Source organism: Extensimonas perlucida (assembly GCF_007655255.1).
Lineage (GTDB): Bacteria > Pseudomonadota > Gammaproteobacteria > Burkholderiales > Burkholderiaceae_C > Extensimonas > Extensimonas perlucida.
Genome location: NZ_VMYE01000019.1, coordinates 1 through 57258 on the forward strand (window position 1 = coordinate 1; position 57258 = coordinate 57258).

Sequence of the window (57258 nt, forward strand, 5' to 3'; positions counted from 1 at the left end):
TTCAGCTAACCAGTACTAATTGCTCGTGCGGCTTGACCCTATAACTTTGACAAAAATCTCAAAGTTCCAATGCATGTGTATGTTCTTCGTGTGTAAATACGCAAGTTAGCAAGTACCGGTCAACCATACTTGCTACGTCGCTCGTGTCCACGCCACAACCAACGCAATCACCAATTCTCCCTGATTCGACTTCTATGATCTTCGCCGCGCTGTCCCCACAGAACAAAACCAAAAACAGCACGGCTCTCAGTTTCGCCTGATGACCATAGCAAGCTGGTACCACCCCTTCCCATCCCGAACAGGACCGTGAAACAGCTTCGCGCCGATGATAGTGCGGATCCCCGTGCGAAAGTAGGTCATCGTCAGGCTCCTTACCACATACCCCCTGCGCCTTTAACTATGGCTCAGGGGGTTTTGCTTGTTCTGGCGCCAACTTGGACGGTATCCTCCTGCTGGGGGGCAGGCCCTGCAATGCCTTGCACTCCAGCGTCTACCTCGACTTGGCGCCCTGGGGCATATTTTTTTCCGCCGCAGTATGATGCGCGCTCCTATGGGCCTCCTGTTGGACTCCGGTTTGCGCGCTTTTTGCTATTGCCTGCGTGGGCGGGTCATCGCACTTTCTTTGCTGCCCATGGTGCTTATGCTGGTGCTCGCCGCAGGTCTGGCTTATTTCTATTGGCACGAGGCGGTGCATGCGATGCGCACTTTGCTCGATGCTTGGGGCGTGTCATCCGTGGTAGTGGGGTCGCTGGAGACTTGGGGACTACTTGGACGCTTTGATGCATCCGCGGTTTTGGCGTCATTGCTCGTGGTTTTTCTAGCCATGCCTTTGCTCGGCGTGCTGGTATTGTTCGTCGTGACTTTCCTCCTTACGCCGGTCCTCACAGAAATGGTCGCACAGCGGCGCTTCCCGGACCTCGCGCGAAAAAATGGCGGTGGCTGGTGGAGCAGCCTGCTGTGGGCCGCCGGATCGACCGCTCTGGCCTTGCTGGCTCTGGGCGCTTCCATGCCCTTGTGGCTGGTGCCGCCTTTGGTTTTGGTGCTTCCCCCGCTGATCTGGGGTTGGCTGACGTACCGGGTGATGGCTTTTGATGCACTGGCTGTGCATGCGAGTCCGCAGGAGCGGCGCGCTATTCTGCGCCGGCACCGTCCGGCCCTGCTCGTCATGGGCATTCTGACGGGCTACCTCGGAACCGCGCCAAGTTTTATATGGGCATCCGGGGCAGTATTCGCCGCCGGCTTTCTATTCCTCGTACCGCTGGCGGTTTGGATTTTCACGTTGTTGCTCGCGTTTTCCTCTCTGTGGTTTGCGCACTATTGTCTTGCTGCGCTGGCGCGGCTCCGTGCACGGCCCCGGGCGGGTGCTGCCGACACCGTCGTAGAGGTGAGGGCGCAGGAAATCATCGAGCGAAAAACGGAGCCGTGGCTTGCGGACACTGGGCGCCGAGAAAAAGGGAAGGAGTGAGCCATGGTTCCGGGCATCGGACTGATCATCATCGGGGATGAAATTCTGTCGGGCAAGCGCGCCGACAAGCATATGACCAAGGTGCTGGAACTGCTTGCAGCACGCGGGCTCCGGCTCGCATGGGTGGAATATGTCGGTGACGATCCCGTGCGCATCACGGCTTGTTTGCGCGCTGCGTTTGCGTCGGGGGACATTGTTTTTTCTTGTGGCGGCATAGGCGCGACGCCAGACGATCACACGCGGCGGTGTGCGGCGCGCGCCCTTGATCGTGAGCTTGCGCTGCACCCCGAGGCCGCGGCTTTGATTCGAGAGCGCGTACAAGACATGGCACGCGAGCAAGGGCTCCCCTACGAGCCCCAGCGCCCCGACAACGTGCAGCGGTTGCAGATGGGGGTGTTCCCCGTCGGAGCATGCATCATTCCGAATCCCTATAACAAAATCCCGGGGTTCAGTTGCTTTGGCAAAGGCGCTGGTGCGGTACATTTCGTGCCGGGTTTCCCTGTGATGGCTTGGCCGATGATCGAGTGGGTGCTGGAGCGCTACTACGCGGCCTTGTTTCACCGCTCGCCGCAGCAAGAACGCTCGGTGCGCATCTGGGGTGTGCAGGAATCAGAACTCGCGCCCCTGATGGAGCGCATAGAGCGCGAACATCCGCGTGTGCGGACCTTCAGTCTCCCTAGTGTGGATGATCCGGTTCATGGTCGGCATATCGAAGTCGGCCTCAAAGGTTCGTCCGATACCGTGGCGGTAGCCTGGGAACTCTTGCAAGCGGGACTGCCCGAACTTGGTGCAGAAAGTCGCACCGAATGAGGGCAAAAAAATGACTTTGTTTTTGGCATTGCCGCTTGCACTATATGAGTGCGGCGCGAGCGGCCGGATTAGTGGAGATATCATGCGCTGCGCTATGGTGGTGCGGTGGCGGCTTCGGCTGGCACGGTAACTGCTTTTGTATGTTTGTCTTTTTTCTCAATGCCTTTTCTGGAGAACCCAATGGCCAAGACCGTTGCAGATGTGATGAAAATGATCAAGGAAAACGAGGTCAAGTTTGTTGACTTCCGCTTTACCGATACCCGGGGCAAAGAGCAGCACACCACGGTGCCGATCTCGCATTTCGACGAAGACAAGTTTGTTTCGGGGCACGCCTTCGACGGTTCCTCGATCGCGGGCTGGAAAGGCATAGAAGCGTCCGACATGCAGTTGATCCCCGACCCGAACACGGCCAATATCGATCCGTTTTTCGAAGAGACCACGCTGATCCTGACTTGCGACGTGATCGAACCCAGCGATGGCAAGGCCTACGACCGTGATCCGCGCTCGATCGCCAAGCGCGCCGAGGCCTACCTCAAGGCGTCCGGCCTGGGGGACGCGGCATTTTTTGGCCCCGAGCCCGAATTCTTCATTTTCGACGGCGTGCGCTGGAGCACCGAGCCCGGGCACGTGATGTACGAAATCGAGGAATATGAAGCCCCCTGGAACAGCGGCACCAAGATGGAGTCCGGCAACCGCGGCCACCGCCCGGCGGTCAAGGGTGGGTACTTTCCGGTGCCGCCGGTGGACAGCACGCAGGACATGCGTGCAGAAATGTCTTTGATCCTCGAATCCCTGGGCATTCCGGTCGAGGTGTTTCACCACGAAGTGGCGGGCGCGGGCCAGAACGAAATCGGCACCAAGTTCAGCACGCTGGTCGAGCGCGCCGACTGGACGCAACTGCAAAAATACGTGATCCACAACGTGGCCAATGCCTACGGCAAGACGGCCACCTTCATGCCCAAGCCTTACGCAGGCGACAACGGCTCGGGCATGCACGTGCACCAGTCGGTGTGGAAAGACGGCAAGAACTTGTTCGCAGGCGACGGTTATGCGGGCTTGTCAGAGTTTGCGCTCTATTACATAGGCGGCATCATCAAGCACGCGCGCGCGCTCAACGCCATCACCAACCCGGGCACGAACAGCTACAAGCGCCTGGTGCCGCACTTCGAAGCCCCGGTGAAGCTCGCGTATTCGTCGCGCAACCGCTCGGCGTCGATCCGCATTCCTTACGTGGCCAACCCCAAGGGGCGGCGCATCGAGGCGCGCTTCCCCGATCCGCTGATGAACCCTTACCTCGGCTTTGCGGCCATGCTGATGGCCGGGCTCGACGGGGTGGAAAACAAGATCCATCCGGGCGAAGCTGCGACCAAAGACTTGTACCACCTGCCGCCCGAAGAGGACAAGCTCGTGCCCACCGTGTGCCACAGCCTCGACCAGGCGCTGGAGGCGCTGGACAATGACCGCGCCTTCCTGACCAAGGGGGGCGTGTTCACCGACTCCATGCTTGATGCTTACATCGAGCTGAAGATGGGCGAAGTGACGCGCTTTCGCATGGCTGTGCATCCGGTTGAATACGACATGTATTACTCGCTGTGATGACGGCAGGATGCCACGTGTGCACGTGGTATCTGTGCAAGAAAAAGGCGGCTCGGGTCGCCTTTTTTCGTCTTCAGGTGCGAGGCGCCGGTTTGCGAAGGGCCTGGCGGATGGGGGATACTTGCGAACCTAACCACTGGCGTACGTCCAGTCCGCCGGCCCCGCACGAGGAAGTCGAATGAAAAAATCGCCCATGATGCCTTTGATCCTGCTCGCTGTTGCCGTGGCCGGTGCTGCGGCGCCTGCTTGGGCGCAAAGCCGGATTTACCGCTGTGGCAACGAATACACCAACGATGCCGCACGCGCCAAGGAGCGAGGATGCAAGCTGGTCGAAGGGGGCAATGTCACTGTGGTGCCGGGAATGCGTCCGGCTCCGGCAGCATCCGGCGCTGCGGCATCCGGTACGCCCACGGCACCGCAGCGTGTGAACGACAGCGAGCAGCGCGCGCGTGACAGCGATGCGCGCGCCATTCTCGAGGCCGAGCTGCGCAAGGCCGAGGCGCGCCGTGCCGAATTGCTCAAGGAATACAACGACGGCTTTCCGCAACGCAGCGCGCTCGAAATGCGCAACGCGCAGGCCTACCAGGAGCGCACGGCTGCGCTCAAGGCCGAAATCGAGCGGGTCGAGAGCGACATTGCGAGCATTCGCCGCGAGCTGGGCCGTCTGCCCCCATCCGCGGGCGGTAGCAAGTAATGCGTGCGGGCGCTCGACCGGCTTTGCCGCAGGCGCACATGAAAGGGGAGCGTTTTCAGGCCCTGGACTCCATGTCCACCCTGGTGGCCGTGCTCGACGCTGAAGGCGCGGTGCGCTTTGCCAACGCAGCCCTGGAAAACGCGCTGGGGCTGTCGCGCCGCACGCTCGTAGGTCTGGAATTTGCCAGCTTTTTTGCACAACCGGCGCTGCTGCAAATGGCCCTGACCGGCGTGCGCCGGCAGGAGGCTGCGGGGCTGCGCTTCGAGGCCAGCCTCAAGGGCTTGCAGCACGAGCTGATCCCCGCGCATGTGAACGTGGCGGCAGCGGATGGGCAGGGGGACATCTTGGTCGAGTTGTGGCCGCTCGAGCAGCATGCGCGCCAGGACCGCGAGGAGCGCCTGCGCGAGCAGGTGCAGGCCAACAAGGAGCTGATCCGCAACCTGGCGCACGAAATCAAGAACCCGCTCGGCGGCATACGCGGCGCGGCGCAGTTGCTCGAGATGGAGCTGGGCCAGCGCGACTTGCGCGAATACACGCAGGTCATCATCCACGAGGCCGACCGCCTGCAGGGGCTGGTCGATCGTCTGTTGGCGCCGCACCGCCACCCGCACCAGGTGGGCGACGTGAACATCCACGAGGTCTGCGAGCGCGTGCTCGCGCTGGTGCTGCTCGAGCATCCGCAGGGTTTGCATGTGGAGCGCGACTACGACGCCTCCATCCCCGAGTTCCGCGGCGACCGTGCGCAGCTGATCCAGGCGCTGCTGAACATCGTGCAGAACGCGGCGCAGGCCCTCACCGAGCGCATCGCCGCGGGCGACGCCTGCATCACGCTGCGCACGCGGGTGCTGCGCCAGGTGACCTTTGGCCGCAAGCGCTATCGGCTGGCATTGGAATTGCATGTCATAGACAACGGGCCGGGTGTGCCGGAAGCCATCAAGGACAGGATTTTTTATCCCTTGGTGTCGGGGCGCGAAGGCGGGTCGGGGCTGGGGCTGACGCTGGCGCAGACCTTTGTGCAGCAGCATGATGGTTTGATCGAGTGCGAGAGCGAGCCTGGACGCACCGACTTTCGCATTCTGCTGCCCTTGCCTTGAGGCTTGCGCAGCGCCGGCGCAACGTGGCGTGTGATGCGCTGCGCCCAGCACGCCAGCCCGCCCGATATGCAGCAAACAACGGAATGTGGAGAGACGCATGAAGCCGATCTGGATAGTAGATGACGACCCTTCGATCCGCTTCGTCCTGGAAAAGGCGCTGGCGCGCGAAGACCTGCCGACGCGCAGCTTTGCGCATCCGCGCGAAGTGCTCGAGGCCCTGGCCGACGTGGCATCGGGCGACGACGCGCAGCAAGGGCCGCAGGTGCTCGTGAGCGACATCCGCATGCCGGGCGGCTCGGGTCTGCAGCTGCTTGAGAAAGTGCGCGAACGCGAGCCGGGGCTGCCCGTCATCATCATGACGGCGTACTCCGATCTCGATAGCGCGGTGGCGGCGTTCCAGCGCGGCGCGTTCGAGTATTTGCCCAAACCGTTCGACCTCAACAAGGCCGTGGAGCTGATCCGCCGCGCGGTCGAGGAGCGCCAGCGCGAGGAGGTGGTGGAAGACGGGCAGAGTGCCGCGCCCGAGATGCTCGGCCAGGCGCCGGCCATGCAGGACGTGTTTCGCGCCATCGGGCGCCTGAGCCAGAGCCAGGTCACGGTGCTGATCACGGGCGAATCGGGCACGGGCAAAGAGCTCGTGGCGCGCGCGCTGCACAAGCACTCGCCCGTGGCGGGCGGGCCGTTCGTGGCCATCAACACGGCCGCGATCCCCAAGGACTTGCTCGAATCGGAGCTGTTCGGCCACGAGCGCGGCGCCTTCACGGGCGCGCAGACGCAGCGGCGCGGACGCTTCGAGCAGGCCGAGGGCGGCACGCTGTTCCTCGACGAGATCGGCGACATGCCGTTCGACTTGCAAACGCGCCTGCTGCGCGTGCTCTCCGACGGGCAGTTCTACCGCGTCGGCGGGCATGCGGCCGTGAAGGCGCATGTGCGCGTGATCGCCGCGACGCACCAGGACTTGGAGCGCCGCGTGAAGGAAGGGGCGTTTCGTGAAGACTTGTTCCACCGCCTCAACGTGATCCGCCTGCGCCTGCCGGCGCTGCGCGAGCGGCGCGAGGACATCCCCATGCTCACGCGCCATTTTCTGCAGCACAGCGCGCGCCAGCTCGGCGTGGAGCCCAAGCGCATCTCGGACGCGGCGCTCGCGCGGCTGCAGCAGTTTGCCTTTCCGGGCAATGTGCGCCAGCTCGAAAACATCTGCCACTGGCTCACGGTGATGGCGCCGGCGCAGGTCATTTCGGTGCAGGACTTGCCGCCCGAAGTGCTCGAAGCCTCTGTGCCCGAGGCGCCGGCGCCTGCCGCCTCTGTCGGCGCGTCTGCACCTGCGCAGGCTGCGGCGGCCCCAGCGGCTCCTCTGGCTACAGCGCCCCCGGCGGCAGAGTATGCTGTGCCGCCAAACCTCGCGCCGTTGGCGGTAGCCCAGCCGGCGGGCGCGGCGAGTGCCTCGGGCGTGGCGGCGGCTTCGGCGCCGCAGTCGTCGCCTGCGTCGATCGCATCGCAACCCGCGCCGGCTCCGGCAGCAGCGATCAACGGCAAGGGCGCGGTGGGCACAGAAGGGGCAGGGGGAGGCGATTGGGAGCGCTGGCTCGAAGCCGAGGCGCAAAAGCTGCTCGCGAGCGGGCACATAGAAGTCTGGGACGCGCTCACGCGCCGCTTCGAGTCGCGCCTGATCCGCACTGCGCTCGCCGCGACGCACGGGCGGCGCATGGAGGCTGCGCAGCGCCTGGGCATAGGGCGCAACACCATCACGCGCAAGATCCAGGAGCTGGGGCTGGACGCGCCGCTCGATTGACGGTTTTTGATAAAAATCGCCTGTGAGCGCATATGCAGCGTGCGCTAATAGCTACTTTTATCGTAGCTACAACTGCGACTCTATGGGCAGCCAGCTGAGCACACGCACAAAGGTGCGTTGCCAAAAATCGGTGTCGGGTTCGGTGTAGAACACTTCGCGCGTGCCCTGCGCGTCAGGCGTGCTGAGCCAGCGCAGCCCGCCTTGCGCGTCGCGCTGCAGCTCGTAGCTTGCCGTGGGCTGCATGGCGTGCACCACCATCGCGCGCACTTCGGCGGCGAGTGGGGCGTGGTCGAACAGCACGCCCATTTCGGTGTTGAGCTGCGCTGAGCGCGGGTCGAAGTTGAACGAGCCCACGAAGCCGCGCTGGCCATCGACTACCACGGCCTTGGTGTGCAGGCTCGCGCCGCTGCTGCCCATGCGGTACGTGCTTTCGGCGCTGCCGCGGCGCAGCTCGTACAGGTGCACGCCCGCGGCGAGCAGCGCCGGGCGGTAGCGCAGATAGCCCGCGTGCACCACGGCCACGTCAGTGGCGGCGAGCGAATTCGTCAGCACGCGCACGTCCATGCCGCGCGCGGCCTGGCCGGCGAACAGCAGCGTGCCCGCATCGCCGGGAACGAAGTAGGGCGAGACCAGCCAATTTTCCTGCCGCGCGCTGTAGAGCAGCGCTTGCAGGTCGTACATCAGCCAGTGCGCGGGCGCACGGCGGCTGGCGATGGCGGCGGCTTTTTGCGGCGGGTCGGAGAGCACGCGCAGCTGCGGCGTCCAGTGCAGGCGCAGTGCGCCGCGCAGGCTGTCGGCAAGCGGCGGTGCCTGCTGGACTTCGTGCAGGTAGTCGGACGCATGCACCTGCTGCAGCCAGGCGCTGCGGCGCCGCTGCAGCTCTGCGGCGTCCACGGCCGGCGCGCCGGGGTGCAGCGCGCGCAATGGGATCACTTCGGCGCTGTTCCAGAACGCGTCGAAGATCGCGCTCGTCTGCGCCACGGCGGGGCCGAGCAGCAGCAGGTCGGCGTCGTGGAAGTTGACCTGCTGCGCGGCGTCGAAATACTCGTCGCCCACGTTGCGTCCGCCGACCAGCGCTACGCGGCCGTCGGCGATCCAGGCTTTGTTGTGCATACGCCGGTTCACGCTCACGAAGCGCAGCCCCATCTCGATCGCGCGCCGCAGCGTGGTGCTGCGGTTGCGCGCGGGGTTGAACAGGCGCACTTCAAGCTGCGGGTGCGCGTCCATCGCGAGCAGCAGGTCGTCGCGCCCGGCGGCGTTCATGTCGTCGATCAGCAGGCGCACGCGCACGCCGCGCTCGGCGGCGGCGAGCAGCTCGTTTTTGAGCAGCCGGCCCGTGAGGTCGTCGCGCCAGATGTAGTACTGCACGTCCAGGCTGCGCTGCGCCGCGCGTGCGGTCTGCGCGCGCAGCGTGAAGGCCTGTGTGTTGCGCGTGACCAGCGCCGCGGCGCTCGCCTGCGGGTGCGCGGCGAGCAGCGGCGCGACGAGCCGATCGAGCGCCGTGGCGTCGGGCTGCGGCGCCAGCGCGTATGCGGGCGGCCCCTGCGCGCGGCGCGCGAGCTGTCCCCACGACCACAGCGCGAGCGCCGAGAGCAGGGCCAGCAGCGCCAGCGCGATCAGCAGCCAGCGCAGCATCGCGTGCACCTGTGCCAACGAATTTTGGCGAAATTTGGCATTTGTCTAGGTGTGATGAGCGCAAGCAGCTCTCAAAAAGAAAGCGTCGCGAGCACTGGCGCGTGGTCGCTCGGGGGGCGCACCTTGCGCTGCGCGCGGTCTATGCTGCAGGCGCGCACGGCGGGGCGCAGGGCCTCGCTCACGAGGATGTGGTCTATGCGCAGGCCGCGGTTCTTCGGGAACGCGAGCATGCGGTAGTCCCACCACGAATAGCTTTTTTCGGGTTGCTCGAACAGGCGGAAGGCATCGACCAAACCCAGCTGCAGCAGCGCGCGGAAATGTTCGCGCTCCTGCGTCGTGTGGTGGATGGTTTCGCGCAGGCCCTCGGGGTCGTAGGAGTCGCGGTCTTCGGGCGCGATGTTGAAGTCGCCCATGAGCACCAGCCGTGGGTAAGCCACGAGCTCGTCGCGCAGCCAGTCGCGCAGCGCCTCGAGCCAGCGCATTTTGTAGGCGAACTTCTCCGAGCCCGGCTCCTGGCCGTTGACCACGTAGGCATTGACCACGCGCAGCGGCCCCGCGGGCGAGTCCACCGTTGCGGCGATGACGCGCGCCTGCTCGTCGGCAAAGCCGGGAATGTTTTTGACCACGTCGCGCAAGGGTGTGCGGCTCAGCGTGGCAACGCCGTTGTAGCTGCGCTGGCCAAACACCGCGGCTTCGTAGCCGGCTTCGCGGAAGGCTTCGGCGGGGAATTTGTCCTCGGTGAGCTTGAGCTCCTGCAGGCACAGCACATCGACAGGGTTGCGCGCGAGCCAGTCGAGCACCTGCGGCAGGCGCACCGTGAGGGAGTTGACGTTCCAGGTGGCGAGTTGCATATGATTTTGGCCTCTATGGCAGATATATCAAGCGCTATGTGCTATGAAAAGAGAGTTATCCAGGGCGCCCTTGCGCTCGTAGCGCACGAAGCTGAACGGCAGGCCGCTCGCGCTCTGGTGCGTGCTGCGCGCGGTTTCGATCCACTCGGGGCCGAGCTGGGGGGCAAAGGCGTCGCCGGGGAAGTCCTGCGCGATTTCGGTGGCTTCGACGCGCGTGGCCAGCGGCAGGGCCTGGGCATAGATCTGCGCGCCGCCGATCACCCAGACAGTACCGGATTGCTCGCACAATTGAAGCGCCTCGCGCAAGTCAGATGCGCGCTCTGCGCCATTTTGGTGCCAATTTGGCTGGCGCGTGAGCACGATGTTGCGCCGGCCCGGCAAAGGGCGAAAGCGCGGCGGCAGCGCGTCCCAGGTCTTGCGCCCCATGATCACGGGCGCACCCAGCGTGAGCTGCTTGAAGTGCGCCAGATCTTCGGGCAGGTGCCAGGGCATGCGCCCTTGGTGGCCGATCACGCCATTGGCGGCGCGCGCGTAGATCAGGCACAGCTGCAGCGTGGGGGGCAAGGCTGCGGGCTCATCGCAGCGGGAGGTGGAAGCACCAGACGGGGAAAGCCGGGAGGGCTGGGAGGGTTGGGAAGGGGGCAGGGCAGACATGCCGCTATTGTGCGGTGCCTGCAGTGCCTGTGGCGGGCGGCTCAGCGGGCGGCGCAAGGGCTGGTCCAGCCAGCGGGTCGGCAGCAGGTTGGGCCGGCGGCGTTTGGGTAGGCGCCTTGGCCGGGCGTGCGGGCCAGAGCACGCTGGCGATCGCGAGCATCACGAACAGCATGGCGAGCCAATCCTGCCAGTGTGGCTGCTCGCCCACGATGAAGGTAGCGCTGAGCGTGCCCACGAGCGGGATGGCCAGCACGCTCATGCCGCTGACCGCGGGTGGCAGGTCGCGCGCCATGCTGAACCAGATGAGCTGCGCGACGCCGTAGTTGACCAGCACGCCATACGCGAGGCTGAGCCACATCGGCGCAGAAAACGCCGCCACGTGCGGGGCGGGTTCGAGCAGCAGCGCGAGCGGCCACAGCGCCAGCGCGCCCAGCAGCAGCATCCACACCGTGACCACCAGCGGCGAGAGCGTGAGGTGCGCGCGCCGGAACATCAGCGTGCCCACCGACCAGCACAGCGCCGCCCCCAGCATCCAGGCCACGCCCGTGGGGCGGCCGCTCAGGCGCTGCAGCTCGTTCCACAGCAGCAGCCCGATGGCGAGCGCCGCGCACAGCACCGCGAGGCGCACGCGCGGGGTGATGGGCTCGGCAAAGAACAAGGCGCCCAGCACCACGGTGATGATGGGCATGGTAAAGCCCAGGATGGCCGCGCGCCCCGAGGCGAGCTCCTGCACGCCGAAGATCGACAAGGTGTGCCAGCCCAGCACGTTGGGCAGGCCCAGCAGCACGATGGCGCCCCACTCGCGCCCGCGCGGCCACATGCGCGCGCCCGTGCGCAGGGCGAGGTAAACAAACAGCCAGGCCGCGCCGAGCAGCATGGTGCTCGCACGGAAATACAAGGGCGTGAGCTGCTGCAGCGAGAGCTTCATCATGGGCCAGTTGACGCCCCACATGAGCGTGAGCACGAGCAGGCCCCAGAGTTGGCGGCGGGTGAGCATGGTGGTGTGCGGTGCGATGGGGCGGCTTGGGCGGAAGGTGTTGGGCGGCTGGTGGCTGGGCATTGTGGCGCGGTTTCAGCCCTTGGTCTTTCCCGCCTCGCCTGCGTCCTCTTCCTCGTCCAGTCCCAGGGCCTCGGCGCCCAGCAGCTCGGCGGCGTCGGCTGCGGGCAGCTCCTCCACGTCGCGCAGTTTGCGTTCGATGGCGCGCGTGCGCACGCCGATGTCCTTGAATTTGTTCGCCGCGGCGTCGATCGAGCGGCGCGTGGAATCGACGATCTCGCCGAACTTGCGGAATTCCGTCTTGACGCCCGCGAGCAGGTTCCAGACCTCGGACGAACGCTTTTCGATCGCGAGCGTGCGAAAGCCCAGGCGCAGGCTGTTGAGCATGGCGGCGAGCGTGGTCGGGCCCGCGACGACCACGCGGTAGTCGTTTTGCAGCGCCTCGACCATGCCCGGCACGCGGCAGACTTCGGCAAACAGGCCCTCGGTGGGCAAAAACAGAATGGCGAAATCGGTCGTGTGCGGCGGGCTCAGGTATTTGGTGGCGATTTTTTTCGCTTCCTGCCGGATCGAGGCCTCGAACGCCGCGGCCGCCTGCTGCACCTGCGCGCCGTCGAGCGCCTCGTGCGCGTCGAGCAGGCGCTGGTAGTGTTCGATCGGGTACTTGGAGTCAATCGGCAGCCACACCGTGTCGTCGGCGCTCTTGCCGGGCATCTTGATCGCGTATTCGACCAGCTCGTTGCTGCCGGGCACGGTCTTGACGTTGCGCTCGAACTGCTCGGCCGTGAGCAGGCTCTCGATGATCGCGCCGAGCTGGATCTCGCCCCAGGTGCCGCGCGTGCGCACATTGGTCATCACGCGCTTGAGGTCGCCCACGCTGCCGGCGAGGGTCTTCATCTCGCCCAGGCCCGCGTGCACCTGCTCGAGCCGCTCGCTCACGAGCTTGAACGAGTCGCCCAGGCGCTGCTCCAGCGTGGCGTGCAGCTTTTCATCGACGGTGCGGCGCATGGCTTCGAGCTTGGCGCTGTTGTCGGCCTGGATCGCCGCGAGGCGCTCGTTGAGCGCCGCACGCAATTGCTCGGAATTGTGCTGTGCGCCCTGCGTGAGCGCGGCGAGCTGCTGCGCCAGCGTCTCCTGCAGCGTGGAAAACTGCTGGTGTAACTGGCTGCCGTTGCCTTCGAGCTGGCCTTTGAGCGCGGTGGAGAGTACGCCCAGCTGCGTGCCCACGTCGGCCTTGAGCGAATCGAGCGTGGCCTGCGTGGCGCTGCGCAGCGCCTCGAAGCGCTGCGCGATCTGCTGCTCGAACGCGCTCGCGCTCTGCGCCAGCGCCGCGCGCGCGGCCTGCGTCTCGGCGACCAGCTGTTGCAGCGTGGCGCCCAGCTCGGCGCGAAAGGCGTGCAGCGTCTCGGCCAGCTCCTTGCGCGCCGCGACGGCCTCGGTCTGCGCCTGCGCAGCCAGGGCCAGCTGTGCCTTGCCTGATTCGTCGAGCCGCCCGAGCAAGGCCAGTTGCAGCGAATCGAAGCGCCCGCCCATGGAGGCGTCGAAGCCGCCGATGCGCTGCTCGAGCTTGGCCTCGAAGCTGCGCTGCGCCGCGAGCAGCTCGCCGCGCCCGCTGCGCGCCTCGGCCAGCGTCTGGTCGAGCTTGCCGTCGAGCTTCGCGCCCACGGCCTCGCGCGTGGCCTCCAGGCTCTGCGCGGTGCTCTGCGTCAAGGCACGCAACTGCTGCTCCACGCGCTCGCTGCCCGCTTCGCTGCGCGCCTCGCTGCGCGCACTGGCCTGCGCGAGCGCCTGCAGGTTCTGCTCGAGCACCCCGAGCCGCGCGAGCAAGTCCGCGGGCGTCTCCCAGCGCGGCTTGCGCAGCAGCAGCGCCAGTTGCAGCAGCACGACGAGCACGAGCAACGCGCTCGTACCAATGATGAAGAAAAGTCCGGGGTCGCCCATGGAGAGTCCGTGAGGGGAGGATTGTTCGAAAACTACGCTATTGATAGCTGCTTGCGCTTGATGTATGAGCGTAGTGGGGTATTTTGATGGTTATTTTTTGGCGCCTTTTGCCTTGCAGACCGCGCTGATGCCAGCCGCGACAAAGCCGGCGCCCAAAATACCCAGCAGCCACTTCGTGCCGCGCGTGCCCAAGTCGAAGACCCCCGTGTCCGGGTCATTGCCGATGGGGTCGAGGAATAGGGCAATGAAGAGCAGCAGGGCGCCTATGCCGAGCAAGGCGGCGATTTCTATGCGCGCAGAGGAGGGGCGAGGCGTGTGCATGGGTGGCGATGGGGATTGAACCCAGATTGTCCATTAGGCGGTGCTGCGCACCTACGCGGGCGCTGGCGGGCGCCTGACGGCCATTTTGGCCGCTGCCTCGGCGTCCATGGCACCGGCCATGGACTTCTCCTCAGCAGCCAAACTGCCTCGCCAGCCACCTCGCCATCATCCCGCGTCCTAATGAACAATCTGGGTTGAAAGGGCGACGATACAGTGCCGAATGACACAAATGTCGGAAGGAGAATGCAATCATTATTTGCTAGCATTGGGGCGTGAATACGAAGCAGCGCAAGACTTTGCTGTCCATTTTTGCCAAGCCAACCTCGTCCTCCGTGGTCTTTGCCGACATCGAGGCTTTGATCATCGGCCTCGGGGGTGAGGTGCATGAGCGCGCAGGCTCGCGCGTCAAGATCGTGCTGCGTGGCGAGCAGTGGCGCTGTCACCGCCCCCATCCTGGCAAGGAGGCCAAGCGATACCAGGTCGAGGAGGCGCGCGAGTTGTTGGAACGGGTAGGAATCAAGCCATGAACACCATGACATACAAGGGTTATACGGCCCGCATCGAGTTCGACGAGCGGGACAATATTTTCGTCGGCCGTGTGCTCGGTCTGCGCAGCATCATCAGCTTTCATGGGGAAACGGTGGACGAGCTACGCCAAGCGATGGCAGACGCCATCGACGACTTCCTCGCAGATTGCAAGGAACGAGGAGTCAAGCCGGAAAAGCCCGCCTCGGGCAAGCTCATGCTGCGCGTGCCGCCCGAAGTGCACGGCGCAGCCCTGGTGGCTGCGCAGGCCGCAGGCAAGAGTCTGAACCAGTGGGCGACGGAGGTCATTCAAGAAGCAGCGCACGCTTGAGTGAGATCGGAGCGCGACATGCGCCAGTTGATTTGCTTCACTAAAAATAGCTTCCAGCGCTTGCTGCATAAGCGCTAGAGGCACATTTGACTATTATTTTCGAGGCCCCTACACCGCCACCGGCGCCTTGATCGCCGGGTGGTGCTGGTAGTCGCGCAGTTCAAAGTCTTCGAAGGTGTAGTCGAAGATGCTCGGCGGGCGGCGGCGCAAGTGCAGCTCCGGATAGGGGTAGGGCGTGCGGGCGAGCTGGGTTTGCACCTGCTCGGTGTGGTTGCTGTAGATATGGCAGTCGCCGCCGGTCCAGATGAAGTCGCCCACGTCCAGGTCGCACTGCTGCGCCACCATGTGCGTGAGCAGCGCGTAGCTCGCGATGTTGAAGGGCACGCCCAGGAAGACGTCGGCGCTGCGCTGGTAGAGCTGGCAGCTCAGCGTGGCGCGTGCGCCGGGCGTTTGCGGCGGGGCCACGTAGAACTGGAAGAAGGCGTGGCAGGGCATGAGGGCCATTTTGTCGAGCTCGGCCACGTTCCAGGCGCTCACGATGATGCGGCGCGAGTCGGGGTTGGTCTTGAGCGTGGCGATCACGGCGCTGATCTGGTCTATGGCCGCGTGCGGGTTCTCGGGCGTGGGTGCGGGCCAGCTGCGCCACTGCACGCCGTAGACGGGGCCGAGGTCGCCGTCGGGGCCGGCCCATTCGTCCCAGATCGTCACGCCGCGCTCCTGCAGCCAGCGCACGTTGCGGTCGCCGCGCAAAAACCACAGCAATTCGAGCGCCACAGACTTGAAATGCACCTTTTTGGTCGTCACCAGCGGAAAGCCCTCGCGCAGATCGAAGCGCATCTGGTAGCCGAACACGCTGCGCGTGCCCGTGCCCGTGCGGTCACCTTTGTGTACGCCATGCGTGAACACGTGGCGCATGAAGTCCTCGTACTGCGAGCGCACGGGGCGCGCGGTGGAGGGGGCGGTTGGAGTGGGTGGGAGCGGGGGCGTCGTCATGGTGCGGGATGGGGGGCGAAATAGGGTGTGGAGCGATGTCAGGCGGCGATGTCAGACAGCGATGTCAGGCAGCGATGTCAGACGGCGATGTCAGACAGCGATGTCTCATACGGCGCGCGCGTGCTGGTTCTTTTTCATTCGATGCGCATCACGCCCGTGGGTTTGAAGCCGAAGTTCGCCTCGCGCCCTTTGCGCGCGCGTGCGGCGTGGGCGTTGTTCAGGCTGCGGATCTCCAGCGTCTCGGCGCGTGGTTTGCCGCCGCGCGCGAGGCCCTCGACGCGCACGCTGCGCGTGTAGCCCGCGGCGCCGGCCAGGGTGTCGCTGCCTTCCAGGCCCATGAGCAGCAGGCCGCGCCCGCCCTTGGGCTGGAGCTTGAGCTCGGCGAGGTCGAAGGTGAGGATGCGCCCGAGCGCCGACACGCAGCACACCTGCGTGGCCGGGGCGAGGGCGCCGGGCAGCGGCGTGCCCTCGGGCGTGGTGGGCGGGGCGATGATGCTGCCGTCGAGCGCGGCGCGGCGCATGACTTGAGCTCCGCTCACCAGCGCCGGCGCGCACAGCGCCTCGCCCTCGGCCAGCGTGATGAAGGCCTTGCCCGCCCTGTGGCGCGAGGCCATGTCTGCGACGCTGGCCAAAAAGCCGTAGCCGCCCGAGCCGCACAGCAGCAGCGTGGCCTGCGCCGGTCCGGCAAAGTAATGCACGGGCTGCGTGCCGGGTTCGAGCTCGATCAGCGTGGTGATGGGCTGGCCGTCGCCGCGTGCGCCGGGCAGGCTGGCCACGGGCACGCTGTACGCGCGCCCATTGCTGCCCAGCACGAGCAGCGTGTCCACCGTGCGGCACTCAAAGGTGCCGTACAGCCCGTCGCCGGCCTTGAAGGCGAAGCCCGCGGCGTCGTGGCCGTGGCCGCCGCGCGCACGCACCCAGCCTTTGGCCGATACCACCACCGTGACGGGTTCATCGACCACCTTGACCTCGGCCACGGCTTTTTTCTCGGCCTGGATCAGCGTGCGGCGCGCGTCGGCAAAGGTTTTGGCGTCGGCTTCGATCTCCTTGACCATGAGCCGGCGCAGGCTCGCCGGCTGCGCCAGGATGTCTTCGAGGCGGGCTTGCTCCGCGCGCAGCTCCGTGAATTCCTGCTCGATCTTGATCGCCTCCAGCCGCGCGAGCTGGCGCAGGCGGATTTCGAGGATGTCCTCGGCCTGCCGCTCGCTCAGGCGAAAGCGCGCCATCAGCGCCGCCTTGGGCTCGTCGCTCGCGCGGATGATGGCGATCACCTCGTCGATGTTCAGCAGCACGATCTGCCGCCCTTCGAGGATGTGGATGCGGTCGAGCACCTTGGCCAGGCGGTGGCGCGAGCGCCGCGTGATAGTGTCCTGGCGGAAGCGGACCCACTCCTGCAGCATCTGGCGCAGGCTTTTTTGCGTGGGCCTGCCGTCCAAGCCCACCATGGTCAGGTTGATGGGCGCGGAGGTTTCGAGGCTGGTGTGCGCGAGCAGTTGCGTGATGAGCTCGGCCTGCGCAATGCGGCTGCTTTTGGGTTCGAACACCAGGCGCACGGGCGCGTCCTTGCTCGACTCGTCGCGCACGCCGTCGAGCACGGCAAGGATGCTGGCCTTGAGCTGCGTTTGCTCCTGCGTCAAGGTTTTTTTGCCCGCCTTGAGCTTGGGGTTGGTCAGCTCCTCGACTTCTTCGAGCACTTTTTGCGCGCTCACGCCGGGTGGCAGCTCGGTCACCACGAGCTGCCACTGGCCGCGCGCGAGCTCCTCGATTTTCCAGCGCGCGCGCACCTTGAGGCTGCCGCGGCCCGTGCGGTAGGCGTCCTGGATGTCGGCCGCGGGGCTGATGATCTGCCCGCCGCCGGGGTAGTCGGGGCCGGGCAACAGGGTGAAAAGTTCCTCGTCGCTGAGTGCGGGGTTTTTGACCAGCGCCACGCAGGCGTCGGCCACTTCGCGCAGGTTGTGGCTGGGGATTTCGGTCGCCATGCCCACGGCGATGCCGCTCGCGCCATTGAGCAGCACGAAGGGCAGGCGCGCAGGCAGCTGGCGCGGCTCTTCGGTCGAGCCGTCGTAATTGGGCACGAAGTCCACCGTGCCTTGGTCGATCTCGTCGAGCAGCAGCGTGCTGATGCGCGCGAGCCGCGCCTCGGTGTAGCGCATGGCCGCGGCGCCGTCACCGTCGCGGCTGCCGAAGTTGCCCTGGCCGTCGATCAGCGGGTAGCGCTGCGCAAAATCCTGCGCCAGGCGCACCAGTGCGTCGTAAGCGGCCTGGTCGCCGTGCGGGTGGAAGCGCCCGAGCACGTCACCCACCACGCGCGCGCTTTTCACGGGCTTGGGCGGCGTGTTGCTGTTCGCGCCGCCCCAACCCAGGCCCATGCGCTGCATGGCGTACAGAATGCGCCGCTGCACGGGCTTGAGCCCGTCGCAGACATCAGGCAGCGCCCGGCCCTTGACCACGCTCAGAGCGTATTCGAGGTAAGCGCGCTCGGCATAGGCGGCCAGGCTGTCGGGGTCGGCGGGTGGAGCTTGGGTGGGGTTCAGCGTGGGGGGCAGTGTTTCTGACATGGGCGTATTGTGTGCGCTCGCGCTCTGTGTTTTCTTTTGCGTTCCGCGATGTGCCTTGGATCGCATGGGACTAGAATGATCATACCGATCGATACGATTGATATGAATATGATCACTCAAGTCAGCGCCGTCAACTTTCGCCAGAACCTGGGCGAAATGCTCAATCAGGTGCAGTACCGCAACGACAGCATCGTCATCCACAAAGATGGCAAGCCCGTCGCAGCGCTCGTGGACGCCGAGCTGTTTGCGCGCATTCGGCGCATGCGCGAGCGCTTCGACGCGCTGAGTGGCCGCATCGCCGCGGCTTACGCTGACGTGCCCATGGAGCAGGGCCTCGCTGAAATCGACGCGGCCGTAGCGGCCGAGCGAAAGCAGCCCTGATGCCGAGATTGCGCGTCGTGCTGGACACCAATGTGCTGGTGTCGGGCTTGGCGTACCCTGGCAGCGTGCCCGGGCGCATCGTCAGCGCATGGCGCGAGGGCGGCTTGGAGGTGGTGCTGTCGCGCTACATTCTCGATGAGCTTGTCCGAGTGTTGCCGCGCTTGCCGAAGGTGGGGCTGAGCACGGCCGAAATCCGCGATCTGGCCGACAGCCTGATGTTTTTGGCCGATTTCGTCGATCCCGTGGGCACGCAGGAGGCGGCATTGCGTGACCCTGACGACCCGCCGGTATTGTGGGCTTTGCTGGTGGCCAAGGCCGATTACCTTGTGACGGGTGACAAGGACTTGCTGGCGCTCGCCGCGCAATACCCGATTCTTGCTCCGGCCGAATTTTGGTCACGCCATGGAGGATGAGCGGATATGCTGCATTGTTCTGCAACACGAAGCCATACCGCCATGTACCTCCCCGCTCATTTTTCCGAGACGCGCACCGAAGTTTTGCACGCGCTCATGCGCGCGCGGCCGCTGGCTGCATTGGTCACGCTGGCGGCGGGCGGGCTCGATGCCAATCACATTCCGCTGCACCTCTCGCCCCAGGACGGCCCGCTGGGCACACTGCGCGGCCATGTCGCGCGGGCCAATCCGCTGTGGCGCGAATGCGAATGCACTTCGGGCGTCGCTGCGCTGGCGATCTTCCACGGGCCCGACGCCTACATCACGCCCGGTTGGTATCCGACCAAGGCGCACACCGGCAAGGCCGTGCCCACCTGGAACTACGCCGTGGTGCACGCCCATGGAGCGCTGCACGTGGTCGATGACCGGGTCTGGCTGCGCGCGCACCTCGCGGCGCTTACGGCGCAGCACGAGGCGGCTTCGGCCCAGCCCTGGCAGATTGAGGATGCACCGGCCGACTACATCGAAAAGATGCTGGGCGCCGTCGTGGGCATAGAGATCACCATCACGCGCCTCACGGGCAAGTGGAAAACGAGCCAGAACCAGGTGCCGGAAAACCAGGCCGGCGTGGCGCACGGCCTGCGCGAGCGCGCGCGGGACCATGACCTGGCCATGGCCGCTCTGGTCGAAGAGGCGGCGCGGGGGCGGGTGGTGCGGTGAGGGATTGCGTGGCCGGGCGCCGGATTACACATCCACCTCCACCGCATCCCCGCGCAGCTCCATCAGTTCGCGGCGTGCGGCGGCTTCGCCTTTGCCCATGAGCTGGGTGATGCGTGCCTCGGTGCTGGCGAAGTCGAGGTCGCCCAGCTGCACGGGCAGCAGGCGCCGTGTGTCGGGGTTGAGGGTGGTTTCCCACAATTGTTCGGCGCTCATTTCGCCCAAACCTTTGAAGCGGCTGATCTGGCATTTTTCGCGCGGCACGCCGTCTTTGGCGCATTTGTCGAGGATCGCGGCGAGCTCGCCCTCGTCGAGCGCATAGTGCTTGCTTGCGGGCTTTTTGCCGCGCGCGGGCACATCGACGCGATACAGCGGCGGGCGTGCCACGTACACATGCCCGGCTTCGATGAGCTTGGGAAAGTGGCGAAAGAATAGCGTCAGCAGCAGCACCTGGATGTGCGAGCCATCGACGTCGGCGTCGCTCAGGATGCAGACCTTGCCGTAGCGCAGGCCCGACAGGTCGGGGCTGTCGTGCGGACCGTGCGGGTCCACGCCTATGGCCACGGCGATGTCGTGCACTTCGGCGTTGGCGAACAGGCGGTCGCGCTCGACCTCCCAGGTGTTGAGCACCTTGCCGCGCAGCGGCAAGATGGCCTGCGACTCCTTATCGCGGCCCATTTTGGCGCTGCCGCCGGCGCTGTCGCCTTCGACCAGAAAGAGCTCGTTGTAGCGCAGGTCGCGGCTTTCGCAGTCGGTCAGCTTGCCCGGCAGCACGGCCACGCCCGAGCCCTTGCGCTTTTCGACCTTCTGGCCGGCCTTCTGGCGGCTTTGCGCGGCCTTGATGGCAAGTTCGGCGAGCCTTTTGCCGTATTCGACATGCTGGTTCAGCCACAGCTCCAGCGCCGGGCGCACGAAGCTCGAAACCAGGCGCACGGCGTCGCGCGAGTTCAGGCGCTCCTTGATCTGGCCCTGGAACTGCGGGTCGAGCACCTTGGTCGAGAGCACGTAGCTTGCGCGCGCAAACACATCCTCGGGCAGGAGCTTGACGCCTTTGGGCAGCAGCGCGTGCAGTTCGATGAAGCTCTTTACGGCCTGGAACAGCCCGTCGCGCAGGCCGCTGTCGTGCGTGCCGCCGGCGCTCGTGGGGATCAGGTTGACGTAGCTCTCGCGCACCGGCGCGCCTTCTTCGGTAAAGGCCACGGCCCAGGCCGCGCCTTCGCCCTCGGCAAAGCTGTCGTGGCCGGCGTCGGCGAAGCCCGCGCCCTCGAACACCGGGATCACGGGCTCGGCGCTCAGGCTTTGCTGCAAATAGTCGAGCAGACCGCCCTTGTACTGCCAGCTCTGGCTGTCTTTTTTCTTTTCGTCGATGAGCTGCACCGTGACGCCGGGCATGAGCACGGCCTTGCTGCGCAGCAGGTGTACCAGCTCGCCCAGCGGCAGCGCGTCGGACTCGAAGTAGCGGCCGTCGGGCCACACGCGCACCGTGGTGCCCTGCTTGCGGTCGCCCTCGGCGCTGCCCTGGTTGGGGCGCACGCTGAGCGGCTCGAGCACGTCGCCGCCGGCAAACACGATGCGCGCGACCTGCCCGTCGCGGTAGCTCGTGACTTCGAGTCGGCGTGCGAGCGCGTTGGTCACGCTCACGCCCACGCCGTGCAAGCCGCCCGAAAAGCTGTACGCGCCGCCCTGGCCTTTGTCGAACTTGCCGCCCGCGTGCAGGCGCGTGAACACGAGTTCGATCACGGGGGCGTTTTCTTCGGGGTGCAGGCCAAAAGGGATGCCGCGCCCGTCGTCCTCGACGCTCACCGAGCCGTCGGCGTGCAGCGTGAGCTTGATGCGTCGGCCAAAGCCCGCGAGTGCCTCGTCGGCAGCGTTGTCCAGCACCTCCTGCACGATGTGCAGCGGGTTGTCGGTGCGCGTGTACATGCCCGGGCGCTGCTTGACGGGCTCGAGCCCCTTGAGCACGCGGATCGAGCTTTCGGCATACGCACTGGTGGAAACGGTTGACGCTTTGCTTGCCATGGCGGCGGATTGTAGTGCGGCGGGAAAAATGGCTGTATGAAACACCAGTATTGTGCGCACAATGGCGCACAATGGCGCACAAAAAAGCCGCAGCTTGCTGCGGCTTTCGTAGCGTGAAGCGCCTGTGTTTACTTCAAAATCTCGTCATCGTGCTCGCCGATGTAGGGCGATGGGCCGGGCTGTCCGGGCACGGTGCGGCTGAAGCGCGGTGCGGGCGCAGGCTGCAGGATGCCTTCGCGTTCGAAGAAGGTGCCGCGCGCGCGGTTGTGCGGGTGCTGCGCCGCTTCTTCGAGCGTGAGCACGGGCGCAAAGCATACGTCCGTGCCCTCGAGCAGTGCGCGCCAGTGGCTGCTGGGTTGGCTGCGGAAAATGTCGGCGATCTTGCGCTTGAGCCCGGGCCAGGCGGCTGGGTCGCGCTGGCGCGAGAGCGCGAAGTCGGGGTCGGTGATGCCGAGCTTTTCGAGCAGCATGGTGTAGAACTGCGGCTCGAGCGAGCCGATCGAGATCCACTGGCCGTCGGCGCATTCGTAGGTGTCGTAAAAATGCGCGCCACCGTCGAGCAGGTTGGACTGCAGCTTGTTCTGCCACAGCCCCAGCGCCTTGAGGTCGCAGACGATGGAGGTCAGTAGCGCCGCGCCATCGACGATGGCGGCATCGACCACCTGCCCTTTACCCGAGTTGCGCGCCTCGAGCAGCGCGCACACGATGCCGAATGCCAGCATCATGCCGCCACCGCCGAGGTCGCCGACCATCGCCGGCGGCGCCACCGGGCCTCCTTGCGCGCGGCCAATGGTGCTGAGCGCGCCCGAGAGGGCGATGTAGTTGATGTCGTGCCCCGCGGCCTGCGCCATCGGGCCGTCCTGCCCCCAGCCGGTCATGCGGCCATAGACCAGGCGCGGGTGGCGCGCGAGCAGCACGTCGGGCCCCAGGCCCAGGCGTTCCATCACGCCGGGGCGGTAGCCCTCGATGATGGCGTCGGCGCCGTCGATCAGCTGCAGCACCTTTTCTTTGTCCTGCGGGTCTTTGAGGTCGACCGCGACCGAGCGCCGGCCCCGGTGCAGCACACCGCGGCGGCCACTGGCCAGAAAGGCGCCCTCGCCGCGGTCCTTGCCTTTGTCGGCCTTGCGGTCGAGCCGGATCACGTCCGCGCCCATGTCCGACAACATCATGGCGCAAAAAGGGCCGGGGCCGATGCCGCCGAATTCGATGACTTTCAAGCCTTTGAGGGGGCCACTCATGAAGATACTCCTTGGATAAATGCCGCTGTGCCTGCAGGTTTTCAGCCGAGCCAGCGTTTGCGGCGTTTGTAGTGCTTGATGTCGCGGAAGCTCTTGCGCGCGCCTTCGCGGTCCAGCCCGAGGTAGAACTCACGCACGTCTTCATTGTCGCGCAGCTCCTGCGCCTGCCCTTCGAGCACGATGCGCCCGCTTTCCATGACGTAGCCGTAGTCGGCGATTTCGAGCGCCACGCGCGTATTCTGTTCGACGATGAGCAGCGCGAGCCCTTGCGTGCGCAGTTTGTGCAGCACGGCAAAGACCTCTTCCGTCATGCGCGGCGCGAGGCCCAGCGAGGGCTCGTCGATCAGCATGAGCTTGGGCTGGGCCATGATCGCGCGGCCGATCACGAGCATTTGCTGCTCTCCGCCCGAAAGATAGCCCGAGGTGCGCTTGCGCAGGTCGGCCAGGCGCGGGATGGCTTCATAGACACGTTCCAGCGCCTGGCGCATCGCGCCTGCAGACGGGAACATGTGCCCGCCGATGATGAGGTTCTGCTCCACCGTCATGTGCTGCAGCACGCGCCGGCCTTCCATGACGTGCACGAGCCCGCTGCGCACCACAGTTGCCGGATCCAGCCCGTGAATGGGCCGGCCCTCGAAGGTGATGGCGCCACCCGAGACGCGCCCGTCTTCCGAGTCGATCACGCCCGAGATGGCCTTGAGCGTGGTGCTCTTGCCAGCGCCGTTGGCGCCCAGCAGCGCGACGCAGCCGCCCGCGGGAATCTGCAGCGACACGCCCTTGAGCGCGAGGATGACCTCCGAATAGAGCACCTCGACGTTGGCGAGCGCGAGCAGTGCTGCCGGGGCTGCGGCCCCGGCTCCGGTCTGAACCTGCGCTGTCACCACTTGGGCACCGTAGGGATGGGCACGTCGCCGGCGGCACGGACGACCTTGCCGTCTTCCTTCATGGTCACGATGTTGAGCTTGGAGCTGCCCGTGGGGAAGGGGTTTTCGGGGCTGAAGTCCATGCCCGGCAAGATGCCCATGAGCTCGGCGCTGGTGAACTGGGTTTTCATGAGGGTGTCGTGCATCGCCTGGCCCGTGACCTTGTCGGCGCCTTGGCTCTTGATCGTGTGTTCGACGGCACGCGCGGCGGCCATGCTCTGTGCCAGGCCCATGATGGTCATGGCGTTCCAGCCCGACTTGAGGCCGTATTTTTCTTGCAGCATGCGGTAGAACTTGCGCGCCGGTGTGTCGCTCTCGCTCGCGTCGGCGATGGCGCCGATTTCGTAGTCGCCGGCAAAGCCGTTCGGGCTCCCAAGGGCTTTGGACGAGGCGACGAGGCCATTGTGCAGCGACAGCACGATGGGGATGTTTTTGCCCAGCGCCTGCAGCGCACGCTTGGTGGCCACGGCCTGCGCAGTATTGCTCTGGATAAAGATCACGTCGGTGCCGGCATTGGCCAGGCGACGCACGGGCAGCGTGATGTCGGTGGGCTGCACCTCGGTCCAGATGGCTTCGACGAACGTGGCCTTGTCAGGGTGCGCTTTGGCATAGCTTTGCAGGCCCTTGGCCTGGTCGGCATAAGCGGGCGTGGCCTCGGACGTGATGACGCCGACCTTGACCGGGCGCTTGCCCTCGAGTTTGGTGCTGCGGTACCACTCCAGGAAACCGCCGGCTTCGTGCGCGTAGGTGGGGCGCAGGTTCAAGGCCCACTGGTTGGGCTTCCAGCCGAAGCCGTAGGTGGCTGTGGCCAGCAGCATGGGGATTTTGTCTTCGGGCAGGCGCTGCTGCAGCGCTGCGGCGTCGCTGCCGCCGAGGCCGAGCACGAGCACGGGCTTGAGCTCGGCCTTGATGCCGGGCCACAGGCTGGAGGTCTGCGCGACGTCGTAGCGCGTGTCGAAGGTTTTGATGGCGATCTGCGCGTTGAGCTTGCTGCCGACTTCTTTGTTCCACCACTCGAACACGGCCGCGCGCGCACCGGCCATTTCAGGCATGACGTTGGCATAAGGCCCAGCGAAGTCGGCCAGGCCCGCGATGTTGATGGTCTTGGTCTGCGCCAGCGCCGGGGCGTTCAGGGCCAGGCCTGCGGCCAGTGCGGCCGATAGTCTGAGAAAGGTGTTGCGTTGCATGAAAGTCTCCAGGTAGTTGCAGTGGGGAGGGGAAAGGATGGGTTCCAGGAAGTCAGTGATGGAACGGCCAGAGCCGGTAGTTGAGTTTGAGGATGTTCCAGCGGTGCATCAGCCCCTTGGGCTCGAGCAGCAGGAACAGCGTGATGATGAGGCCGAGGAATACGTTCATGCTGGCAAAGATCAGGTCGCTGCTGAGGCTGGGAATGCGCTCGACCAGATCGGGGCCGAGGCTGGTGATGGTCTCCTGCACGCCGCGGATCAGCACCGTACCTAGCACAGCGCCGACGATGGAGCCCAGGCCGCCCACGATCATCATCGCGATGAACCAGATCGAGTGGAACAGCGTGAACTGATCGACCGAGACGTAGCGCACCTGGTAGGCCCACAGAGCGCCGCCTATGCCTGCATAGAACGCGCCGAGCACGAAGGCGCGCGACTTGGCACCAGCCACGTCTATGCCCATCATGCCCGCAGCGACGTCGTCGTCGCGCACGGCCACGAAGGCGCGGCCGTGGCGGCTGCGCAGGATGCCGAAGGCACCGAACACCATGACCATGGTGACGACGAGGAACAGGTAGTAGAGCGAGCGGTCGGTGTCGAACACTATGCTGCCCAGGCGCGCGGGCTCCAGGCTAAAGCCGGTCACGCCGCCGAGCCAGGCCGAGGGCAGGTTCAGCACCAAAAAGTGGAAGATGAACTGCGCCGCAATGGTGGTCAAAGCCAGGTAAAAGCCCTTGATGCGCGCCGCCGTGAGGCCGAACAGCCAGCCTGCGAACCCTGCTACCAGCCCCCCCACGGGAACCGCGATCCAAAAGGGCAGCGCCGTCTTGGTGGCAATCACGCTCGCAGCGTAGGCGCCCACGCCCATGAAGGCCGCTTGGCCAAGGTTGATCTGCCCGGCGTAGCCCGTGGTGATCTGCAGCCCAATGACGACGATGGAGGTCACCAGCATGAGGTTGGCCACGGCCACCAGGCGTGCCGATGCCAGCCAGGGGTACAAAAAGAGCAAAGCGACGAACAGCCAGAACATCACCCATTGCGGGCGCGTGCGTATCAGCGCGCGGTCTTGCGCGTAGCTCGTGGGGAAGATGCCAGAGGGATCCATGTTTTTAGACTCTTTCGATGCGTTTCCAGCCGAACATGCCGGTAGGACGCACCACCAGCACCACCAGCATGAAGATGTAGGGCACCACCGCAGCGGCGTTGCCGCCGATCAGTGGGTCGATGTAGGCTGCAGTGAGCCCCTGCACGATACCGACGATGAGACCGGCGAGCAGCAGGCCGGCGATCGACTCGAGGCCCGCGAGCAGTGCCACGGGCAGCGCGGCAAAGCCGATTTCCGAGGACAGGAAGGTGAGCGACTTGCCGCTCAGATAGACCATTGCGGTGACGACCGAGAGCACGCCACCGAGCGCCCAGGCAAAGGCGATCGAGCGGCGCACGCTGATGCCCATGGAGAGGGCAATCTGGTGGTCTTCGGCCACCGCGGACATGGCCAGGCCGTTGCGGCTGTGGTTGAAAAACCAGTGCAGCCCCAGCGCAGCAAGCACCGCGATGACGCCGCCCGCGGCGAGCGCGCGCGGCACGATCATGTCGAACACGATCAGCGGCGCGAGCGGAAAGATCGCTGGGAACTGCCGCTCCTGCGGGCCCCAGATCACGAGCACCAGGCCGCGCATGAGGATCAAGAGCCCGATCGTGACCATGATCATGGAGAACACCGACTCGCCGATCAGGCGTCTGAACAGCAAGCGCTCGATGAGCAACCCGACCACGACCGCGATCAGCAGCGCAACGCCTATGCCCAGCGCCGGATGCAGGCCGCGCGACTGGATCGCCCACCAGAGCAAAAACGCGCCGAGCACGATCATTTCGCCCACGGCCATGTTGAAGACCTTGCTCGCGCGGTAGATCACGACGAAGCCCATGGCGACGAGCGCGTACAGCATTCCGAGCAGGGCGCCATTGAGAGCGTAGTTGAAGAATTCGGTCATCATGCTTGGGCACTCCGGGCGTTGCGTCCCCCTGCGGTCTGGGGTTCGATGTCGGTGGCGACGACGGTGGCGCGCAGCACGCCTTGGCGGCCGTCTTGATAGGTCACGGCGATCTCGCAGGGGATCTCTGCGGCTCCTGCATACAAGCCCTCGATGAGTGCTTGGTAGCGCTGCGCGAGGAATTCCCGGCGCAGCTTGCGCGTGCGCGTGAGTTCGCCTTCGTCGGGGTCGAGTTCCTTGGGGAAGTTGGCAAAGCGCACCACGCGCGAGCCCTCGGGCAGGAACTGGTTGATACGGCGGATCTCCTCGCGCACCAGCTCGCGCACCTCGGGGCGTTGCGACAGGTCGGTGAAGGTCGAGAACGCGATGCGCCGCTCCTCGGCCCAGCGGCTCGTGACGGCCATGTCGATGTTGATCAGCGCGCCGACCCAGGGGCGGCTAGCGTCGCCGAGCACCATCACGTCCTTGATGTAGGGCGAAAAGCGCAACCGCGTCTCGATGAACTGTGGCGGGTACAGGTGGCCGCTCGCGAGTTTGACGAGGTGTTCGACGCGGTCGAGATAGACGAGCTCGCCGCGCTCGGTCTGGCGCACCGCGTCGCCGCTGAGGTACCAGCCGTCGCGCAGGATGGCGGCCGTCTTGTCGGGCTTGTGCCAGTAGCCCAGAAACCCCGTGCCGCCGCGCAGCTGCAGCTCGCCGTTGTCGGCGATGCGCGCCTGCAGCGGTTCGCCGAAGGTGGGATCGACGTCGAGCAGCGGGCCCACGGTCTCGAGGTTGTAGCACTCGCCGCGGTGGCCCGCGATCAGGCCGAACTCCGAGCAGCCGTAGATGTTGCGCAGGCCCACGCCCATGGCATGGAACAGGCGGAACACGTCGGGCGCCATGGCAGTGCCGCCCGAGACGGCGATCTTGCTGTGGATGAAGCCGAACTGGTCGCGCAGCGGGTGCAGCACCAGCGCCTCGGCCAGCGGCAGCAGCAGGCGGGCGGCGAGCGGCGCCGCGCGCCCTTCGAGCCGGGCCACGTGCACGTCGTGGCCCACGCGCAGGCCCCAGCGGTAGACGCGGCGCGCCAGCCAGCCAGCGTCCAGCATGCGCGCTTCGATGGTCGCGGCGATGTTTTCCCACTGGCGCGGACCGAAGAGCACGATGTGCGGCGCGAGTTCGCGCAGATTGGGCAAGACCTGGTCGGGCGCCTCGGGGAAGTTCACCACCAGGGGCGTGATCAGGCCCAGCGTCACGCCCAGCAACTGCTCGGTCACCCAGGCCAGCGGCGTGTAAGAGAGGTATTCCATGCCCTCTTGCAGCGGCAGCGCGCTTTTCATGCGCAGCGCGTTGTCTATGAGCCAGCGGTGGCTGATCATCACGCCCTTGGGCTTGCTCGTGGTGCCCGAGGTGTAGGTCAGCAGCGCCAGGTCGTCGGCCTGGCCGTCGGCGATTTCGCGCGCAAAGCGCTGCGGCTGGCGCTCATGCTGGCGCGCACCTTCGGCGCTCAGTGCATCGAGTGAGTGCAGCAGCGGGTGCCGGTACGACCACATGCCTGCGTCGTCCCAGTACGCGATGCCACGGATGTCGGGCAGCCGGTCGAGCACCGAGAGCGCCTTGTCCACCTGCTCCTGGTCTTGCGCGAAGATGAAGCGCGCCTCGGAGTCTTCGCTGAGGTAGTGGAGTTCGTCGGGCGTGGCGTCGGGATACACAGAGACGGTCTTGGCGCCGAGCGCCTGCGCGGCGAACAGTGCCCAGAAGTGTTCTGGTTCGTTCTCGCCAATGATGACGACCGTCTCGCCGCGCTGCAGGCCTTGCGCCGCTGCGCCCAGCGCGATGTTGCGCACGCGCTCGAACACGTCGCCCCAGGTATAGGTGCGCCAGATGCCCTTGCGTTTGACACGCTGTGCCAGCCGCTGCGGGTGGTTTTGCGCGTGTGCGAGCAGCGTTTGCGGCAGCGTGGGAATGGTTTGCACGGCCGCGGGGGTGGAGGGGCGAACACTCATGCCGCGGCTCCCAGATAGGCTTTGACCACGGCCGGGTCGGCCTGCACCTGCGCGGGCGTGCCGTCGGCGATCTTGCGGCCGAAGTCGAGCACAGCCACGCGGTCGGCCAAGTCCATGACCACGCCCATGTCGTGCTCCACGAGCACCACGGGGATGTGCTTGGCTTCGCGCACGTCGATGATGAAGCGCGCAAGGTCTTCTTTTTCTTCAGTGTTCATGCCGGCCATGGGTTCGTCCATCAGCAAGACTTGGGGCTCCATCGCAAGCGCGCGGCCCAGGTCCACGCGCTTGCGCAGCCCGTAGCCCAGCGTGCCCACGGGCTGGTGGCGGATGCTTTCGATTTCGAGGAAGTCGATGATGTCCTCGACCACTTCGCGGTGCTGCGATTCTTCGCGCTGCGTCCACGGAAAGTAGAGGAAGGACTGCAGCAGGCCCGAGCGCATGAGGCTGTAGCGGCCCACGAGGATGTTGTCGATCACGCTCATGTTCGAAAACAGGTGCGTGCCCTGGAAGGTGCGCACGATGCCATCGCGCGCAATCTGGTGCACCGCACGGCCCTTGATGCTTTTGCCGCGGTAATGCACCGTGCCTTCCTGTGGCAGGTAAAAACCGCTGAGCACGTTCATGAGGGAGCTTTTGCCGGCGCCATTGGGGCCGATGATGGCGAGCAATTCATCGTCGCGCACATCCACCGACACTTCGGAAAGCGCGGTGACGCCGCCGAAGCGCAGGGTGACGTTTTGTGCTTGCAGCACTGTGGCCTTGGCGGCCCCCGCAGAGGTATTTTTGTCCATGGAGTGGGAGTGAGCAGAGGCCATCAAGAGAAGGCATTGATGCCGGTCAGCGCGCGGCCGATGATGAGTTTTTGAATCTCCGTCGTGCCATCGGGGATGGGCATCATGCGGGCGTTTCTGAACAGCAATTCCACTCCGAACTCCTTGGTGATTCCGTTGCCGCCGTGCACTTGCAGGGCTTTGGAGGCCACATCCACCGCCATTTCGGTGGCATACCACTTGGCCATGGCGCTTTGTACTTCGCTGCGCACACCGTGGTCAATCAGGTTAAACGCGCGGTACACGAGCAGGCGCGCGGCGTCGAGCTCGGTGGCGGCTTCGGCCAGCATGCCCTGGATCAACTGGTGGCCGCCGATGGGTTTGCCGTGCTGGCGCCGTTCCTTGGCGTAGGCCACGGCCTTGTCGAGCGCGGCCTGCGCGATGCCGATCGAGGTCAGGCCCACCATGGGGCGGGCTTTTTCGAACAGCACCATGGTGTTCTTGAGGCCTGCGCCGGGCGTGAGCATCATGTTTTCGGCGGGCACGCGCACATGGTCGAAAAAGAGTTGCGCGGTCGAGGTGCTGTTGAGGCCGAGCTTGTCGATGTTGCGGCTTTCGTAGCCGTGCTCAGCGCGGTCCACGAGGATCATCGAGAGGTTGCCAGAGCCTTCGCTCGAGGTGCGCACGATGACCATGCAAAAGTCGGAGTAGTGGCCGTTCGAGATCCAGGTTTTTTCGCCCGTCACGATGTAGTGGTCGCCTTCGCGCTGCGCGCGGCAGGTGACCTCGGCCACGTTCGAGCCCACGCCCGGCTCGCTGATGCCGCTGCACGCGATGATCTCGGCGCGCACCATGCGCGGCAGGTATTTCTTGCGCATGGCCTCGTTCGGGCAGACCTCGAGCGAATACGCGCCGAGCTGCTGGATCAGGAGTGAAATCGCCACGTCGCCCGAAATGCGCGCGAGCTGCTCGTACATCAGCGCGTAGGTCAGCCAGGGCAGCCCCATGCCGCCGTTTTCTTCCGAGATCAGGCCGTTGCCGCCCATGCCATAGGGCAGCATCATCTGGAAAATCTCCAGCATGCGTTCTTTTTCGATGAGCTTGTCGGGCTGGTAGCGCTGCACGATGGGGCGCAGCTTGTCCTCAAGAAAGCGGGTGAAGCCTTCGACGGCCATGCGTTGTTCTTCGGTGGGCAGAAAGTTCATGATGGGCTCCGCGCGGGTGCGTTGGTGAAATGGGACTGGTAGGTGCGGGGCGGCTCAGCGGCCCAGGATGGTGATGGCGGCCACGGCTTCCTCGATACCGTAGAGGCCGCCGCCGTTTTCGGCGATCGCCAAGCGTGCGCCTTGCACCTGGCGCGCGCCGGCCTCGCCGCGCAGCTGTTGCACGAGTTCGTGCAGCTGGCCTATGCCGGTCGCGCCTATGGGGTGGCCCTTGGATTCGAGCCCGCCCGAGGTGTTGATGGGGATGCGTCCGCCGAGCGTGGTTGCGCCGCGCTCGGCGAGCGGCCCGCCTTCACCGAAGGCGCAAAAGCCGAGGTTTTCGCTCTGGATGATCTCGCCGATCGCGGTGGCGTCGTGCACCTCGGCCACCGAGATGTCCTTGGGGCCGACGCCGGCCATTTCGTAGGCTTTCTTGGCCGCATGCACGGTGATGTGCTGGCCTACGTCCTCGGGGCGGCGGTTGGTGCCCGTGGCCACCACCGAGGCGAGCACGCGGATCGCGCGCTGGCGCTGCCCGAGCCGGGCGAGCGCGGCTTCAGAGCAAACGATGGCCGCCGCGGCGCCGTCGCTGACGGGCGCGCACATGGGCAGCGTGAGCGGGTAGGTGATGGGCGGCGCGGCCAGCACCTCGTCGATGGTGTAGGCGTTGCGGTACTGCGCGAGCGGGTTGTGCACCGAATGGCCGTGGTTCTTGGCCGAGACCGCGGCGATCTGGCGCTGCGTGGTGCCGAACTCGCGCATGTGAAAGCGCCCGAAGGCCGCGTAGATGTCCATGAACAGGCTGTACGGCGCCTTGGACGTGCTGCCTTCGGGTGGCACGATGCCGTGGCCCATTTGTAGCAGCGTGCTTTTGTTTTGCTCGACCGTGGAGACGTCCCAGGCACCGTCGAACACGCCAAACATCTTGGCCTTGTCGGTGCAGAACATTTTTTCGGCGCCCACCGCGAGCGCGATCTCGCCCGCCCCGGAGCGCACGTACTGCACCGCGAGGTGAAAGGCCGAGCTCGCGCTCGCGCAGGCGTTCTCGACGTTGAAGATGGGAATGGCCTCGAAGCCCATGGTGCGCAGCGCGATCTGGCCGCGCACCATGGTCTGCCCTTCGAGCGCGCCTTGGGTGGCGTTGGAGAAAAACGCCGATTCGATGTCGGCCACGGTCAGACCCGCGTCCGCGAGCGCCGCGTGCACGGCGTCGGCCGTGAGCTGCTTGATGCTCTTGTCGAGGAACTTGCCGGTCGGCGTCATGCCGATGCCGGCAATGTAAACGGGAGGCTGGGCGTGGCTCATGGAGGGCTCCTGAGTTACAAAAACAATAGCGAAAAAATAATATTAAAAAAGGGCTTTTGCGCTCATGAATGAAGCGCAAGCAGCTATCTTTTTGGAGTGGATTTTTCAAAAATTCGGGCGGCAGTCGCTGCCTGAAAAGCCCTGGGCTTGCGCGCCGCAGCCGGGGCTCAATAGCCCTTGAAGTTCGGCGTGCGCTTTTCGACGAAGGCGGCGAGCCCCTCTTTGATGTCGTGCGAATGGCTGTGCGCCTCGAGCACCAGGCGCTCCAGGCGCAGCGCGACCGCTTCGGGCTGCTCGAGCCCGTCGGCCACGGTCTGCTTCATGCGGCGCAACACCAGCGGGCTCTTGCTCGCGATGCGTGCGGCGAGCTTTTCGACCTCGGGCACGAGTTCGACGTCGGGCACGACGCGGTTCACGAGGCCCAGCGGCACCAGGTCGCGCGCGGGCAGGGTGTCGCCCGTGAAGAGCAGGTACTTGGCCGCCGTCGGCCCTATGCGCCGCGGCAGGATGGCCGCACCCCCGGCACCGGGAAAGACGCCGAAATTGGCGTGCGCGTCGCCGATGCGCGTGCTCTCTGCGGCCAGCATCAGGTCGCACGCCATGGCCAGCTCGAGCCCGCCGGCCATGGTCAGGCCGTTGAGCGCCGCAATCGTCGGCTTGGGGCAAAAGCGCAGCTTGTCCATCATGCGGTTGACCAGGTCGAGGAACTCGCCCATGGGGTCGCGCGGGCCTGGGTCGCTTTGCGTGTTTTCGAACACGCCCTTGAGGTCGGCGCCTGCGCAGAACGCGCGCCCGGCGCCCGTGAGCACGATCACGCGGATCGCGGCGTCGCGCTCGCAGCGCTCGATGGCCTCGAGCAGCTCGGTGCACATGGCGTCGGAGAGCGCATTCATGGCGTCGGGCCGGTTCAGCGTGATCCAGGCAGCAGCGCCGCGCTGCTCGAACAGGATGGTGGCGGGGGGTGCCATTTTGTTTTGTCTCCTGAAAGTCGTTGTACGTCCCGCTCCGGGCAAAGGGCGGGCGCTTTTGTTAGTGCAGAAGGCAGATTAGCCGCGCAACAGTTCCTCTGCGATGATCATTTTGCGCACCTCGGAAGTACCCGCACCGATTTCGAGGATTTTGATGCAGCGGAACAGCCGGTTGATTTCGGACTCCCAGATGTAGCCACTGCCGCCGTGAATTTGCACCGCATGGTTGAGAATGCGGTTGCAAGCCTCGCCTGCGTACAGGATGGATGCGGCGGTGATCTTGTGCGCAGCGCCGCGCCCACCGCCGCCGACCTCGAGATCGTTGACCTCGGCCAGCGTGCGCCAGACCAGGGTCTTCATGGCTTCGAGTTCGGTATACATCTCGGCCAGCATGGCTTGCACCATCTGGAAGTTGCCGATCGGCTTGCCGAACTGCACGCGCGTCTTGGCGTATTCGACGCACAAATCCAGTGCCCGCTCGCTGATTCCCACACAAAGAGCTGCCACGAGGGCACGCTCCAGGTCCAGCCCGCTCATGACCACTTTGACGCCTTCGTTTTCGGCCCCCACCAGGTTGGCTGCAGGCACGCGGCAGTTCTCGAGCACGAGTTCCCCTGTCTGGCTGCCGCGAAACCCCATCTTGACGAGCTTTTGCGCCACGCGAAAACCAGGAAAGTCCTTTTCCACGATGAAGGCCGAAATGCCCTTGGCGCCGCGCTCGGGTGCGGTCTTGGCATAGACCAGCAGCACGTCGGCCACGGGGCCGTTGGTGATGTAGATCTTGCTGCCATTGAGCAGGTAGTGGTCGCCCTCGCGGCGCGCCGTGGTACGCATGCTGCCCAGCGCGTCCGATCCGGCGCCGGGCTCGGTCAAGCCAAGTGCGCCGATCTTGCTGCCGTCGCACAGGTCTGGCAGGTATTTGCGCCGCTGTGCCTCGTTGGCGTTGCGGAAGATGTTGTTCACGCACAGGTTGTCGTGTGCGGCCCACGAAAGGGCGATCGCCGGACTCCAGCGTGCAAAGGCCTGGCAGATCAGGCCGGAGCTGAACAAGTCCATGCCCGCGCCGCCATATTCCGGCGCCACCGTGGCCCCCATGAAGCCGGCAGCGCCAATCTTCGGGAAGATTTCGGGCGGCCACCACTCCTCGTCGTCCATGCGCCGCGCGAGCGGGGGAAACTCCTTGCGCGCGAATTTGTCGGCGGCTTCCAAAACGGCATGGTCGTCCGGTGTCAGGCCGAACGAGGCGGGGCGGCTGGCAGGCATTCTCGGGCTCCTGAAACAGGGAAGTGAAGGGATGGATCCGTCGGCAGAAAACAAACTGCCGGACAAGAAATTGACCAAGCGTTTGGTCGAGGCGAAATGTAGGCGGGGCTTGCAGAACTGTCAAGCGTTAGATAGACTGCCGCAGTCCTCGTTGTTCGTTTTGCGTGACGTAGGCGCCTTTTCATCTTTAGGAGATTTTCATGAGCCACAAAGTCATCGTTGCCGGCGTCGGCATGATTCCGTTCGCCAAGCCCGGCGCCAGCGAGCATTACCACGTCATGGGTGGCAAGGCCGTGCATCTGGCCCTGGCCGATGCGGGTGTTGATTACGCTGCCGTGCAGCAGGCCTTCGTCGGTTACGTCTATGGCGACTCGACCTGCGGCCAGCGCGCGCTGTACCCTGTCGGCATGACGGGTATTCCCATCATCAACGTCAACAACAACTGCTCGACCGGCTCGAGCGCGCTGTTCCTTGCGCGCCAGGCCGTGGAAAGCGGCGCGGCCGATTGCGTGCTCGCGCTGGGCTTCGAGCAGATGGAGCCGGGCGCGATCAAGGCCAAGTTCACCGACCGTCCTACGCCGTTCGAAGAGTTCGACAACGTGACCGATGCGCTCGTGGGCCATCCCGAAATTCCACTTGCACTGCGCTACTTCGGCGGCGCGGGCAAGGCGCACATGGACAAGTACGGCACCAAGCTCGAAACCTTTGCCGCAATCCGCGCCAAGGCAAGCCGCCACGCCGTGAACAACCCGCTCGCGCTGTTCCGCAAGGAGGTGACGGTGCAGGATGTGATGGAGTCGCCCGCGGTCTGGCCCGGTGTGATGACGCGCCTCATGGCCTGCCCGCCCACTTGCGGCGCCGCGGCCGCCGTGATCTGCTCCGAGGAATACGCCAAGAAGCACGGGCTCAACACCCAGGTGAAGATCGTCGCCCAGGCCATGACCACCGATTTCCCAAGCACGTTCACGTCCAAGGACATGATGCGCGTGGTCGGCTACGACATGGCGCGCGATGCGGCACGCCAGGTCTATGAGCGCACCGGCATCGGTGCAGAAGACGTCGACGTGGTCGAGCTGCACGACTGCTTTGCGCAAAACGAGCTCATCACTTACGAAGCGCTCGGTCTGTGCCCCGAGGGCGGCGCCGAGAAGTTCGTGCTCGACGGCGACAACACCTACGGCGGCAAGGTCGTCACCAACCCCTCGGGTGGCTTGCTCTCCAAGGGCCATCCGCTGGGCGCGACGGGCCTCGCGCAGTGCTACGAGCTCACGCACCAGCTGCGCGGCACGGCCGAAAAGCGCCAGGTGCAAGGCGCGCGCATCGCGCTGCAGCACAACCTCGGCTTGGGCGGGGCCTGCGTGGTGACGATGTACCAAACCAACTGATTCGTGGCGTGATCCAAGGAGACGCGAACATGATCGACAAGAAATTCATCGGCTACCAGCAGCCGCCCACGCTGTGGGACGTGGAAAAAGGGCGCATCGCCTTTTTTGCCGACGTGATAGGCGCCAAGGACCCGATCTACACCGATGTGGAGGCCGCGCGCGCCGCGGGCTATCGCAACGTGGTGGCGCCGCCGACCTTCATCTTCGGCGCCGAGGGCGATTCGGGCGCCATGATGGAGCTCATCACCACGCTGAACATTGACCTCGGCAAGGTGTTGCACGGCGAGCAGCGCTTCGACTACTACGCGCCGGTGTGCGCGGGCGACACGCTGCGCTTCGAGTCCAAAATCACCGACATCTATGACAAGAAAGGTGGCGCGCTCGAGTTCGTCGTCAAAGACACGCGCGTGACCAACCAGCTTGGCGAACATGTCGCTGATCTGCATTCCGTCATCGTCGTGCGCCACGCTTGAAGGAGCTTTCCACCATGAATACCCCCATCAAAGTGCTCCAGGTCGGCGATGAGATGCCTGTGCTGGAGCTGCCACCGATCACGCGCACCACGCTCGCCCTGTTCGCGGGCGCCTCGGGTGACCACAACCCCATCCACATCGACATCGACTTTGCGCGCAAGGCCGGCATGCCGGACGTGTTCGCGCACGGCATGCTGTCCATGGCTTACCTGGGGCGCGCTCTGACCGAGTGGGTGCCGCAGCGCCAACTCATGAGTTTCGGCGTGCGCTTTGCCGCCGTCACGCACCTGGGCGACCGCGTGCGTTGCTCGGGCAAGGTGGTCGAAAAGACCGAGCGCGCCGGACGTCCCTGCGTGCGCGTGGACATCACCGCGGCCAAGAGCACGGGCGAGATCACCCTCGCGGGCGAGGCTCTGATCGCGCTGAGCTGACGGCCACAGGCGCCGAAAAGCGCAGCGCATTTTTCTTTCTCCAGGCCCAAGCCGGTCGAGTTGCCGTTGCGCCAGCGTGCGCAGCGGCGCCAGGCAGGCTGAGCGTGGGCCTTTTTTCTCTTACCCAAAGGAACAGCACCATGAAAAAACTCGAAGGCAAGGTTGCCATCGTTTCCGGTTCCGGGCGCGGCATCGGCCGCTCCATCGCGCTCAAGCTCGCGAGCGAGGGCGCCAAAGTGGTCGTCAACGACCTCGACCCGGCACCCGCCGAGCAGACCGTGGCCGACATCAAGGCTGCAGGGGGGCAGGCGCTGGCCTGCCCTGGCAGCGTCACGGCAGACGGCTTTGCCGAGCAGTTCGTCAAGACCGCCACCGAGGGCTTTGGCGGCCTGGACATCATCATCAACAACGCCGGCTACACCTGGGACAACGTGATCCAGAAGATGACCGACGAGCAGTGGAACGCGATCATCGATGTGCACCTGACAGCGCCGTTCAAGATCCTGCGCGCCGCTGCCGACTACATCCGCTTCGCCGCCAAGAAGGAAGCCGACGCGGGCCAGGAGGTGTTCCGCAAGGTGGTCAACATTTCGTCGATCGCGGGCCTGGGCGGCAACGCAGGCCAGGTCAACTACTCGGCCGCCAAGGCGGGCATCGTGGGCCTGACGCTGGCCATGGCCAAGGAATGGGGGCGCTACAAGGTCAACGTCAACTGCGTGGCCTTCGGCATGATCAAGACGCGCCTGACCGAGGCGCCGGCCAAGGGCGATGCCGCGATCGACATCGAGGGCCGCAAGATCAAAGTCGGCGTGAACCCCGACCTGCTCGCCATGATGGAGCGCAGCATTCCGCTGGGCCGCGCGGGCACGCCCGAAGAGGCTGCCGGCTCGGTCTATCTGCTGTGCACGCCCGAGTCCAACTACGTCAGCGGCCAGACGCTGGTGTGCGGCGGCGGCATCACGATCTGATTTTGCTTTACGACTGAGAGGACACCATGGACATAAACTTCAGCCCGCAAGACCTGGAGTTCCAGCGCGAGGTGCGCGCCTGGTTTCAGGCAAACACACCCGAAGCGCTCAAGCGCAAGGTGGTCACGGGGGAGATGCTGCAAAAAGACGATATCGTCAATTGGCAGCGTAAGCTCGACGACCGCGGCTGGCTCGTCACGGGCTGGCCCAAGGAATACGGCGGGCCGGGCTGGACGCCGACGCAGCGCTACATCTACGACCTCGAGCGCGCGGCGGCCAACGCACCCGTAGGCCTGTCCATGGGAGTCATCATGCTCGGGCCGGTGCTGATCGCCTTCGGCACGCCCGAGCAAAAAGCCCAATACCTGCCGCGCATCCGGCGCTGCGAAGACTGGTGGTGCCAGGGCTATTCGGAGCCCGGCGCGGGTTCGGACCTGGCCAGCCTCAAGACCGCGGCCGTCTCGGATGGCGACGATTACGTCATCAACGGCTCCAAAATCTGGACCACCTACGCGCACTGGGCCACGCACATGTTCTGCCTGGTGCGCACGGCCAACACGGGCAAAAAGCAGGAAGGCATCTCGTTTTTGCTGATCGAAATGGACCGCCCGGGAATAGAAGTCCGCCCCATCGTCTCGATCGACGGCGAGCACCACCTGAACCAGGTGTTCTTCACCGACGTGCGCGTGCCCAAGAGTAATCTCGTAGGGCGCGAAGGGCAGGGCTGGGACATTGCCAAATACCTGCTCACGCACGAGCGCACGAGCATCGCGGGCGTGGCCGACTCCAAGGCGCATCTTGCGAACCTGCGCGCCGCGGCCAGCGAGCGTCGTTCGGGCGGGCGCCCTGCCATCGAAGACCCGGCGCTGCGCCTCAAGATAGCGCGCGCCGAGATCGATCTCATGGCGCTCGAATACACCAACTTCCGCGTGCTCGCAGCCACGGCGGCGGGCAAGGCGCCCGGGCCCGAGTCCTCGCTGCTCAAGAGCATGGGTACGGCGGTGCAGCAAACCCTCTCGGAGCTCGACGTGGAACTGGCGGCCGAGCTTGCCTGGCCCTGGCACGACAAGGGCGAATTCGGCCAGGGGCGCTTTGCCCACGCCATGCCGCGCTATGGTTTTTCACGCGCGGCGACGATTTATGGCGGCAGCGACGAGGTGCAGAAAAACGTGCTCGCCAAGATGCTGCTCGCGGGCGGCGCGCATTGATCGGCCCAGCAGGAGGAAAAAGCCATGAATTTCGAACTTTCTGCAGAGCAAAAAATGCTGCGCGACGCCGCGCAAAAGTACCTGCAATCCGAGTACGCCTTCGACGCACGCAACAAGATCATTGCGTCTGACGTCGGCATGAGTGCCGCGCACTGGAAGCAGTTTGCCGACATGGGCTGGCTGGGTCTGGGGCTGCCCGAAGCGCACGGCGGCTTTGGCGGCGTGATCGAACTCACGCAGGTGGCCGAGGCCATGGGCGCGGCGCTGGTGGTCGAGCCCTACCTTGCGAGCACGGTGCTCGGTGCACAGGCGCTTGCACTGGCGGGCACGTCTGCACAGCAGCAGGCCTGGCTGCCCGCAGTGGCCGCGGGTGAGCGCATTCTCGCGCTCGCTCATGGCGAAACCGACGCGCGCCATGAACTGCGCTACGTCACGGCGCAGGCGCGTGCGCAGGGCGACGGCTGGGTGCTCAACGGGCGCAAGACGGGTGTGCTCGGCGCGCCCTGGGCGCACGGCTTCGTGGTCGCGGCCAGAACCTCGGGCGCGGCGGACGATGCGCAGGGCATCAGCCTGTTTCTGCTCGGCGCCGATACACCCGGCCTCAAGGTCGCAGGCTACCGCACCTACCACGGCAGCAAGGCGGGCGATCTGGTGCTCGATGGCGTGCGCGTGGGGCGTGACGCCTTGCTCGGTACCGAAGGCGCGGGCCTGGCGCTGCTCGAGCAAATCATCGACCTGGGCACCGTGGTGGCTTGCGCCGACGCGCTCGGCGGCATGGCGGCGCTCTTGCGCAAGACGGGCGAATACGTGCAGACGCGCAAGCAGTTCGACGTGCCGATCGCGAGCTTCCAGGTCATCCAGCACCGCATCGTCGACATGTTTGCCGCGGTGGAGGCGAGCCGTTCCATGCTGCTCATGGCGGCGCTGCACGCAGACCATGCCGACGCGCGCACGCGCGCCCGCATGGTGTCGGCGGCCAAATCGGCCATCGGCGAGCGTGCACGCTATGTCGCGCAGCAGGCGGTGCAACTGCACGGCGGCGTGGGCATGACCGAAGAGCTCGACATAGGCCACTACTTCCGGCGCCTGACGCTGTTTTGCAACCTGTTCGGCAGCGCCGACCACCACCTGCAGCGCTTTGCGGCCTTGAGCTGAGCGGCCCCTCCCCGGCGGAGCACGCAGGCACCGAGACGAAAGAGGAATCGAATGACAGAAATGGTTTCCAACGTGTCGGTGCACACCGACGAGTTCCGCCGCAACCGCGAGGCCTACGAGGCGCGCATTGCCGATCTGCACGAGCGCCGTGCGCGCGCCTTGGCGGGCGGCCCCGAAAAGGCACGGCGCCTGCACAAGCAGCGCAAGCAGCTGCTGCCGCGCGAGCGCCTCGCGGCCGTGCTCGACCCCGGCTCGCCGTTTTTAGAGTTTGGCCAGCTTGCGGGTGAGAGCATGTACGAGGGCGTGCCGCCGGGCGGCAGCATCATCACGGGCGTGGGCCTGGTCAGCGGGCGGCCCTGCATGATCATGATCCACGACGCCACCGTGAAGGGCGGCACCTACTACGGCATCACCGCGAAAAAGCACGTGCGCGCGCAGATGTTCGCCTGGCAGCACCGCCTGCCCTGCATCACCATGGTGCAGTCGGGCGGCGCGAACCTGCCCGAGCAGGAGTTCATCTTCCCCGACGACGGGCAGTTCGGCTCTATCTTCTACAACCAGATCCGCATGTCCGCCGAGGGCATCACGCAGATCGCCACCGTGCACGGGCCTTCGACCGCGGGCGGCGCCTACCTGCCCGCGCTGTGCGACGAGGCCGTGATCGTGCGCAACCAGGGCGCCATGTTCCTCGGCGGCCCGCAGCTCGTCTATGCCGCGACCAAGGAAGTGGTCGATGTGGAAACCCTGGGCGGCGGCGAGATGCACAGCCGCATCAGCGGCGTGACCGACCACCTGGCCGAAAACGACGCGCACGCGATCGCCATCGTGCGCGGCATCGTCGCCAACCTCGGCACAGGCCCCCGCCAGCGCTGGGACGTGGCCCCGCCGCTGCCGCCGCGCCACGATCCGCGCGAGATTTACGGCATCGTGAGCGCCGACAACCGCCACCCGACCGACAACCGCGAAGTGCTGCTGCGCCTGATCGACGACAGCGACTTGCAGGAGTTCAAACCGCTGTATGGCGACACCATGATCTGCGGCTTTGCGCGCATCAAGGGCTTCCAGGTCGGCATCCTCGCGAACAACGGCGTGATCTTTTCCGAAAGCGCGATCAAGGGGGCGCATTTCATCGAGCTGTGCTGCCAGCGCGACATCCCCTTGCTGTTCATGGCCGACGTGTCGGGCTTCATGGTCGGCCAGGCCGTGGAGCAGCAGGGCATTGCCAAGCACGGCGCCAAGTTCATCACGGCCATGGCCTCGGCCAACGTGCCGCGCTACACCCTGATCACCGGCGGCTCTTACGCCGCAGCCTACCTCGCGATGTGCGGGCGGCCATTCAAGCCCAACGTGATGATGATGTGGCCCACGGGCCGCGCCGCGCTCATGGGCCCAGAGCAGGCCGCCACCACGCTGACCATGGTGCGCGACAACATCCACGAGCGCGAGGGCACGAGCTGGAGTGAGGAAGAAAAAGAACGCTTCAAGCAGCCGATTCGTGAGCAGTTCGAGCGCTTCGCAAGCCCCTACAACTACGCCGCGCACCTGTGGTGCGACATGGTCATAGAGCCGACCGAAACGCGCGACACCATGGCGCTGCTGCTCGAACTCGCGGGGCGCCAACCGGCCAAGGAAACGCATTTCGGCGTGTTCCGCATGTGAGCAAGGGCTCGCGTGTCAGCCAAAAAATATGCATCAAATTGGCCACTAGCGCTGATGTATCAAGCGCTGGCAGCTACTGATTTGGAAGTTTTATGTTCAAAAAAATCCTGATCGCAAACCGCGGTGAGATCGCCTGCCGCATCGCGCGCAGCTGCGCGCGCCTGGGCATTGCCGTGGCGGGCGTGCATTCGAGCGCCGACCGCGACGCGTTGCATGTCGACAGCATCGGCGAGTCGATCGAAATCGGCGGCGCCCCCGCGACCGAGAGCTACCTGCGCATGGACGCCGTGATCGCCGCGGCGCGGCGCACGGGCGCGCAGGCCATCCATCCGGGCTACGGCTTTCTGGCCGAAAACCCCGCGTTCGCGCGCGCCGTCGAAGCGGCGGGGCTGGTCTTCATCGGCCCCACGCCCGAATCCATAGAGCGCCTGGGCGACAAGGCCGCGGCCAAGCACGAGGCGCGCGCCGCCGGCGTGCCCGTGCTCGGCGGCAGCGAAGAGCCCAGCCGCGATGCAGCTGCGATCGCCGCCACCGTGCGCGGCATGCCGTTGCCTGTGGTGCTCAAGGCCGCGGCGGGCGGGGGCGGCAAAGGCATGCGCGTGGTGCGCACGCTCGATACGCTCGAAGCCGACATCGCATCGGCCATGCGCGAAGGCGCGAGTGCCTTTGGCGACCCGGCGCTGATCGTGGAGCCCTTCATCGAGCACGGCCGGCACATCGAGGTGCAGATCGCGGGCGACGGCAAGGGCCACGTGATCCACCTGTTCGAGCGCGAATGCACGCTGCAAAGGCGCTACCAAAAGCTGATCGAAGAAGCACCCGCGAGCCACCTCGACGCGGCCCTGCGCGCGGCCATGCTGAGCGATGCCGTGCGCCTGGGCGAGCGCCTGCGCTACCGCGGCGTGGGCACGGTGGAGTTCATCGTGCACGACGGGCAGCACCATTTCCTCGAAGTGAATCCGCGCTTGCAGGTCGAGCACCCCGTGACCGAGGAAGTCACGGGCCTGGACATCGTCGAGCTCATGCTGCGCATCGCAGCGGGCGAGGGCCTGCCCGTGCGCCAGCAGGACTTGCAGGTGCAGGGCCACGCGGTCGAGGCGCGCGTGTGCGCCGAGGACGCGGCGCAGAACTTCATGCCCTCGACGGGCGAGCTCGTCGAGGTGCGCTTTGCGGCCAGCGGCGTGCGCGTCGAGTCGGGCGTGCGCGCGGGCATGGTGGTCACGCCGTTTTACGACCCCATGCTGGCCAAGCTCATCGTGCACGCGCCCACGCGCCAGGCCGCGCTCGACAAGCTCGACTGGGCCTTGGGTGAAACGCAGGTGCTCGGGGTGGAGACCAACATCGCCTTTTTGCGGCGCCTCTTGAGTCTGCCCGACACGCGCGCGGCCACGTTCCACACGCGCCTGGTCGACGAGGTGCTGGCCGAGTGGCGCATCGCCACGCCCAGCGCGCCGCTGCACTACATTGCCGCCGCTGCCGCCTGGTGGCTGCGCGACGCGCGCACCAGCGCGCCTGCTTACGGCGCCTGGACGGCGCTGGACGTGACGGGCTGGCAGATGCACGCGGGCAGCGATTCGATCACGCCGCTGCCGGCGCTGCTCGTGCACTCGGGTGGGCAGACGCACGAAGTGCGCGTCGGCGCGCTCGCGCCCGATGGCGAAGTCACGGTGCAGGTGGGTGCCGAATCCTTGCGCCTGGCGCTCGCACCCATGGCCGACGGCCACTGGCGCGTGCGCCGCGGCGATTGCCACGAAACGCTGCAGATCGCGTGCAAGGGCGAGGCGCTGTTCGTGCAGGGCAGCGCGGGCGCCTTCACGCTGGGCACGGCTTCGTACGTCAACCAGGTGGCCGCGGCGCGCAAGTCCAGCGGCCAATTGCGCACGCCCATGATGGGCGTGATCTTGCAGACCCACGTCGCCGTGGGCGACCAGGTGCGCGCGGGCGACGTGGTGGCGACCATGGAGTCGATGAAGATGGAGCTGCGCATCACGGCCGAGCACGACGGCGTGGTGCGCTCGCTCAGCGTACAGCCCGGCCAGATGGTCGAGCGCGGCCTCGTCGTTGCCGTGATCGAGGCCGAGGAAAGCGGCGAACCAGGGGCCGCAGAAACAGCCGAGGGTGCCGCCGCATGAGCCGGCTCAGCCGCACCGCGCGGCCCCGCCAATAGCACAGAACCACCAAGGAGACAAACCATGCACTACCAATCGATCAAACTCACTTTCGAGGGCGACGCCGTCGCGCGCCTGACGCTCGCGCGCCCCGACATGCAAAACGCGCTGAGCCTGGACGTCGTGGCCGAGCTACGCCACGCCTTGCAGGTCGTGGCGCAAAAAGAGCAGGTGCGCGCGCTGGTGCTCACGGGCGAAGGCAAGACCTTCTGCGCGGGCGGCGACCTCAACTGGATGAAGACCGTGCTGAGCCAGAGCCGCGCGCAGCGCATCGCCGACTCGCGTCCGCTCGCAGACCTGTTTTACGAATTCGACAACCTGCCCAAGGTCGTGATCGGGCGCATCAACGGCCCCGCGACGGGCGGCGGCTTTGGCCTGACCTGTATTTGCGACGTCGCTGTGGGTGCGACCACGGCGCGATTTTCGCTCACCGAGGCGCGGCTGGGCCTGGCGCCCGCGAACATCGGGCCTTATGTGGTGCGCCGCCTGGGCTTGGCGAAGGCGCGCCGCTATGGGCTCACGGCGCAGTTCATCGACGCGGTGCAGGCCGAGCGCGTGGGCCTGCTCGACCGCGTGGTGCCGCCCGAGGAGCTCGACCGCGCCATCGAGGAAGAACTCGCGCTCGTGCTGAGCCTGCCCGCGAGCGCGATCGCGCGCACCAAGCGCCTGTTCAACGACATGGTCGGGCGCCCGCCTGTCGAATGCATGGACTACACCGCAAACTGCCTCGCCGACGCCTGGGAGACGCCCGAAGCGCGCGAAGGCATCGCCGCCTTCCTCGAAAAGCGCGCCCCGGCCTGGAAAGTCACGCGCGCCTGAATTCGCCCAGCGCGGGCCGGCTGCGGCCCCTGGCTTCCCATTCACCGATTTCCCATTCCCCTTGCAAGAAAGAACCCCATGAGCGACGCAGATTCCGTGTTGTACGAAGTGCGCGATGGCATTGCCACCGTGAAGATCAACCGCCCCGAGATGCGCAACGCACTCTCGCCCGCCGCGGCCAACCGTCTCTACGAGTGCTGGGACGCCGTCGATGCCGACAAGGACGTGCGCGTGGCCATACTCACTTCGTCCGATTGCGGCACCTTCTGCGCGGGGCTGGACCTGCGCGAAGCCGCGCGCGTGAAGAAAGAGGAGGGCGTGGACATCCTCACCAAGATGAAGGACCCGTTCCACAGCCGCCAGCGCCGTGTGGCCAAGCCCATCATCGCCGCCATGACGGGGCATTTGATTGCGGGCGGCATGATGCTGAGCCTGAACTCCGACCTGCGCGTGGGCCTCAAGGGCACGCAGGTCGGCATCACCGAAACGCGCATCGCCGGGCGCGGCAGCCCCTGGGCCATTCCGCTGCTGTGGATGCTGCCGCAGCCGCTGCTCATGGAAATGGTGCTCACGGGCGAGCTCTACCCGATCGAGCCCTTCCATGAGCTGCGCTTCATCAACTACCTCGAAGACACGCCCGACGCCGTGCGCGCACGCGCGCAAAAGCTCGCCGAGCGCATCCGCGACAATGCGCCGCTGTCGGTCATGGCGGGCAAGGAGTCGATCATGACGGCCATGAGCGCGGGCTGCGATGCCGGCATGGCGCTCGCGCACAACATCTACCGCGCGGCCTACGCGAGCGAAGACGCCCAGGAAGGCCCACGCGCTTTCGCGGAAAAGCGCAAACCCGTGTGGAAAGGCCGCTGAAGGCCCAAGCCCCCGAACAACAGCGAATGGAGACACCAATGAACGCAGCGCAAACCGCGCCCGGCCTCGAACAACGCCGTGCCGCGCTCGCGCGGCGCATTCCGCAGTGGACGCGCCTCTCCATAGGCGACTGGTTCGACCGCCTCGCGGCCGAATTTGCCGAGCGCGAGCACATCTATACGCCCGAGAGAAGCTACAGCTACGCCGAGTCGCGCCAGACCGTCGATCGCCTTGCGAAGAGCCTGATGGCGCTGGGCGTACAGCGGCGCGACCATGTCGCCATGCTCTTTCCCACGGTGCCCGAGCTTGCGTTCTTGCAGCTTGCCGTGGCAAAAATAGGCTGCGTGTGCGTGCCGCTCAACGAGCGCATGGGCGCGGTCGATCTGGCCTACCAGGTGCGCCAGTCCGACAGCGTGTGCCTGCTCGCGATGGACCACTGCGAAGACCGGCACTACATCGACAAAATCCAGCAAATGCTGCCCGAGATGCTAGGAGCCTGTCGGACTTTGGGCGTCGAAAGCGAGAATGCGCCCCAGCGAGGCCAGTTTTTGCCGGATTCGCCGCCCCATAGCGGGACTATGGGGCAAGAAGACGGTAAAAAATGGGCCGCTGCGGCGCATTCGCAGCCGACGATTCCAAAGTCCGACAGGCTCCTAGGCGCGCCGGGCGGCTGGCGCGCCGAAGCGTTTCCACGGCTGCACAGCGTGGTCGTGCAGTCGCCGTCGGGCGCGCGCTACGGCGGGGCGCTCGATTGGGAGGCGTTTTTGCGCCTGGGCGATGGTGTTTCCGACGAGGCGCTGCGCGCGCGTCAGGAGGCCTCGCGCTACCCCGACGAAGTGGCGCTGATCTGCTACACCTCGGGCACCACGGGCAGCCCCAAGGGCGTGATGGTCACGCACGACATGCTCATGCGCAGTGCCTACAGCGCGGCCTACAGCCAGGGCCTCATCGAGGGCGAGCGCATCGCAAGCCCGCTGCCGCTGCACCACATGTTCATTTACGTGGAGGGCTTTCTGGCCTTGCTGTTCGTCGGCGGCGCCTACATTCCGCAGGCCTTGTTCGATGCCGGGGCGTTTTTGCAGCTCTTGGAGCAAAGCCGCGCCACGCGCATCGAGAGCGTGCCTACGATCGCCGTCGCGCTGCTCAACCACCCCGACCTGCCCCAGCGCAAGCTGTGCCTGCGCGCCATGAAAAACGCCGCCGCGGCCACGCCGCTGTGGGTCTGGGAGGCTTTGCAGCGCGACATGGGCATCACCGAAATGGTGACCGGCTGGGGCATGACCGAGACCTCGGCCGCTGCCATGTACACGCCATTTGGCGCCTCGCTCGAAGTCATCACCAACACCGTGGGCCTCGAAAAGCCGGGCGGCGTCGCGGGACTGGAGGAGTTTGGCGGCAACCTGGTCGAGTGCAAGCTCATAGACCCTTCGACCAAGGAAGACCTGCCGCCCGACGCCCCGGAGGGCGAGCTCGCCGTGCGCGGCAACATCGTCACGCGCGGCTACTACAAAAAACCCATAGAAACCGGCGAGGCCATAGACAAGGACGGCTGGCTGCGCACGGGCGACGTGTTTGCCCGCCGCAGCGACGGCTACTACCTCATCACCGGCCGGGCCAAAGACTTGTACAAAATCGGCGGCGAGCTGGTCGCGCCCAAAGAAATCGAAGAAATGATAGGCCAGCACGAGGCTGTCAACCAGGTCTATATCTGCGGCGTGCCCGACGAGCGCATGGGCGAGGTCGGCGCGGCCTTCGTGCAGTTCAAGGCCGGGCGCAGCTGCACCGAAGAAGAGCTCACCACCTTCGTGCAGACGCGCGTGGCGCGCTTCAAGATTCCGAAGTATTGGGTGTTCGTCGAGGACTTCCCCATGACGGCCTCGGGCAAGGTGCAGAAATTCCTCCTGCGCCAGCTCGCCTCGGAAAAGTTCGGCCTGCACGAAATCCGCAACCACACGACGTCGCGATAGCGCAGTCGTGACGCCACACGGGCGTCACTCCAGCAAAACCCTTCAGGAGACAACCCACCATGAATGCACCCACCGCAGACTTTGCCCTGCAACTCAACCTCGCGCAGCGCGTCAACGTCGGCGACATGCTCACGCGCAGCGCCGCGCGCGACCCGCACAAGACCGCCCTGGTCGAAGGCGCGCGCCGCATCAGCTACGAAGAGTTCAACCACTGGGTCAACCGCACGGCGCACGGCCTGCTCGCGCTCGGCTACCGCCAGGGCGATGCGCTCGCGCTGATGTCGGGCAACTGCATGGAGTTCCTCGTCACCTACTACGCCTGCGCCAAGATCGGCGTGGTCTGCACGCCGCTGAACCTGTTTTGGCGCCAGGGCGAGCTCAGCTACGTGCTCGGCCACGCGCAGGTGCGCGGCGTGGTGGCGCAGCAGCGCTGGCTTGGTGAACTGGCGCTGGTGCTCGGCGACCTGCCGGCGATCCGCGACCTGATCGTCATCGAAGGCCCCGCGCCCGCCGACCTCGCGCTGCCGCAGCGCGTGCAGGCGCAGTCGCTGGCGCAGCTCGGCGCGGGGCGCGCGCAGACCGATCCCGAAGTGCTGGTGCAAGACCGCGCGCCACTGTCCTACCTCTACACCAGCGGCACCACTTCGGCGCCCAAGGGCGTGGTCGGCAGCCACCTGGCCATTTACCTCGAAACGCTGGGCGTGATCATCGACACCGAGCTCAAGGCCAAGGACAAGGTCGTGGCCATGATGCCCATGTTCCACACGGCGCAGCTCAACGCTTTTTGTACGCCCGCGATCGCCTCGAACGCCACGCTCTACATCCTCGAAGCCTTCGACCCCGTGGTGCTGCTCGACCTGATAGAGGCCGAGCAGATCAGCATGTTCTTCGGCCTGCCGATGATGTTCCGCGCGCTGCTCGAAGAGCAGGAGCGCAAGCCGCGCAAAGTCTCCAGCCTGCGGCGCGCCGTGTACGCGATGGCGCCCATGCCCGACGACGACCTGCGCCGCCTCATAGACGTGTTCGGCTGCGAGCTCTCGCTGATGTTCGGCCAGACCGAAATGAGCCCGGCCTCGACCTGCTTTCGCCCCGAGCACCAGCTCTCGCATCCGGGCGCCATCGGCACGGCCGGCATCAACGTGCAGATCGGCATCATGGACGATGCCGGCAACCTGCTGCCACGCGAGCAGCCAGGCGAGATCGTCTATCGCAGTCCGCACCTGCTGACCGAATACCTGCACGACGAAAAAGCCACGCGCGAAGCCTTTCGCCATGGCTGGTTCCATTCGGGCGACGTGGGGCACTTTGGCGCGGACGGCATGCTCTGGTTCGAAGACCGCCACAAGGACGTGATCAAGTCCGGCGGCGAGAACGTCGCCTCGATCGAGGTCGAAAAAGCGCTCTACGCCGTCGAGCCCAAGCTCGCCGAGGTCGTGGTCGTGGGCCTGCCGCACGAGCGCTGGGGCGAGGCCGTGACCGCCGTGGTCACCGTGCGCCCGGGCGAGACCATAGACCCCGACGAATTGCTGGCCAAGGTCAAACAAAAGCTCAGCCCCTTCAAATGCCCCAAGGCGGTCGTCGTCGTCGATGCCATGCCCAAGACGGCCACGGGCAAGATCCAAAAAAACCAGGTGCGCAAAGACTTCGCGTCGTATTTCAACCGTTAGGCGGCGCCGCTGCCCCGTTTTTATAAGCAAAATTGGCCTCTAGCCCTTATGTATCAAGCGCTAGCAGCTATTAAAAGAGAAGTTTTTTTCGCAAAGGAGCCACTCCATGCAAGCATCCACCGCTGCCGACATCGCAGCGCAAAGACGCGCCGCGCTGGCGCTGCGCGTCCCAGTCTGGCCGCGCCTGACCATGGGCGACTGGTTCGACCGCCTGGCTGCGCAATATGCCGAGCGCGAACACATCTACACGCCTGAAAAAATCTACACCTATGCCGAGTCGCGCCAGATTGCCGATCGGCTCGCGAAAAGCCTGATGGCGCTCGGCGTGCAGCGGCGCGAGCACGTGGCCATGCTTTTCCCGACGGTGCCCGAGCTCGCGTTTTTGCAGCTTGCGGTGGCCAAGATCGGCTGCGTCAGCGTGCCGCTCAACGAGCGCATGGGTGCGGTCGATCTGGCCTACCAGGTCAAGCAATCCGACAGCGTGTGCCTGATTGCGATGGACCATTGCGAAGACCGGCACTACATCGAAAAGCTCCAGCACATGCTGCCCGAGATGCAGGGCGCGCCGGGCAGTTGGCGTGCTGAATCCTTTCCGCGCCTGCGCCACGTGGTCGTGCAGTCGCCGTCTGGCGCGCGCTACGGCGGCGCTTTGGACTGGGAAAGTTTTCTGCGCCTGGGCGATGGGATTTCGGACGAAGCGCTGGCCGAGCGCCAAAAGGCCTCGCGCTACCCCGATGAGGTAACGCTGATCTGCTACACCTCGGGCACCACGGGCAGCCCCAAGGGCGTGATGCTGACGCACGACATGCTCATGCGCAGCGCCTACGGCACAGCCTGGAGCGAGTGCTATGACGACGCAGAGCGTCTCGCGAGCCCATTGCCGCTGCACCATATTTTTGGCTACAAGATCGGCTTTTTGTCGGTGCTGTTCGTCGGTGGCGCGTATATCCCGCAGGCCTTGTTCGACCCTGGCAAGTTTTTGGCCTTGCTCGAAGCCAGCAGGGCGACGCGCATCGCCAGCGTGCCGACCATTGCCGTCGCGCTGCTCAACCATCCCGACCTCAAAAAGTACGACCTCAGCAGCCTGCGCGCCATGATCAATGCGGCTGCGGCCACGCCGCTGTGGGTCTGGGAAGCGCTGCAGCGCGAATTGGGCATCAAGGAGCTGTTCACCGCCTGGGGCATGACCGAAGTCGCCGGCGCGGCCATGTACACACCCTTTGGCGCGCCGCTCGAACTCATCAGCACGGCCGTGGGCAAGGACAAGCCCGGTGGCGCCTCGGGCGTGGAAGAGTTCGGCGGGCTGCAGGCGCAGTTCAAGCTCATAGACCCCTCGACCAAGGAAGACCTGCCGCCTGACATGCACGAGGGCGAACTCGCTGTGCGCGGCAACATCGTCACGCGCGGCTACTACAAAAAGCCCATGGAAACCGGCGACGCCATCGACAAGGACGGCTGGCTGCGCACGGGCGACATCTTCCGCCGCCGCGAGGACGGTTATTTCGAAATCACGGGCCGGGCCAAGGATTTATACAAAATCGGCGGCGAGCAGGTCGCGCCCAAGGAGGTCGAAGAAATCATTGGCCAGCACGAGGCCATCAACCAGGTCTATACCTGCGGCGTGCCCGACGAGCGCATGGGCGAGGTCGGCGCGGCTTTCGTGCAATTCAAGAGCGGGAAAACCAGCAGCGAAGAAGAGCTCACGGCCTTCGTGCAAGAGCGCGTGGCGCGCTTCAAGGTGCCCAAATACTGGATGTTCGTCGAAGAATTCCCCATGACGGCCTCGGGCAAGATCCAAAAATTCATGCTGCGCAAGATCGCCATAGCGCATTTTGGCCTCGACAACATCGCGGGGCGCGCTGCAGAACGGCGTTGAGTTTCTGCTCCCACCGTCCACCACCATCGATGCCGTAGCAGCTCGCGGCTGCGGCTGTGGGAAGGCGCGGGTAAGCGTTTGGCTCCCGCAACCATGCGAATCCGGTAAAGGGACCCTGCTTGCAGCAGGGGAGCTCAGTCGTTGAGCGGGGCTGGCAAGGGTTTGTTGTAAACCTTTGCCACATGCCAGCTGAGAAACGGGGCATGCGCGGCTTTCAAGCCACAGACATGTTGCGGGTCCGTGAGCCCCAGCACGGCGAGCGCCGATGCCGGCAGGCGTGGCGAGGGCTCGACCCTGCCGTCCGGATGTACCGTGATCAGCCCCTGATCGTAGGCGGCATCCAGATGCGCGGCCAGCAGCAGGCCGTTGTGCACGTCGAGCCGCTCGGCGTCGCTGGCGTCCTTCCACGGCTTGGCGTGGCTGGCGCGCAGCAGCTGCGGCACCTCCAGGCCGCTGATCGCGCAGCGCCCGCCCCAGTAATCGAACAAGCCCTGCCGGAAAAGCGCCTGCCCGCGCCGCTGGCGCACCAGCGCCTCGGCCTCGGTGGCATCGATGTGATCCGTGGCCTGCTGATATTGGGTGAGCAGCGCGTTGGGCAGCGTGCGCTCCAGCACCCGCGCCCGGTGCAGCAGCGTCAACAGTTCGTTGGCTGAAGCCACCTGCCGTGCACCGGCCGCGCCACCGGGAAGCGACCCGCTCCACGGCGCGCCGATGGGCAACTCCGCCAGCACGTCGCGGCGCGACAGCGCGGCGATCAGCGTCGCGTCCTGCGCGCGCAACCACAACTTGAGATCGCTGTCGGGCATGGCGAACGCCAGCCAACCGCTCGCCTCGCCCAGCTCGACGACGAAACCGGCGTCATTGGCGAGCTTGGCCAGGATGATGGGCGAGAGGCCGCTCATGCCGGATGCGCCGCCAGCCGGTTGTGTGCCGGCGCGCGGCGGCGCCAGTGGGTGTCGATCGCCTGGACGAAATCGGCGCGCACCAGCTTGGCTCGCGCCGCACACCAGTCGCCGGCGTCGCGGCGCAGCACGAAGCCTTCGACGTGCGGCGCGCCGAAGGCCGACGGGGTGCCATCGAGCAGGCGCTTGAGTGCCTCCAGCGTCAGCCGGCCGCGTGCGACTTCGGGCGCCGCAGAAATACCTGCACGCTGCAATAGGGCGTTACGCCGCTCACGGCTCCAAAATCGCCCGCTGGCGCGGTCATAGATATCGAAGCCGATGAACCAGTCCGGCAGCGCTGTGTAGGGGATGCTGTGGGTGAAGGCGCACCATTCGCCGAACAGGACGAGCTCGGGCGTGAGCGCCTCGCGCAGCCCGGCCTCGTGCTGCGCCAGCCAGGCCGCTAGCCGGGCAAACTGACCGGCATGGGGCTCATACAGATACTGGCCGCGGTTCTGCGCGCGCAAACTGCCATCCGGTGCCAGCGACAGCCCCAGGTTTGCCCCATCGATCTTTTCCTCGACCACCACCTCGCCGTTCAGCAGCTCCCGCACCTCGGCGGGCGTGAGTACCTTGTCGTCACGCGGTGCGCCCGGGCCGAGCCAGGCAAGGTGCGGCGTATGGGGGAAGCGGAAGAAGTCGGTCATGTCGGTCGCTCAACGATGCTGCTTTTCGGCATGTTTTTGGCGTGACCAAGCCTCGATGATCGGCTCCAACTGCACCTGATGCGCCGCCAAGGCGCTTTCCCAATCGTGCCAATCGGTGTCGCCGGCAAAAGCGATGCAGCCTTCACCGAATAGCTGGTACGCAGCCAGCGCTGCGGCCACGATTTTTCGGTCAGCGAGATCATGGACGACAGTGGCGAGCGCCGCGGGCAAAACACCATACCCATCGTTGTCGTATTCGATGTCCACGTCATCTACTGCCGCCGTGCTCCATTTGTGGATAACAACTTGAATGCCGTAATCGTTGAAGCCGAGTTTTCGGGTGTATTCGTCATAAATGTGCCCTGCAAGATCGAGCACCAGGTGCGACTCGCTTCGCTCGAACGCCGACAACCATTTCCAGACCATTTTGCGTAACTCAGGTTCTGGCGGCGTCGCGTCGATATCCTTGGGGTGCATCGGATCGGCCGCGCTGGCGGCGATCAGCACATTGGTGTCCACCACATAGCGCGCTTTCATGATGTGATTTTTTTCCGGCGCTCGAACATCAGGCGCGCCTGCTCGCGCGTTTCGCCCAAAGCATCACCGAAAAACCCTTCCGGCCAATTGCTCACCCGGCCGAACTCATCGATTTGCAGCGTCCTCAGCTGGGCCGACTTGCCTGTGCGCTCGACGAAATAGAGCGCCACTTCATCGGTTGACACGGTTTGTTTTGCCACCAGGGTTTGCATGCGCCGGAACAGATGTTCCGAGTGGGTTTCCACGACAAACTGCACCCCGCGCTGTTGGCTGATCTCAACGAACATTTCGGCGAGCACCGACTGAGCCAGTGGATGCAGGTGAATCTCGGGTTCTTCCAGAATGATCGTGCTGCCTTTGGGTGCAAAGTAGGCCACCACCAGCACCGGCAGCACTTGGGATACCCCAATGCCCACATCACGCAGATTGCAGGCTACGCCATCACGGTGAATCACCAATTCATAGCGGTTGGAGCGCCCCTGCTGGCGCACCTCGAGTTTTTCGGCCAATTTCATGCGCGCGAGCCACTTGGAAACGCCATCCACGACGATGTTCTGTTCCTCGCCCTTCAGTAACGCACTGGCCAGCAGCGCATCGATGGCGGCACGGCCGTCGCTACCCACATCACCGGGCTTGGTCTTGTTCCACGGATAGTCACGTTCAGGCTTGCGCCGCAGCGGCCCCAGGTAGCTGATGCCTTCCAGCTCACGGCGGATGGCGAGGCTCAAGTCCTCGGCCAACTGCCCGTCTTTGTCCAACCTTGCGATGACATCAGCGGACAACGCGATCGAACGCTCGGGCGCGCAATCCCGACCCTTCATACGCGGCTGCGATTCATTGTCCACCAGGATGGAAAACGCGCCCTTGTCACGGCGCACGGCCAGAAAGCGTCGTGCATCCGTCTGTAGCTTCAGGGTTTGCACGGTGACACTACCGGATGAGGTCTGACCATAGCTGCATTCGAATGTGCCCTCTTTGATGCGTGTGGAGTCGGCACGTCGAAAGTCGAAAGCCATCGTAAATTGCCGCGGTGATTCGGCCGCCTGGTTTAGCACGTCGTCAAAGCTGCCGAAGTTGAACAGGTCATTGACCTCATCCCCACCCAGATTCAGATGCACCGTGCGATCGGGCGACTGTACGGTCTGCTTGAGCAGCAGCAGGCTCTGGATCAAAGAGGATTTGCCTGACGAATTGGTACCCAGCAGCATGGTCACGGGCTTGAGTGCTAAGTCGCCAGTATCGCGCCAGGCTTTGAAATTGATGAGTCGCAGGCGGGTAAACATCAGCGCAATTCTCCGGTTTCCAGGCGATCCCAGGCCGCGAGCACGAGGCGCTGGGTGCGGTATTCGCCGTACTGGCGGGTCTCCTTGTCCTTGAGCACGCGGAAGGTTTCGGAGGGGTAATCGGCCCCCATCACGTCGGCGGGGTCGAGGAGGTAGCGCAGCTCGTCGCGGGTCAGGCCGTAGAGGCGGGCGTAGTAGGCGTCGAGTTCGGCGCGCAGCTTTGCGCGGCGCTCGGGGTTCCAGGGGAAGGGCTGGCCGCGCTCGGATGGCGGGCGCGGGTCGAAGGCCGGGTTTTCGGCCACCACGTCGTCGTAGAAAGGCCGCAGGTCGAAGGCGGTGTAGGTGAGCTCCAGCACGCGCGGGACGATGAAGGCGAGCGCCTCGGGGGTGTAGGTGGTGGGTGGTAGGACTGTGAACTGCTTCAGATAGAAATACGTGAGCGACGTTCCGCCGACCTTTTGGCGGGCGACGAAATCCAGGCAAAGCGCATTCAAGTTGCCCAAAAGACCACAAAGCTCTTTTGCTGGTCGTGCGCTCAGAAGCAGCGGCATTTTGTGGCCGACTGCAACGCGCGGCACCGCCGCCGCAATCACCGTGCGCTCGTTCGTCGCATTGGTGATGTCCCGCCAGCCTATCAGCCAGCCGCGCTGCCAGTCTTTGTCCCGCAGCCGCGCCTCCACCTCGGCGCGCTCCACCCAGTAGCGCGGGGTGGCGGTGTAGTCAGGGCGGGCCTTTTCGGCGTCCGTGCTGTCGCGGGCGCCGTCGGCTTCGTCGTCGTCGGTCAGCTTGGCCTGCGCGCCGGCGTAGGTGGCCCAGCGGTGGTCGAACTGGTGGATCAGCTTGGCTTCGTACAGCGGCAGCGGGTCGGCCAGTTCCCCGCGTTTGGCGGCAGTGCGGAACAGGTGGCTGTCGTTGGACATGTCCATCATCCGCAGGAACGTGATCCCCCACGGATTGCCGTCCGGCCGCCTCTCGTCCCACAGCACGGGCACGCGGCGGTAGATCTTTTTGGTCAGTTCGGCATCGGCCTGGCTGCGGAACACCGGGCAGGTGCGGGTGTTGGGGTTGAGCAGCGCGAACTCCGCGGGCGTGAGCGCGAAGCGGCGGCGTGCGTCCTTGAGCTGCTCCGGCGCGGTGAGGAAGAAGGCGAGCTCTGCGCGCTCGGCCTGGCCGAGGGTGAGCAGGCTGAACTTTTGTCGCGAGTCCACGGCGGGGAACAGACCGGCGCGGTTCTCGAAGTCGACCAGGCTCACCAGCCGGCCGTCGGCAATGTGCGAGAAGAACGCCTTGGTCGAGTCGTCGGTGGCGACACCGCTCGGCACGACGATGCCGGCGCGGCCCTGGGCGGCGCGCAGGGCGAGCGCGGTTTCGGCAAAGAGGGCGTAGGTGTTGACGTCGCCGACGCCGGTGAGCGGGTAGCGCAGGCCGTCGTGGGCGAAGGCGCTGGCGGCCTCCGCGGCGCGCTTGGCGGTCTCGAAGGCTTCGAATAGGCGCCGCTCGGGGCTGTCGGCCGGGGCGCGTTCCAGCGCGGCGATGGCGCGGGCGCGTTCGGCCTTGTTGCGGGCGTTCGCGATATTGGGCGCGCGGTTGGCAAAAAACTCCTGCTCCTGCAGCTTGATGCGCTCCCACGGCGGGTTGCCGAGCACGCAGTCGAAGCCGCCGCGCGCGAACACCTGGGCGAAGGCTTCGCGCCAGTGCAGCACGTGGTGGGCGCGGGCGGTCTGGCGCGCGGCTTCGATCACCGCCTCGTCCACTGGCTGGCCGGTGAGCGCGGCGAGCAGGTGCTCGGTGGTGGGGACGCGCGCTTCGGTGTCCGGCCGCTTGGGGCAGAGGTAGGCGGCGAGCAGCAGGTCTTCGGCCAGGCCCGCCCGTTCCTGCTGCGCGCGCACGGCTTCATACGCGGCGCGTTTGGCGGCGATCTGCTCCAGCGTGTCGTCGGGCAGATCGTCGAGCGCGGCGAGCTCGGCGGCAACGGTGTGGCGGGCAAAGTCGAGCAGCGGCTGCGGGCCTTGCTCAGTCAGGCGCGCGAGCGCCTTGCGCGCCTCGCGGTTGCGCTTTTTGAGCCGCTCGCAGGTAGCCTTGTCGTCGCCGGTGAGCGGCTTGAAGGCATCGTCCGGGATGCCCTGGGTGAGGCTGGCCGGATCGAGCACACCGAGCAGGGCGTCGCCCAGCACCAGGTGGGTGTCCAGAAACGACAGCGGCGCCTCGGGCGTCATCGCCTCCAGCCACAGCGCGATCCTGGCGAGTTCCAGCGCCATCGGGTTGCGGTCGACGCCGAACAGGCAGTGCGAGACCACCTCGCGCAGCGCGCGGCGGTGTTCGGCGGCGCCGGGCTGGCCCTGGGCGCGGGCGCGCGCCAGGTGCGCGGCCAGCCGCCGCGCGGCGGCGAGCAGAAAGTGGCCGCTGCCGACCGCCGGGTCGATGACGGTGATGGAGAGGATGGCGGTGGCTTCGTCGTCCGGCCGTTCGGCCTTTTTCTGCGCGATGACCGGCTCCAGCGCCGAGTCGAGCAGCGCCTGCACCAGGCTGTCGGGCGTGTAGTAGCTGCCGGAGAGCTTGCGGGCGTTGCCGCGGGTCTCATCGCCGCCGGCGAAGCCGAA

49 protein-coding genes and 1 rRNA gene (1 of these 50 only partly in view) are annotated in these 57258 nt (G+C 65.6%); 25 read left to right on the top strand and 25 right to left on the bottom strand.

The genetic code is table 11. The annotated features are described in order from the left end of the window. Positions 1-255: 255 nt before the first annotated feature. The 7 genes from rrf to ntrC all read left to right on the top strand — a co-directional run bounded on the left by rrf (position 256) and on the right by ntrC (position 7451). Positions 256-368 (top strand): 5S ribosomal RNA (gene rrf, locus FK527_RS13515). A gap of 182 nt (positions 369-550) precedes the next feature. Then, positions 551-1465, top strand: a complete 915-nt coding sequence (locus tag FK527_RS13520; RefSeq protein ID WP_144734871.1) for an EI24 domain-containing protein — start codon at positions 551-553, stop codon at positions 1463-1465. 3 nt (positions 1466-1468) lie between these two features. Further along, complete coding sequence (locus FK527_RS13525; protein ID WP_144734874.1) at positions 1469-2275, top strand: competence/damage-inducible protein A; 807 nt, start codon at positions 1469-1471, stop codon at positions 2273-2275. Positions 2276-2455: 180 nt separating this feature from the next. Further along, positions 2456-3871, top strand: coding sequence for a type I glutamate--ammonia ligase (glnA, locus tag FK527_RS13530; RefSeq protein ID WP_144734877.1), 1416 nt, complete (start codon positions 2456-2458; stop codon positions 3869-3871). 193 nt (positions 3872-4064) lie between these two features. Continuing rightward, the gene (locus FK527_RS13535) at positions 4065-4565 is read left to right on the top strand and encodes a hypothetical protein (protein WP_144734880.1); all 501 of its coding nucleotides are present in this window, start codon (positions 4065-4067) and stop codon (positions 4563-4565) included. 38 nt (positions 4566-4603) lie between these two features. Further along, positions 4604-5659: a nitrogen regulation protein NR(II) gene (gene glnL / locus FK527_RS13540; RefSeq protein ID WP_144734883.1), complete on the top strand. Its 1056-nt coding sequence runs from the start codon at positions 4604-4606 to the stop codon at positions 5657-5659. Between the two features lie 97 nt (positions 5660-5756). After that, entirely contained in the window at positions 5757-7451 is a 1695-nt protein-coding gene (gene ntrC, locus FK527_RS13545) for a nitrogen regulation protein NR(I) (protein ID WP_144734886.1), read from the top strand. A 66-nt stretch (positions 7452-7517) separates the two neighbouring features. On the opposite strand, the gene FK527_RS13550 is transcribed toward ntrC, so the two are convergent. The 6 genes from FK527_RS13550 to FK527_RS13575 all read right to left on the bottom strand — a co-directional run bounded on the left by FK527_RS13550 (position 7518) and on the right by FK527_RS13575 (position 13850). Beyond that, positions 7518-9086 carry a phospholipase D family protein gene (locus tag FK527_RS13550; protein WP_144734889.1) on the bottom strand — a complete coding sequence of 523 codons (1569 nt, stop codon included), beginning with the start codon at positions 9084-9086 and terminating at the stop codon, positions 7518-7520. A gap of 71 nt (positions 9087-9157) precedes the next feature. Then, positions 9158-9937, bottom strand: coding sequence for an exodeoxyribonuclease III (locus FK527_RS13555; RefSeq protein WP_144734893.1), 780 nt, complete (start codon positions 9935-9937; stop codon positions 9158-9160). Positions 9938-9964: 27 nt separating this feature from the next. Then, positions 9965-10489, bottom strand: coding sequence for a dihydrofolate reductase (locus FK527_RS13560; RefSeq protein ID WP_144735011.1), 525 nt, complete (start codon positions 10487-10489; stop codon positions 9965-9967). Positions 10490-10595: 106 nt separating this feature from the next. Beyond that, positions 10596-11588: a DMT family transporter gene (locus tag FK527_RS13565; protein ID WP_144734896.1), complete on the bottom strand. Its 993-nt coding sequence runs from the start codon at positions 11586-11588 to the stop codon at positions 10596-10598. 75 nt (positions 11589-11663) lie between these two features. After that, positions 11664-13529, bottom strand: coding sequence for a DNA recombination protein RmuC (locus FK527_RS13570; protein WP_144734899.1), 1866 nt, complete (start codon positions 13527-13529; stop codon positions 11664-11666). Positions 13530-13619: 90 nt separating this feature from the next. After that, positions 13620-13850, bottom strand: coding sequence for a hypothetical protein (locus tag FK527_RS13575; RefSeq protein ID WP_144734904.1), 231 nt, complete (start codon positions 13848-13850; stop codon positions 13620-13622). A 272-nt stretch (positions 13851-14122) separates the two neighbouring features. Here FK527_RS13575 and FK527_RS13580 point away from each other — a divergent pair, with 272 nt between their 5' ends. Both FK527_RS13580 and FK527_RS13585 read left to right on the top strand, forming a co-directional pair. Further along, complete coding sequence (locus FK527_RS13580) at positions 14123-14377, top strand: type II toxin-antitoxin system HicA family toxin (protein WP_144734907.1); 255 nt, start codon at positions 14123-14125, stop codon at positions 14375-14377. Beyond that, positions 14374-14706 (top strand): type II toxin-antitoxin system HicB family antitoxin, encoded by a 333-nt coding sequence (locus FK527_RS13585; protein WP_144734910.1) that lies wholly within the window; start codon positions 14374-14376, stop codon positions 14704-14706. The genes FK527_RS13580 and FK527_RS13585 overlap by 4 nt, the downstream gene beginning before the upstream one ends. A gap of 108 nt (positions 14707-14814) precedes the next feature. On the opposite strand, the gene FK527_RS13590 is transcribed toward FK527_RS13585, so the two are convergent. Further along, entirely contained in the window at positions 14815-15699 is an 885-nt protein-coding gene (locus FK527_RS13590; RefSeq protein ID WP_144734913.1) for a thymidylate synthase, read from the bottom strand. 134 nt (positions 15700-15833) lie between these two features. Next, entirely contained in the window at positions 15834-18257 is a 2424-nt protein-coding gene (gene parC / locus FK527_RS13595) for a DNA topoisomerase IV subunit A (protein ID WP_144734916.1), read from the bottom strand. A 108-nt stretch (positions 18258-18365) separates the two neighbouring features. On the opposite strand from parC, the gene FK527_RS13600 reads away from it, so the two are divergent. From FK527_RS13600 to FK527_RS13610, 3 genes are read left to right on the top strand one after another with little or no spacing between them, the layout of a single operon-like run. Next, complete coding sequence (locus FK527_RS13600) at positions 18366-18638, top strand: type II toxin-antitoxin system Phd/YefM family antitoxin (RefSeq protein WP_144734919.1); 273 nt, start codon at positions 18366-18368, stop codon at positions 18636-18638. Continuing rightward, positions 18638-19051 carry a putative toxin-antitoxin system toxin component, PIN family gene (locus FK527_RS13605; RefSeq protein ID WP_144734923.1) on the top strand — a complete coding sequence of 138 codons (414 nt, stop codon included), beginning with the start codon at positions 18638-18640 and terminating at the stop codon, positions 19049-19051. The genes FK527_RS13600 and FK527_RS13605 overlap by 1 nt, the downstream gene beginning before the upstream one ends. A gap of 42 nt (positions 19052-19093) precedes the next feature. Continuing rightward, positions 19094-19750 (top strand): FMN-binding negative transcriptional regulator, encoded by a 657-nt coding sequence (locus FK527_RS13610; protein ID WP_144734926.1) that lies wholly within the window; start codon positions 19094-19096, stop codon positions 19748-19750. Positions 19751-19774: 24 nt separating this feature from the next. Here the strand turns inward: FK527_RS13610 and FK527_RS13615 are convergent, their stop codons facing one another. From FK527_RS13615 to FK527_RS13670, 12 genes are all read right to left on the bottom strand, one after another. Then, on the bottom strand, positions 19775-21766 hold the full coding sequence (locus FK527_RS13615) for a DNA topoisomerase IV subunit B (protein WP_144734929.1): 1992 nt from the start codon (positions 21764-21766) through the stop codon (positions 19775-19777). Positions 21767-21894: 128 nt separating this feature from the next. Further along, complete coding sequence (locus tag FK527_RS13620; RefSeq protein WP_144734932.1) at positions 21895-23004, bottom strand: CaiB/BaiF CoA transferase family protein; 1110 nt, start codon at positions 23002-23004, stop codon at positions 21895-21897. Between the two features lie 41 nt (positions 23005-23045). After that, complete coding sequence (locus tag FK527_RS13625; protein WP_222116157.1) at positions 23046-23885, bottom strand: ABC transporter ATP-binding protein; 840 nt, start codon at positions 23883-23885, stop codon at positions 23046-23048. Next, positions 23882-25114, bottom strand: coding sequence for an ABC transporter substrate-binding protein (locus FK527_RS13630; RefSeq protein WP_144734935.1), 1233 nt, complete (start codon positions 25112-25114; stop codon positions 23882-23884). Before FK527_RS13630 ends, FK527_RS13625 begins: the two co-directional genes overlap by 4 nt. A 52-nt stretch (positions 25115-25166) precedes the next feature. Next, positions 25167-26219 (bottom strand): branched-chain amino acid ABC transporter permease, encoded by a 1053-nt coding sequence (locus FK527_RS13635; RefSeq protein WP_144734938.1) that lies wholly within the window; start codon positions 26217-26219, stop codon positions 25167-25169. A gap of 4 nt (positions 26220-26223) precedes the next feature. Continuing rightward, a complete protein-coding gene (locus FK527_RS13640) occupies positions 26224-27111 on the bottom strand; it encodes a branched-chain amino acid ABC transporter permease (RefSeq protein ID WP_144734941.1) in 888 nt (295 codons plus the stop codon). Further along, positions 27108-29096, bottom strand: a complete 1989-nt coding sequence (locus tag FK527_RS13645) for an AMP-dependent synthetase/ligase (RefSeq protein WP_144734944.1) — start codon at positions 29094-29096, stop codon at positions 27108-27110. Before FK527_RS13645 ends, FK527_RS13640 begins: the two co-directional genes overlap by 4 nt. After that, a complete protein-coding gene (locus tag FK527_RS13650) occupies positions 29093-29890 on the bottom strand; it encodes an ABC transporter ATP-binding protein (RefSeq protein ID WP_144734946.1) in 798 nt (265 codons plus the stop codon). The genes FK527_RS13645 and FK527_RS13650 overlap by 4 nt, the downstream gene beginning before the upstream one ends. A 23-nt stretch (positions 29891-29913) precedes the next feature. Then, positions 29914-31074 (bottom strand): acyl-CoA dehydrogenase family protein, encoded by a 1161-nt coding sequence (locus FK527_RS13655; RefSeq protein ID WP_144734949.1) that lies wholly within the window; start codon positions 31072-31074, stop codon positions 29914-29916. Positions 31075-31128: 54 nt separating this feature from the next. After that, positions 31129-32376 carry a thiolase family protein gene (locus FK527_RS13660; protein ID WP_144734952.1) on the bottom strand — a complete coding sequence of 416 codons (1248 nt, stop codon included), beginning with the start codon at positions 32374-32376 and terminating at the stop codon, positions 31129-31131. A 167-nt stretch (positions 32377-32543) separates the two neighbouring features. After that, entirely contained in the window at positions 32544-33344 is an 801-nt protein-coding gene (locus tag FK527_RS13665; protein ID WP_144734955.1) for an enoyl-CoA hydratase/isomerase family protein, read from the bottom strand. Positions 33345-33422: 78 nt separating this feature from the next. Next, positions 33423-34607 carry an acyl-CoA dehydrogenase family protein gene (locus FK527_RS13670; protein WP_144734958.1) on the bottom strand — a complete coding sequence of 395 codons (1185 nt, stop codon included), beginning with the start codon at positions 34605-34607 and terminating at the stop codon, positions 33423-33425. 200 nt (positions 34608-34807) lie between these two features. Between FK527_RS13670 and FK527_RS13675 the strand changes: the two genes are divergently transcribed. From FK527_RS13675 to FK527_RS13735, 13 genes are all read left to right on the top strand, one after another. Beyond that, the gene (locus tag FK527_RS13675; RefSeq protein ID WP_144734961.1) at positions 34808-35992 is read left to right on the top strand and encodes a lipid-transfer protein; all 1185 of its coding nucleotides are present in this window, start codon (positions 34808-34810) and stop codon (positions 35990-35992) included. A 29-nt stretch (positions 35993-36021) separates the two neighbouring features. Beyond that, a complete protein-coding gene (locus FK527_RS13680) occupies positions 36022-36465 on the top strand; it encodes a MaoC family dehydratase N-terminal domain-containing protein (RefSeq protein ID WP_144734964.1) in 444 nt (147 codons plus the stop codon). A gap of 14 nt (positions 36466-36479) precedes the next feature. Continuing rightward, a complete protein-coding gene (locus FK527_RS13685; RefSeq protein ID WP_144734967.1) occupies positions 36480-36896 on the top strand; it encodes a MaoC family dehydratase in 417 nt (138 codons plus the stop codon). A 140-nt stretch (positions 36897-37036) separates the two neighbouring features. Further along, the gene (locus FK527_RS13690) at positions 37037-37864 is read left to right on the top strand and encodes an SDR family NAD(P)-dependent oxidoreductase (protein WP_144734970.1); all 828 of its coding nucleotides are present in this window, start codon (positions 37037-37039) and stop codon (positions 37862-37864) included. Positions 37865-37890: 26 nt separating this feature from the next. Next, complete coding sequence (locus FK527_RS13695; RefSeq protein WP_144734973.1) at positions 37891-39072, top strand: acyl-CoA dehydrogenase family protein; 1182 nt, start codon at positions 37891-37893, stop codon at positions 39070-39072. Positions 39073-39096: 24 nt separating this feature from the next. Beyond that, complete coding sequence (locus tag FK527_RS13700) at positions 39097-40227, top strand: acyl-CoA dehydrogenase family protein (RefSeq protein ID WP_144734976.1); 1131 nt, start codon at positions 39097-39099, stop codon at positions 40225-40227. A gap of 51 nt (positions 40228-40278) precedes the next feature. Then, on the top strand, positions 40279-41886 hold the full coding sequence (locus FK527_RS13705; RefSeq protein WP_144734979.1) for an acyl-CoA carboxylase subunit beta: 1608 nt from the start codon (positions 40279-40281) through the stop codon (positions 41884-41886). A 92-nt stretch (positions 41887-41978) separates the two neighbouring features. Further along, positions 41979-44018, top strand: coding sequence for an acetyl/propionyl/methylcrotonyl-CoA carboxylase subunit alpha (locus FK527_RS13710; RefSeq protein WP_144734982.1), 2040 nt, complete (start codon positions 41979-41981; stop codon positions 44016-44018). A 60-nt stretch (positions 44019-44078) separates the two neighbouring features. Then, positions 44079-44873, top strand: a complete 795-nt coding sequence (locus FK527_RS13715; RefSeq protein WP_144734985.1) for an enoyl-CoA hydratase-related protein — start codon at positions 44079-44081, stop codon at positions 44871-44873. 78 nt (positions 44874-44951) lie between these two features. Beyond that, positions 44952-45740, top strand: coding sequence for an enoyl-CoA hydratase/isomerase family protein (locus tag FK527_RS13720; RefSeq protein WP_144734987.1), 789 nt, complete (start codon positions 44952-44954; stop codon positions 45738-45740). Between the two features lie 38 nt (positions 45741-45778). After that, positions 45779-47707, top strand: a complete 1929-nt coding sequence (locus FK527_RS13725; protein WP_186298444.1) for an AMP-binding protein — start codon at positions 45779-45781, stop codon at positions 47705-47707. Positions 47708-47766: 59 nt separating this feature from the next. Continuing rightward, positions 47767-49374 (top strand): AMP-binding protein, encoded by a 1608-nt coding sequence (locus FK527_RS13730; RefSeq protein WP_144734991.1) that lies wholly within the window; start codon positions 47767-47769, stop codon positions 49372-49374. A gap of 106 nt (positions 49375-49480) precedes the next feature. Further along, entirely contained in the window at positions 49481-51250 is a 1770-nt protein-coding gene (locus FK527_RS13735) for an AMP-binding protein (RefSeq protein ID WP_144734993.1), read from the top strand. A 134-nt stretch (positions 51251-51384) separates the two neighbouring features. On the opposite strand, the gene FK527_RS13740 is transcribed toward FK527_RS13735, so the two are convergent. The 5 genes in view from FK527_RS13740 to FK527_RS13760 are tightly spaced (at most 9 nt apart) and all read right to left on the bottom strand, a layout consistent with a single transcriptional unit that may run on beyond the window. Next, positions 51385-52152 (bottom strand): HNH endonuclease, encoded by a 768-nt coding sequence (locus FK527_RS13740; protein WP_144734995.1) that lies wholly within the window; start codon positions 52150-52152, stop codon positions 51385-51387. Next, positions 52149-52838: an RNA ligase family protein gene (locus FK527_RS13745; protein ID WP_144734997.1), complete on the bottom strand. Its 690-nt coding sequence runs from the start codon at positions 52836-52838 to the stop codon at positions 52149-52151. Before FK527_RS13745 ends, FK527_RS13740 begins: the two co-directional genes overlap by 4 nt. 9 nt (positions 52839-52847) lie before the next feature. Continuing rightward, positions 52848-53375: a hypothetical protein gene (locus FK527_RS13750; protein WP_144734999.1), complete on the bottom strand. Its 528-nt coding sequence runs from the start codon at positions 53373-53375 to the stop codon at positions 52848-52850. Beyond that, on the bottom strand, positions 53372-54658 hold the full coding sequence (locus tag FK527_RS13755; RefSeq protein ID WP_144735001.1) for an AAA family ATPase: 1287 nt from the start codon (positions 54656-54658) through the stop codon (positions 53372-53374). The genes FK527_RS13750 and FK527_RS13755 overlap by 4 nt, the downstream gene beginning before the upstream one ends. Continuing rightward, positions 54658-57258: the 3' portion of an Eco57I restriction-modification methylase domain-containing protein gene (locus tag FK527_RS13760; protein ID WP_144735003.1), read on the bottom strand. It continues 1317 nt past the right edge of the window; only the last 2601 of its 3918 coding nucleotides appear in the window; the start codon falls outside the window, past its right edge; its stop codon occupies positions 54658-54660. Before FK527_RS13760 ends, FK527_RS13755 begins: the two co-directional genes overlap by 1 nt.

Bases quoted from the DNA above. Each gene is read 5' to 3' on its own strand.
- FK527_RS13520 (WP_144734871.1), top strand. From the start codon at position 551: ATGGGCCTCCTGTTGGACTCCGGTTTGCGCGCTTTTTGCTATTGCCTG.
- FK527_RS13525 (WP_144734874.1), top strand. From the start codon at position 1,469: ATGGTTCCGGGCATCGGACTGATCATCATCGGGGATGAAATTCTGTCG.
- glnA (WP_144734877.1), top strand. From the start codon at position 2,456: ATGGCCAAGACCGTTGCAGATGTGATGAAAATGATCAAGGAAAACGAG.
- FK527_RS13535 (WP_144734880.1), top strand. From the start codon at position 4,065: ATGATGCCTTTGATCCTGCTCGCTGTTGCCGTGGCCGGTGCTGCGGCG.
- glnL (WP_144734883.1), top strand. From the start codon at position 4,604: ATGAAAGGGGAGCGTTTTCAGGCCCTGGACTCCATGTCCACCCTGGTG.
- ntrC (WP_144734886.1), top strand. From the start codon at position 5,757: ATGAAGCCGATCTGGATAGTAGATGACGACCCTTCGATCCGCTTCGTC.
- FK527_RS13550 (WP_144734889.1), bottom strand. From the start codon at position 9,086: ATGCTGCGCTGGCTGCTGATCGCGCTGGCGCTGCTGGCCCTGCTCTCG.
- FK527_RS13555 (WP_144734893.1), bottom strand. From the start codon at position 9,937: ATGCAACTCGCCACCTGGAACGTCAACTCCCTCACGGTGCGCCTGCCG.
- FK527_RS13565 (WP_144734896.1), bottom strand. From the start codon at position 11,588: ATGCTCACCCGCCGCCAACTCTGGGGCCTGCTCGTGCTCACGCTCATG.
- FK527_RS13570 (WP_144734899.1), bottom strand. From the start codon at position 13,529: ATGGGCGACCCCGGACTTTTCTTCATCATTGGTACGAGCGCGTTGCTC.
- FK527_RS13575 (WP_144734904.1), bottom strand. From the start codon at position 13,850: ATGCACACGCCTCGCCCCTCCTCTGCGCGCATAGAAATCGCCGCCTTG.
- FK527_RS13585 (WP_144734910.1), top strand. From the start codon at position 14,374: ATGAACACCATGACATACAAGGGTTATACGGCCCGCATCGAGTTCGAC.
- FK527_RS13590 (WP_144734913.1), bottom strand. From the start codon at position 15,699: ATGACGACGCCCCCGCTCCCACCCACTCCAACCGCCCCCTCCACCGCG.
- parC (WP_144734916.1), bottom strand. From the start codon at position 18,257: ATGTCAGAAACACTGCCCCCCACGCTGAACCCCACCCAAGCTCCACCC.
- FK527_RS13600 (WP_144734919.1), top strand. From the start codon at position 18,366: ATGATCACTCAAGTCAGCGCCGTCAACTTTCGCCAGAACCTGGGCGAA.
- FK527_RS13605 (WP_144734923.1), top strand. From the start codon at position 18,638: ATGCCGAGATTGCGCGTCGTGCTGGACACCAATGTGCTGGTGTCGGGC.
- FK527_RS13610 (WP_144734926.1), top strand. From the start codon at position 19,094: ATGTACCTCCCCGCTCATTTTTCCGAGACGCGCACCGAAGTTTTGCAC.
- FK527_RS13615 (WP_144734929.1), bottom strand. From the start codon at position 21,766: ATGGCAAGCAAAGCGTCAACCGTTTCCACCAGTGCGTATGCCGAAAGC.
- FK527_RS13620 (WP_144734932.1), bottom strand. From the start codon at position 23,004: ATGAGTGGCCCCCTCAAAGGCTTGAAAGTCATCGAATTCGGCGGCATC.
- FK527_RS13630 (WP_144734935.1), bottom strand. From the start codon at position 25,114: ATGCAACGCAACACCTTTCTCAGACTATCGGCCGCACTGGCCGCAGGC.
- FK527_RS13635 (WP_144734938.1), bottom strand. From the start codon at position 26,219: ATGGATCCCTCTGGCATCTTCCCCACGAGCTACGCGCAAGACCGCGCG.
- FK527_RS13640 (WP_144734941.1), bottom strand. From the start codon at position 27,111: ATGATGACCGAATTCTTCAACTACGCTCTCAATGGCGCCCTGCTCGGA.
- FK527_RS13645 (WP_144734944.1), bottom strand. From the start codon at position 29,096: ATGAGTGTTCGCCCCTCCACCCCCGCGGCCGTGCAAACCATTCCCACG.
- FK527_RS13650 (WP_144734946.1), bottom strand. From the start codon at position 29,890: ATGGACAAAAATACCTCTGCGGGGGCCGCCAAGGCCACAGTGCTGCAA.
- FK527_RS13655 (WP_144734949.1), bottom strand. From the start codon at position 31,074: ATGAACTTTCTGCCCACCGAAGAACAACGCATGGCCGTCGAAGGCTTC.
- FK527_RS13660 (WP_144734952.1), bottom strand. From the start codon at position 32,376: ATGAGCCACGCCCAGCCTCCCGTTTACATTGCCGGCATCGGCATGACG.
- FK527_RS13665 (WP_144734955.1), bottom strand. From the start codon at position 33,344: ATGGCACCCCCCGCCACCATCCTGTTCGAGCAGCGCGGCGCTGCTGCC.
- FK527_RS13670 (WP_144734958.1), bottom strand. From the start codon at position 34,607: ATGCCTGCCAGCCGCCCCGCCTCGTTCGGCCTGACACCGGACGACCAT.
- FK527_RS13675 (WP_144734961.1), top strand. From the start codon at position 34,808: ATGAGCCACAAAGTCATCGTTGCCGGCGTCGGCATGATTCCGTTCGCC.
- FK527_RS13680 (WP_144734964.1), top strand. From the start codon at position 36,022: ATGATCGACAAGAAATTCATCGGCTACCAGCAGCCGCCCACGCTGTGG.
- FK527_RS13685 (WP_144734967.1), top strand. From the start codon at position 36,480: ATGAATACCCCCATCAAAGTGCTCCAGGTCGGCGATGAGATGCCTGTG.
- FK527_RS13690 (WP_144734970.1), top strand. From the start codon at position 37,037: ATGAAAAAACTCGAAGGCAAGGTTGCCATCGTTTCCGGTTCCGGGCGC.
- FK527_RS13695 (WP_144734973.1), top strand. From the start codon at position 37,891: ATGGACATAAACTTCAGCCCGCAAGACCTGGAGTTCCAGCGCGAGGTG.
- FK527_RS13700 (WP_144734976.1), top strand. From the start codon at position 39,097: ATGAATTTCGAACTTTCTGCAGAGCAAAAAATGCTGCGCGACGCCGCG.
- FK527_RS13705 (WP_144734979.1), top strand. From the start codon at position 40,279: ATGACAGAAATGGTTTCCAACGTGTCGGTGCACACCGACGAGTTCCGC.
- FK527_RS13710 (WP_144734982.1), top strand. From the start codon at position 41,979: ATGTTCAAAAAAATCCTGATCGCAAACCGCGGTGAGATCGCCTGCCGC.
- FK527_RS13715 (WP_144734985.1), top strand. From the start codon at position 44,079: ATGCACTACCAATCGATCAAACTCACTTTCGAGGGCGACGCCGTCGCG.
- FK527_RS13720 (WP_144734987.1), top strand. From the start codon at position 44,952: ATGAGCGACGCAGATTCCGTGTTGTACGAAGTGCGCGATGGCATTGCC.
- FK527_RS13725 (WP_186298444.1), top strand. From the start codon at position 45,779: ATGAACGCAGCGCAAACCGCGCCCGGCCTCGAACAACGCCGTGCCGCG.
- FK527_RS13730 (WP_144734991.1), top strand. From the start codon at position 47,767: ATGAATGCACCCACCGCAGACTTTGCCCTGCAACTCAACCTCGCGCAG.
- FK527_RS13735 (WP_144734993.1), top strand. From the start codon at position 49,481: ATGCAAGCATCCACCGCTGCCGACATCGCAGCGCAAAGACGCGCCGCG.
- FK527_RS13740 (WP_144734995.1), bottom strand. From the start codon at position 52,152: ATGAGCGGCCTCTCGCCCATCATCCTGGCCAAGCTCGCCAATGACGCC.
- FK527_RS13745 (WP_144734997.1), bottom strand. From the start codon at position 52,838: ATGACCGACTTCTTCCGCTTCCCCCATACGCCGCACCTTGCCTGGCTC.
- FK527_RS13750 (WP_144734999.1), bottom strand. From the start codon at position 53,375: ATGAAAGCGCGCTATGTGGTGGACACCAATGTGCTGATCGCCGCCAGC.
- FK527_RS13755 (WP_144735001.1), bottom strand. From the start codon at position 54,658: ATGTTTACCCGCCTGCGACTCATCAATTTCAAAGCCTGGCGCGATACT.